The organism is Streptomyces sp. CNB091 (assembly GCF_000377965.1).
The window spans coordinates 339,953-393,275 of record NZ_KB898995.1 but is presented as its reverse complement, the minus strand read 5'-3'; the positions used below and the strand labels follow the sequence as shown (position 1 = coordinate 393,275).

At 71.1% G+C, this 53,323-nt stretch carries 56 protein-coding genes, 1 pseudogene and 1 riboswitch (1 of these 58 only partly in view); of the genes and pseudogenes, 23 read left to right on the top strand and 34 right to left on the bottom strand.

Annotation, left to right across the window (positions count from 1 at the left end; translation table 11 throughout):
- Positions 1 to 445: 445 nt before the first annotated feature.
- Positions 446 to 1,099, bottom strand: a complete 654-nt coding sequence (locus tag D581_RS0113570) for a DNA-3-methyladenine glycosylase (protein WP_018957756.1) — start codon at positions 1,097 to 1,099, stop codon at positions 446 to 448.
- Positions 1,100 to 1,186: 87 nt separating this feature from the next.
- Between D581_RS0113570 and D581_RS0113565 the strand changes: the two genes are divergently transcribed.
- From D581_RS0113565 to D581_RS0113555, 3 genes are all read left to right on the top strand, one after another.
- Entirely contained in the window at positions 1,187 to 1,969 is a 783-nt protein-coding gene (locus tag D581_RS0113565) for a sporulation protein (RefSeq protein ID WP_018957755.1), read from the top strand.
- Positions 1,970 to 2,058: 89 nt separating this feature from the next.
- Positions 2,059 to 2,595, top strand: coding sequence for a YbhB/YbcL family Raf kinase inhibitor-like protein (locus D581_RS0113560; protein WP_018957754.1), 537 nt, complete (start codon positions 2,059 to 2,061; stop codon positions 2,593 to 2,595).
- Between the two features lie 138 nt (positions 2,596 to 2,733).
- Positions 2,734 to 3,243, top strand: coding sequence for an HNH endonuclease (locus D581_RS0113555; protein WP_018957753.1), 510 nt, complete (start codon positions 2,734 to 2,736; stop codon positions 3,241 to 3,243).
- A 105-nt stretch (positions 3,244 to 3,348) separates the two neighbouring features.
- Here the strand turns inward: D581_RS0113555 and D581_RS0113550 are convergent, their stop codons facing one another.
- The 4 genes from D581_RS0113550 to D581_RS0113535 form a co-directional block, all read right to left on the bottom strand.
- Positions 3,349 to 4,122 (bottom strand): sulfite exporter TauE/SafE family protein, encoded by a 774-nt coding sequence (locus tag D581_RS0113550; protein ID WP_018957752.1) that lies wholly within the window; start codon positions 4,120 to 4,122, stop codon positions 3,349 to 3,351.
- 78 nt (positions 4,123 to 4,200) lie between these two features.
- Entirely contained in the window at positions 4,201 to 5,208 is a 1,008-nt protein-coding gene (locus D581_RS0113545) for an SPFH domain-containing protein (RefSeq protein WP_018957751.1), read from the bottom strand.
- A gap of 164 nt (positions 5,209 to 5,372) precedes the next feature.
- Entirely contained in the window at positions 5,373 to 5,801 is a 429-nt protein-coding gene (locus tag D581_RS0113540; protein WP_018957750.1) for an NfeD family protein, read from the bottom strand.
- Positions 5,802 to 5,933: 132 nt separating this feature from the next.
- Positions 5,934 to 6,731 (bottom strand): ABC transporter ATP-binding protein, encoded by a 798-nt coding sequence (locus tag D581_RS0113535; protein WP_003970003.1) that lies wholly within the window; start codon positions 6,729 to 6,731, stop codon positions 5,934 to 5,936.
- A 132-nt stretch (positions 6,732 to 6,863) separates the two neighbouring features.
- Here D581_RS0113535 and D581_RS0113530 point away from each other — a divergent pair, with 132 nt between their 5' ends.
- The gene (locus tag D581_RS0113530) at positions 6,864 to 7,649 is read left to right on the top strand and encodes a hypothetical protein (protein WP_026290480.1); all 786 of its coding nucleotides are present in this window, start codon (positions 6,864 to 6,866) and stop codon (positions 7,647 to 7,649) included.
- A gap of 369 nt (positions 7,650 to 8,018) precedes the next feature.
- Here D581_RS0113530 and D581_RS0113525 read toward each other — a convergent pair whose 3' ends face one another.
- From D581_RS0113525 to D581_RS0113515, 3 genes are all read right to left on the bottom strand, one after another.
- Positions 8,019 to 8,270 (bottom strand): chaplin, encoded by a 252-nt coding sequence (locus tag D581_RS0113525; protein ID WP_018957748.1) that lies wholly within the window; start codon positions 8,268 to 8,270, stop codon positions 8,019 to 8,021.
- A 145-nt stretch (positions 8,271 to 8,415) separates the two neighbouring features.
- The gene (locus tag D581_RS0113520) at positions 8,416 to 9,060 is read right to left on the bottom strand and encodes a response regulator (RefSeq protein WP_018957747.1); all 645 of its coding nucleotides are present in this window, start codon (positions 9,058 to 9,060) and stop codon (positions 8,416 to 8,418) included.
- Positions 9,053 to 10,198 carry a GAF domain-containing sensor histidine kinase gene (locus D581_RS0113515; protein WP_026290479.1) on the bottom strand — a complete coding sequence of 382 codons (1,146 nt, stop codon included), beginning with the start codon at positions 10,196 to 10,198 and terminating at the stop codon, positions 9,053 to 9,055. Before D581_RS0113515 ends, D581_RS0113520 begins: the two co-directional genes overlap by 8 nt.
- Positions 10,199 to 10,479: 281 nt before the next feature.
- Here D581_RS0113515 and D581_RS1000000142060 point away from each other — a divergent pair.
- Together D581_RS1000000142060 and D581_RS0113500 are read left to right on the top strand one after the other, a co-directional pair.
- Positions 10,480 to 10,736, top strand: a pseudogene (locus D581_RS1000000142060) (S-adenosylmethionine:tRNA ribosyltransferase-isomerase); the annotation flags it as partial.
- A gap of 273 nt (positions 10,737 to 11,009) precedes the next feature.
- Positions 11,010 to 11,807, top strand: coding sequence for a transglycosylase SLT domain-containing protein (locus tag D581_RS0113500; protein ID WP_018957745.1), 798 nt, complete (start codon positions 11,010 to 11,012; stop codon positions 11,805 to 11,807).
- Between the two features lie 141 nt (positions 11,808 to 11,948).
- On the opposite strand, the gene D581_RS0113495 is transcribed toward D581_RS0113500, so the two are convergent.
- Positions 11,949 to 14,582 (bottom strand): ABC transporter ATP-binding protein/permease, encoded by a 2,634-nt coding sequence (locus D581_RS0113495; RefSeq protein ID WP_026290478.1) that lies wholly within the window; start codon positions 14,580 to 14,582, stop codon positions 11,949 to 11,951.
- Between the two features lie 410 nt (positions 14,583 to 14,992).
- Between D581_RS0113495 and serB the strand changes: the two genes are divergently transcribed.
- Positions 14,993 to 16,279 carry a phosphoserine phosphatase SerB gene (serB, locus tag D581_RS0113490; protein WP_018957743.1) on the top strand — a complete coding sequence of 429 codons (1,287 nt, stop codon included), beginning with the start codon at positions 14,993 to 14,995 and terminating at the stop codon, positions 16,277 to 16,279.
- A gap of 160 nt (positions 16,280 to 16,439) precedes the next feature.
- On the opposite strand, the gene D581_RS0113485 is transcribed toward serB, so the two are convergent.
- The 4 genes from D581_RS0113485 to D581_RS0113470 form a co-directional block, all read right to left on the bottom strand.
- A complete protein-coding gene (locus D581_RS0113485) occupies positions 16,440 to 16,958 on the bottom strand; it encodes a SixA phosphatase family protein (protein WP_018957742.1) in 519 nt (172 codons plus the stop codon).
- 92 nt (positions 16,959 to 17,050) lie between these two features.
- Positions 17,051 to 17,260, bottom strand: a complete 210-nt coding sequence (locus D581_RS0113480; RefSeq protein WP_018957741.1) for a hypothetical protein — start codon at positions 17,258 to 17,260, stop codon at positions 17,051 to 17,053.
- A gap of 200 nt (positions 17,261 to 17,460) precedes the next feature.
- Positions 17,461 to 17,577 (bottom strand): SGM_5486 family transporter-associated protein, encoded by a 117-nt coding sequence (locus D581_RS1000000142055; RefSeq protein ID WP_007446146.1) that lies wholly within the window; start codon positions 17,575 to 17,577, stop codon positions 17,461 to 17,463.
- Positions 17,578 to 17,594: 17 nt separating this feature from the next.
- Positions 17,595 to 18,902 carry a CynX/NimT family MFS transporter gene (locus D581_RS0113470; protein WP_018957740.1) on the bottom strand — a complete coding sequence of 436 codons (1,308 nt, stop codon included), beginning with the start codon at positions 18,900 to 18,902 and terminating at the stop codon, positions 17,595 to 17,597.
- Positions 18,903 to 19,040: 138 nt separating this feature from the next.
- Between D581_RS0113470 and D581_RS0113465 the strand changes: the two genes are divergently transcribed.
- Positions 19,041 to 19,715 (top strand): FadR/GntR family transcriptional regulator, encoded by a 675-nt coding sequence (locus D581_RS0113465; RefSeq protein ID WP_018957739.1) that lies wholly within the window; start codon positions 19,041 to 19,043, stop codon positions 19,713 to 19,715.
- Between the two features lie 39 nt (positions 19,716 to 19,754).
- Here D581_RS0113465 and D581_RS0113460 read toward each other — a convergent pair whose 3' ends face one another.
- The 3 genes from D581_RS0113460 to fabG form a co-directional block, all read right to left on the bottom strand.
- The gene (locus D581_RS0113460; RefSeq protein WP_018957738.1) at positions 19,755 to 20,126 is read right to left on the bottom strand and encodes a hypothetical protein; all 372 of its coding nucleotides are present in this window, start codon (positions 20,124 to 20,126) and stop codon (positions 19,755 to 19,757) included.
- A 185-nt stretch (positions 20,127 to 20,311) separates the two neighbouring features.
- Positions 20,312 to 21,079: an enoyl-ACP reductase FabI gene (gene fabI, locus D581_RS0113455; protein WP_018957737.1), complete on the bottom strand. Its 768-nt coding sequence runs from the start codon at positions 21,077 to 21,079 to the stop codon at positions 20,312 to 20,314.
- 5 nt (positions 21,080 to 21,084) lie between these two features.
- Entirely contained in the window at positions 21,085 to 21,804 is a 720-nt protein-coding gene (fabG, locus tag D581_RS0113450; protein ID WP_018957736.1) for a 3-oxoacyl-[acyl-carrier-protein] reductase, read from the bottom strand.
- 216 nt (positions 21,805 to 22,020) lie between these two features.
- On the opposite strand from fabG, the gene D581_RS0113445 reads away from it, so the two are divergent.
- The 3 genes from D581_RS0113445 (at position 22,021) to tyrS (ending at position 26,345) form a co-directional block, all read left to right on the top strand.
- The gene (locus tag D581_RS0113445) at positions 22,021 to 23,544 is read left to right on the top strand and encodes a TldD/PmbA family protein (protein ID WP_018957735.1); all 1,524 of its coding nucleotides are present in this window, start codon (positions 22,021 to 22,023) and stop codon (positions 23,542 to 23,544) included.
- 82 nt (positions 23,545 to 23,626) lie between these two features.
- Complete coding sequence (locus D581_RS0113440; protein WP_018957734.1) at positions 23,627 to 25,021, top strand: metallopeptidase TldD-related protein; 1,395 nt, start codon at positions 23,627 to 23,629, stop codon at positions 25,019 to 25,021.
- A 52-nt stretch (positions 25,022 to 25,073) separates the two neighbouring features.
- The gene (tyrS, locus tag D581_RS0113435; protein WP_018957733.1) at positions 25,074 to 26,345 is read left to right on the top strand and encodes a tyrosine--tRNA ligase; all 1,272 of its coding nucleotides are present in this window, start codon (positions 25,074 to 25,076) and stop codon (positions 26,343 to 26,345) included.
- An 80-nt stretch (positions 26,346 to 26,425) separates the two neighbouring features.
- On the opposite strand, the gene D581_RS0113430 is transcribed toward tyrS, so the two are convergent.
- On the bottom strand, positions 26,426 to 26,704 hold the full coding sequence (locus tag D581_RS0113430; protein WP_018957732.1) for a GlsB/YeaQ/YmgE family stress response membrane protein: 279 nt from the start codon (positions 26,702 to 26,704) through the stop codon (positions 26,426 to 26,428).
- 222 nt (positions 26,705 to 26,926) lie between these two features.
- Here D581_RS0113430 and D581_RS0113425 point away from each other — a divergent pair, with 222 nt between their 5' ends.
- Both D581_RS0113425 and D581_RS0113420 read left to right on the top strand, forming a co-directional pair.
- Positions 26,927 to 27,304: a DUF3099 domain-containing protein gene (locus tag D581_RS0113425; protein WP_018957731.1), complete on the top strand. Its 378-nt coding sequence runs from the start codon at positions 26,927 to 26,929 to the stop codon at positions 27,302 to 27,304.
- A 242-nt stretch (positions 27,305 to 27,546) separates the two neighbouring features.
- Entirely contained in the window at positions 27,547 to 27,804 is a 258-nt protein-coding gene (locus tag D581_RS0113420; protein WP_026290477.1) for a hypothetical protein, read from the top strand.
- 122 nt (positions 27,805 to 27,926) lie between these two features.
- Here D581_RS0113420 and moaA read toward each other — a convergent pair whose 3' ends face one another.
- From moaA to D581_RS0113405, 3 genes are all read right to left on the bottom strand, one after another.
- Positions 27,927 to 28,916: a GTP 3',8-cyclase MoaA gene (moaA, locus tag D581_RS0113415; RefSeq protein ID WP_018957729.1), complete on the bottom strand. Its 990-nt coding sequence runs from the start codon at positions 28,914 to 28,916 to the stop codon at positions 27,927 to 27,929.
- Between the two features lie 220 nt (positions 28,917 to 29,136).
- Positions 29,137 to 30,780 carry a solute symporter family protein gene (locus tag D581_RS0113410; protein WP_018957728.1) on the bottom strand — a complete coding sequence of 548 codons (1,644 nt, stop codon included), beginning with the start codon at positions 30,778 to 30,780 and terminating at the stop codon, positions 29,137 to 29,139.
- Positions 30,777 to 31,142: a DUF485 domain-containing protein gene (locus D581_RS0113405; RefSeq protein ID WP_018957727.1), complete on the bottom strand. Its 366-nt coding sequence runs from the start codon at positions 31,140 to 31,142 to the stop codon at positions 30,777 to 30,779. Before D581_RS0113405 ends, D581_RS0113410 begins: the two co-directional genes overlap by 4 nt.
- Positions 31,143 to 31,476: 334 nt before the next feature.
- Here D581_RS0113405 and D581_RS0113395 point away from each other — a divergent pair, with 334 nt between their 5' ends.
- Complete coding sequence (locus D581_RS0113395; protein WP_026290476.1) at positions 31,477 to 33,015, top strand: S8 family peptidase; 1,539 nt, start codon at positions 31,477 to 31,479, stop codon at positions 33,013 to 33,015.
- Positions 33,016 to 33,084: 69 nt separating this feature from the next.
- On the opposite strand, the gene D581_RS0113390 is transcribed toward D581_RS0113395, so the two are convergent.
- Genes D581_RS0113390 through D581_RS0113380 form a run of 3 tightly spaced genes read right to left on the bottom strand, consistent with a single transcriptional unit; the run spans position 33,085 to position 35,808 of the window.
- Positions 33,085 to 34,143 (bottom strand): zinc-dependent alcohol dehydrogenase family protein, encoded by a 1,059-nt coding sequence (locus D581_RS0113390; RefSeq protein ID WP_018957724.1) that lies wholly within the window; start codon positions 34,141 to 34,143, stop codon positions 33,085 to 33,087.
- A 22-nt stretch (positions 34,144 to 34,165) separates the two neighbouring features.
- The gene (locus tag D581_RS0113385; RefSeq protein WP_018957723.1) at positions 34,166 to 34,873 is read right to left on the bottom strand and encodes a lysoplasmalogenase; all 708 of its coding nucleotides are present in this window, start codon (positions 34,871 to 34,873) and stop codon (positions 34,166 to 34,168) included.
- Entirely contained in the window at positions 34,870 to 35,808 is a 939-nt protein-coding gene (locus D581_RS0113380; protein ID WP_018957722.1) for a sterol desaturase family protein, read from the bottom strand. Before D581_RS0113380 ends, D581_RS0113385 begins: the two co-directional genes overlap by 4 nt.
- 199 nt (positions 35,809 to 36,007) lie before the next feature.
- On the opposite strand from D581_RS0113380, the gene D581_RS0113375 reads away from it, so the two are divergent.
- The 5 genes from D581_RS0113375 (at position 36,008) to D581_RS0113355 (ending at position 40,830) form a co-directional block, all read left to right on the top strand.
- Positions 36,008 to 37,030 carry a DEDDh family exonuclease gene (locus D581_RS0113375; RefSeq protein ID WP_018957721.1) on the top strand — a complete coding sequence of 341 codons (1,023 nt, stop codon included), beginning with the start codon at positions 36,008 to 36,010 and terminating at the stop codon, positions 37,028 to 37,030.
- 64 nt (positions 37,031 to 37,094) lie between these two features.
- Positions 37,095 to 37,328: a hypothetical protein gene (locus D581_RS0113370; RefSeq protein ID WP_078625819.1), complete on the top strand. Its 234-nt coding sequence runs from the start codon at positions 37,095 to 37,097 to the stop codon at positions 37,326 to 37,328.
- Positions 37,329 to 37,406: 78 nt separating this feature from the next.
- Positions 37,407 to 38,210, top strand: coding sequence for an SURF1 family cytochrome oxidase biogenesis protein (locus D581_RS0113365; RefSeq protein WP_018957719.1), 804 nt, complete (start codon positions 37,407 to 37,409; stop codon positions 38,208 to 38,210).
- Between the two features lie 66 nt (positions 38,211 to 38,276).
- Entirely contained in the window at positions 38,277 to 40,070 is a 1,794-nt protein-coding gene (locus D581_RS0113360; RefSeq protein WP_018957718.1) for a glycoside hydrolase family 15 protein, read from the top strand.
- A gap of 4 nt (positions 40,071 to 40,074) precedes the next feature.
- Positions 40,075 to 40,830, top strand: coding sequence for an SDR family oxidoreductase (locus D581_RS0113355; protein WP_018957717.1), 756 nt, complete (start codon positions 40,075 to 40,077; stop codon positions 40,828 to 40,830).
- 36 nt (positions 40,831 to 40,866) lie between these two features.
- Here D581_RS0113355 and amaP read toward each other — a convergent pair whose 3' ends face one another.
- Genes amaP through D581_RS0113330 form a run of 5 tightly spaced genes read right to left on the bottom strand, consistent with a single transcriptional unit; the run spans position 40,867 to position 43,186 of the window.
- Positions 40,867 to 41,445, bottom strand: a complete 579-nt coding sequence (gene amaP / locus D581_RS0113350; protein ID WP_018957716.1) for an alkaline shock response membrane anchor protein AmaP — start codon at positions 41,443 to 41,445, stop codon at positions 40,867 to 40,869.
- Positions 41,446 to 41,450: 5 nt separating this feature from the next.
- A complete protein-coding gene (locus tag D581_RS0113345) occupies positions 41,451 to 42,134 on the bottom strand; it encodes a DUF6286 domain-containing protein (RefSeq protein WP_018957715.1) in 684 nt (227 codons plus the stop codon).
- A complete protein-coding gene (locus D581_RS0113340) occupies positions 42,131 to 42,484 on the bottom strand; it encodes an Asp23/Gls24 family envelope stress response protein (RefSeq protein WP_018957714.1) in 354 nt (117 codons plus the stop codon). The genes D581_RS0113345 and D581_RS0113340 overlap by 4 nt, the downstream gene beginning before the upstream one ends.
- The gene (locus D581_RS0113335; protein ID WP_012381448.1) at positions 42,481 to 42,672 is read right to left on the bottom strand and encodes a hypothetical protein; all 192 of its coding nucleotides are present in this window, start codon (positions 42,670 to 42,672) and stop codon (positions 42,481 to 42,483) included. Before D581_RS0113335 ends, D581_RS0113340 begins: the two co-directional genes overlap by 4 nt.
- Before the next feature lie 43 nt (positions 42,673 to 42,715).
- The gene (locus D581_RS0113330; protein WP_018957713.1) at positions 42,716 to 43,186 is read right to left on the bottom strand and encodes an Asp23/Gls24 family envelope stress response protein; all 471 of its coding nucleotides are present in this window, start codon (positions 43,184 to 43,186) and stop codon (positions 42,716 to 42,718) included.
- Between the two features lie 93 nt (positions 43,187 to 43,279).
- Between D581_RS0113330 and D581_RS0113325 the strand changes: the two genes are divergently transcribed.
- Positions 43,280 to 44,029, top strand: coding sequence for a hypothetical protein (locus D581_RS0113325; RefSeq protein ID WP_018957712.1), 750 nt, complete (start codon positions 43,280 to 43,282; stop codon positions 44,027 to 44,029).
- On the opposite strand, the gene D581_RS0113320 is transcribed toward D581_RS0113325, so the two are convergent.
- From D581_RS0113320 to D581_RS0113310, 3 genes are all read right to left on the bottom strand, one after another.
- Positions 44,019 to 44,810, bottom strand: a complete 792-nt coding sequence (locus D581_RS0113320; RefSeq protein WP_018957711.1) for an enoyl-CoA hydratase/isomerase family protein — start codon at positions 44,808 to 44,810, stop codon at positions 44,019 to 44,021. The two genes, D581_RS0113325 and D581_RS0113320, sit on opposite strands and share 11 nt — an antisense overlap.
- Positions 44,811 to 44,954: 144 nt before the next feature.
- Positions 44,955 to 45,176, bottom strand: a complete 222-nt coding sequence (locus tag D581_RS0113315) for a helix-turn-helix domain-containing protein (protein WP_006123601.1) — start codon at positions 45,174 to 45,176, stop codon at positions 44,955 to 44,957.
- Between the two features lie 320 nt (positions 45,177 to 45,496).
- Positions 45,497 to 47,095, bottom strand: coding sequence for an ABC-F family ATP-binding cassette domain-containing protein (locus D581_RS0113310; RefSeq protein ID WP_018957710.1), 1,599 nt, complete (start codon positions 47,093 to 47,095; stop codon positions 45,497 to 45,499).
- 300 nt (positions 47,096 to 47,395) lie between these two features.
- Between D581_RS0113310 and D581_RS0113305 the strand changes: the two genes are divergently transcribed.
- Entirely contained in the window at positions 47,396 to 47,806 is a 411-nt protein-coding gene (locus D581_RS0113305; RefSeq protein ID WP_018957709.1) for a VOC family protein, read from the top strand.
- 73 nt (positions 47,807 to 47,879) lie between these two features.
- Here the strand turns inward: D581_RS0113305 and D581_RS0113300 are convergent, their stop codons facing one another.
- The 3 genes from D581_RS0113300 to D581_RS0113290 all read right to left on the bottom strand — a co-directional run bounded on the left by D581_RS0113300 (position 47,880) and on the right by D581_RS0113290 (position 51,334).
- Positions 47,880 to 49,229, bottom strand: coding sequence for a hypothetical protein (locus D581_RS0113300; protein WP_026290475.1), 1,350 nt, complete (start codon positions 49,227 to 49,229; stop codon positions 47,880 to 47,882).
- A gap of 184 nt (positions 49,230 to 49,413) precedes the next feature.
- Positions 49,414 to 50,541 carry an alpha/beta fold hydrolase gene (locus D581_RS0113295; protein WP_018957707.1) on the bottom strand — a complete coding sequence of 376 codons (1,128 nt, stop codon included), beginning with the start codon at positions 50,539 to 50,541 and terminating at the stop codon, positions 49,414 to 49,416.
- A gap of 133 nt (positions 50,542 to 50,674) precedes the next feature.
- Positions 50,675 to 51,334 carry a class II aldolase/adducin family protein gene (locus D581_RS0113290; RefSeq protein ID WP_018957706.1) on the bottom strand — a complete coding sequence of 220 codons (660 nt, stop codon included), beginning with the start codon at positions 51,332 to 51,334 and terminating at the stop codon, positions 50,675 to 50,677.
- A gap of 277 nt (positions 51,335 to 51,611) precedes the next feature.
- Here D581_RS0113290 and D581_RS0113285 point away from each other — a divergent pair, with 277 nt between their 5' ends.
- Positions 51,612 to 52,874 (top strand): inorganic phosphate transporter, encoded by a 1,263-nt coding sequence (locus D581_RS0113285; protein ID WP_018957705.1) that lies wholly within the window; start codon positions 51,612 to 51,614, stop codon positions 52,872 to 52,874.
- Positions 52,875 to 52,886: 12 nt separating this feature from the next.
- A complete protein-coding gene (locus D581_RS0113280) occupies positions 52,887 to 53,117 on the top strand; it encodes a hypothetical protein (RefSeq protein ID WP_018957704.1) in 231 nt (76 codons plus the stop codon).
- A 151-nt stretch (positions 53,118 to 53,268) separates the two neighbouring features.
- Positions 53,269 to 53,323, top strand: a riboswitch (cobalamin riboswitch); it runs 75 nt beyond the window's last position.

Sequence of the window (53,323 nt, the reverse complement as noted above, 5' to 3'; positions counted from 1 at the left end):
CGGGGCCCTCCGGGCGCTTCCCTTCGTTTACTTCTTTGTCTTGCTGTCTTGCGTTTCCGACTCTATCAGACTCTTTCGTGTCCGATTCCCGGTCGAAGCGGGTCTCACATCTCGCTTTCCAGGTCCTCCGCTTTCGCGTTCTCCCTTTCCGGCAAGTCCGACTTTACCAGATTCTTTTTCGTTCCGTTTCCGGTCCGAATTCGATTTCTGATGGCCTGCGGAGTGGCCTTGCCTTTCGGCGTGTTCACTACGTTAGCCGATTCTCTTGGCAACTCATAATCGAGTCGATGGAGCGAATACGGCATGCCGAATTCGCACCCGCCAGGGTGAGTCGTAGGTAGTGGTTTGGTCGCTTCGAGTGGCTCGGCCCGGTCCGATGGACTGTGCCGAGATCTGTACCCGTGTCAAGCGGCTCGGACTACATTAGGCGTCTGCCGAGGGTGCGTCAAGTTGCCTTGGTGCTCGGCCGACGGCGCGGTGCGTGGGCGCGGTACGGGCTCACCGTCGGGTCTCCCTCGATCCAGAAGCGCCACGGCTGGTGGGCGCCGTCGCCGCCCACCCCTGTCCGGGGCCCGCTGCGTACGAGGGCCCGCGGCGGCGGGGTGCCGTGCAGTACGGACAGGGTCGGGGCGGGGTCGCCGAAGAGATCGCTGCCGTCCAGGGCGCGGTCCACATCGAGGGCGGTGGCGAGCCGGGCCGGGCCTTTGGCCAGTTCCTTGTCATTACGGGCCGAGAGACGTCGGTCGCGGGCCAGAGCTGCGCCGACGCTGATCTCGCCCGCCCGGAGCAGGACCCCGCTCGCACGGCCTTCCGGGCCGCAGACCAGGTTGAGGCAGTGCCACATCCCGTAGGTGAAGTAGACGTATGCGTGACCGGGCGGGCCGAACATCACGCTGTTGCGCGCGGTGCGGCCCCGGAAAGCGTGCGATCCCGGGTCGACCTCGCCCGCGTACGCCTCCACCTCGGTCAGGCGCAGCTCGATCGTGCCCGCCGCGCTGCGGCGGACGAGCGTGCGGCCCAGGAGGTCGGGGGCCACTTCCAGTACGGAGCGGTCGAAGAACTGTCGTGTCAGCGGGGCGCGGTCCGGGGTCTTGGTCATGGCGACCGAGGGTACTGGGATCGCGCGGAAGGGAACCGGCTACCGTCGTGGCGCGTATGTAGGGGTCAGAACCTAGAAGGAGTGACTATGGGCTTCAAGCGGCTGCTCGCGAGCATGGGTGCCGGCGGTGCCTCGGTGGAGACCGAGCTCACCGAGGTGAACGTCGTCCCCGGTGGGGTCGTCCAGGGCGAGGTGCGGATCCAGGGCGGTTCGGTCGCCCAGCAGATCGAGGGGCTCTCCGTCGGCCTCCAGGCGCGGGTCGAGGTCGAGGGCGGGGACCAGGAGACCAAGCAGGACATCGAGTTCACCAAGCAGAGCCTCGGGGGCGCCTTCGAGGTGCAGGCGGGCGCGGTGCACGTGGTGCCGTTCGGCCTGGAGATCCCGTGGGAGACGCCGATCACCATGTTCGGCGGCCAGCAGCTGCGGGGGATGAACATCGGGGTGACCACCGAGCTGGAGATCGCCCGCGCGCTGGACTCCGGTGACCTGGACCCGATCAACGTGCACCCGCTGCCGGCTCAGGAGGCCATCCTGGACGCCTTCCGGCAGCTGGGCTTCGGCTTCCGCAGCGCGGACATGGAGCGCGGTCACATCCGCGGTACGCGTCAGCGGCTGCCGTTCTACCAGGAGATCGAGTTCGTGCCGCCGACGCAGTACCGCGGTCTGAACCAGGTGGAGCTGACGTTCATCGCCGACGACCGCGAGATGGACGTCGTCCTGGAGATGGACAAGAAGCCGGGGCTGTTCAGCGAGGGCAGCGACTCCTACCGCGCGTTCAAGGTGGGGCTGCAGGACTACCAGCAGACCGACTGGGCCGCTTACCTCAACCAGTGGCTCGCCCAGGTCGGCGGACAGCGCAACTGGAGCTAGGTCCTTTCGACGACAGGGGCTGGAGGAGGGCACCGCCCCCCTAAAGTCGGGTGGGAAGGCAGACGAACCGATCAGGAGAGGTGCGAGACGTGACCGAGCCGAAGAGGGCCCCGCTGCCGCACGACTTCCATCCGGAGGTCCCGGCGTTCACCGTAGTGAGCGACGATCTGGCGCCGGGGGCCGTGCTGGGCGATGCCCAGGTGCTTGCGGGCGGGAACACTTCGCCGCAGCTGCGGTGGGAGGGTTTTCCCGAAGGGACCAAGAGCTTCGCCGTGACGTGCTTCGATCCGGACGCCCCGACGGGCAGCGGGTTCTGGCACTGGGTGCTCTTCGACGTCCCGGCCTCGGTGACGGAGCTTCCGGCCGGGGCGGGCAGCGGAAAGTTCGAGGGGCTGCCCGAAGGGGCCGTCCAGGCCCGTAACGACTACGGCTCCAAGGATTTCGGGGGTGCCGCGCCGCCGCCCGGGGAGAACCACCGCTATGTGTTCACCGTGTACGCGGTGGACACCGAGAAGCTCGGCATCGACAGCGGCGCGTCTCCCGCCGTGGCCGGATTCAATCTTCGGTTCCACACGCTGGGGCGTGCTCAGCTGATCGGTGAGTACGAGGCTCCCTCCGGCGATTAGTTCGTCTGCTGTTTGCCCTGCTCTGGTCTTGGAGAGATCAGAGCAGGGCATTTTTTATTGCGTTGTCCATCGCGGCCTGCCCAGCCAGAGTTGATCCGGGCCTGCCAGGGGGCGGGCGGCACACGGGAGGTGGGCAGGATGCGTGACACGCTGGTTCTCAACGCGAGCTTCGAGCCGCTGTCGACAGTGACGCTGAACCGTGCGGTGGTCCTGATCCTGACGGACAAGGCCGTCGTCGAGCAGTCGCATCCCGAGCTCCGTATGCGTGGTGCCGCCGTGGACATTCCGGTGCCCCGGGTGATCCGGCTCTGCCGGTACGTACGGGTGCCGTTCCGAAGACAGGCGCCGTGGTCCAGAAGGGGTGTGCTGACACGGGACCAGCACCGGTGCGCGTACTGCGGGCGGCGGGCCTCCACCGTCGACCATGTGGTGCCGCGTGCCCAGGGCGGGCAGGACACCTGGCTGAACACGGTGGCCTCCTGTGCCGAGGACAACCACCGCAAGGCCGCCCGGACGCCGGACCAGGCGGGGATGCCGCTGCTGAGGCAGCCGTTCGTCCCCTCCCCCGCCGAGGCGATGCTGCTGGCGATGGGGGCCGGCGACCGCTCCGCGCTGCCGGAGTGGCTGGACCGGGCAGCGGCGGCGTAGGGCGCCGGGGTGATCGTCCGACGCGGCCGCGGGGAGCCGTGACGTAGTCGGCGTACGTCGGGTGGCGTATCCGTGGGCCCGCCCCTGTGGGCGGGCCCACGTACGTCAGCGGAGCAGCAGTTGGACGATGGCCATCGTGCCGACGGCGACGATGAGGGCGCGCAGGACGGTGGGGCTCAGGCGGCGGCCGACCTTGGCGCCTATCTGGCCGCCGATGGCCGAGCCGACCGCGATGAGGACGACGGCCGTCCAGTCGAAGTGGGCCATGAAGAGGAAGAACAGCGCGGCGATGGTGTTGACCACGGCCGCCAGGACGTTCTTGACGGCGTTGAGGCGCTGCATGGTGTCGTCGAGCAGCATGCCCATCAACGACAGGTAGATGATCCCCTGGGCGGCGGTGAAGTAGCCGCCGTAGACGCTGGCGAGCATCAGGCCGGTGAACAGGAGTGGACCGCCGTCGGTGCGGGGCGCGGCACCGGTGCGTTCGCGGCGCCGCTGGACGGCTTTGCTGATGCGTGGTTGCAGGATCACCAGGACGAGGGCCAGGGCGACCAGGACCGGGACGATCGTCTCGAAGGCGGTGGAGGGCAGAGCGAGGAGCAGGGTGGCCCCGCAGAGGCCGCCGATCGCCGCGCCGACGCTCAGCTTGAGTATGCGTCGGCGCTGTCCGGCGAGTTCCTTGCGGTAGCCGATGGCCCCGCTGATGGAACCGGGGATGAGACCCAGCGCGTTGGACACGGTCGCGGTGACCGGCGGGAGGCCGGTGGCGAGCAGGACGGGGAAGGTGATCAGCGTGCCCGAGCCGACGATCGTGTTGATCGTGCCCGCCCCGACGCCGGCCGCGAAGACGGCGAGTATTTCCCAGATGGACAAGGCCATCTCCTTCGTTGGTCAGTGACGCCTCCCCGCCATGAAGGTCGAGGGGCCTCACTGATCATGCACGAAAGGGCTTTCGGGTCAGGAGACCGGGGGTTCCTCGCGTCGTTCCACCGCCGGGGCGGGGATGGAGCCGTGGCCGTTTCCGCCGCCGTTGCCGCCATTGCCGCCATTGCCGCCATTGCCGTTGCCGCCGGTGTTGAAGCCGGGCATGCCACCACCGACGTTCCCGAAGGCTCCGCTGAGGCCCTTGAGCGCGTCACCGATCTCGCTGGGCACGATCCAGAGCTTGTTGGCGTCGCCCTCGGCGATCTTCGGGAGCATCTGGAGGTACTGGTACGAGAGGAGCTTCTGGTCCGGGTCTCCGGCGTGGATGGCCTCGAAGACCGTGCGGACGGCCTGGGCTTCGCCTTCGGCGCGCAGGGCCGCCGCCTTGGACTCGCCTTCGGCCCGCAGGATCGCGGACTGCTTCTCGCCCTCGGCGGTAAGAATCTGGGACTGCCTGATGCCCTCGGCGGTGAGGATCGCGGCGCGCTTGTCGCGGTCGGCGCGCATCTGCTTCTCCATCGAGTCCTGGATGGAGGTCGGCGGCTCGATGGCCTTGAGCTCGACGCGGTTGACGCGGATGCCCCACTTGCCGGTCGCTTCGTCGAGGACTCCGCGCAGGGCGGCGTTGATCTCCTCACGGGAGGTGAGGGTCCGCTCCAGGTCCATGCCGCCGATGATGTTGCGGAGGGTGGTGACGGTGAGCTGCTCGATCGCCTGGATGTAGCTGGCGACTTCGTAGGTCGCGGCGCGGGCGTCGGTGACCTGGTAGTAGATGACGGTGTCGATGTTGACGACCAGGTTGTCCTGGGTGATCACCGGCTGCGGCGGGAAGGGCACCACCTGCTCACGGAGGTCGATTCGGTTGCGGATCGAGTCGATGAACGGGACGACGATGTTCAGGCCCGCGTTCAGAGTGCGGGTGTAGCGGCCGAACCGCTCCACAATGGCGGCGCTGGCCTGCGGGATGACCTGAATCGTCTTGATCAGGGCGATGAAGACGAGCACCACCAGAATGATCAGAACGATGACGATCGAATTCATGGTGTCTCTCGTGCCCTTCGGTTGGCCGGTGGATCGCGGTGATCGGGGTCGGTGCTCATGTGGGGCCGGGGTCCGTGCGTTGCGGGCCGGTCCCGGTGCTCATGGTGATCGACATGATCGACTTCGAGTCTGGCAGACCTGGGCCCGCCACGTGCACGCTTCGGTCACATGACGACGGCCGTCGCTCCGTCGATGTCCACGACATCGACCTGACTGCCGGGGTCGAAGACCTGGTCGGCGTCGAGCGTGCGGGCCGACCAGACCTCACCGGCGAGCTTGATGCGGCCCCCGGCGGCCGATACCCGTTCCAGCACGACCGCCTGACGTCCCTTCAGGGCGTCGATGCCGCTGGCGTGCCCTGCCTGTCCGGCCCGGTGTCTGGCGGCGATCGGCCGCACGACGGCGATCAGCGCGACCGAGACCAGGACGAAGACCAGAACCTGGGCCACGATCCCGCCGCCGAGGGCGGCGACGGCCGATGCGGCCACCGCCCCGACGGCGAACATCCCGAATTCGGGCATCGCGGTCAGGACGAGGGGGATGCCCAGTCCCACCGCGCCGATCAGCCACCACACCCATGCGTCGATGTCCACATGGTCATCGTAGGACTGTTGGTGCGTCACCGACAGGGCGCACGGGTGGCCAACTGCGGTGCACGGCCTGCCGATCGTGGCGCGAGGGCCTGGTGGCGCCCCGCGGGAGGGCCGTACGCGGCGGAGTCGGGGTCAGGAGAGCGGGAGGCCGTGGGCGGTGTAGCGGTCGCCGGTGTGCTCGACGATGAGCGGCAGTCCGAAGCAGAGGGAGAGGTTGCGGGAGCTGAGCTCCGTCTCCATGGGGCCGGCCGCGAGGATCTTGCCCTGGCGGATCATCAGGACGTGGGTGAACCCGGGCGCGATCTCCTCGACATGGTGGGTGACCATGATCATGGAGGGGGCGAACGGGTCGCGGGCGAGGCGGCCGAGGCGGCGTACGAGGTCCTCGCGCCCGCCGAGGTCGAGCCCGGCGGCGGGCTCGTCCAGGAGCAGCAGTTCGGGGTCGGTCATCATGGCGCGGGCGATCAGGGTGCGCTTGCGCTCTCCTTCGGAGAGCGTGCCGAACCTGCGGTCCAGGTACTCGGTCATGCCGAGGCGGTCGAGGAAGGCGCGGGCGCGCTCCTCGTCGACGGCTTCGTAGTTCTCGTGCCAGGTGGCGGTCATGCCGTACGCGGCGGTGAGGACCGTCTGCAGCACCGTCTGGCGCTTGGGAAGCTTGTCGGCCATCGCCACGCCCGCCATGCCGATCCGGGGGCGGAGCTCGAAGACGTCGGTGCCGACGCCGCCGAGCTGTTCGCCGAGGATCGTGGCCGTTCCCGTGCTCGGGAAGAGGTAGCTGGAGGCGAGGTTGAGGAGGGTCGTCTTGCCGGCGCCGTTGGGGCCCAGGATGACCCAGCGCTCCCCCTCCTTGACCGACCAGGAGACATCGTCCACCAGAGCACGTCCGTCGCGGACCACGGATACGTCCACCAGCTCCAGTACATCGCTCATGGCGCGTTGTCTCCCCATGCAGTCTCGTCGATCGTCGCGTGCCGGTGGGCACGGCTCCCAGGGAAAACCTACGCCACCGCGCGAGTGCTTCAGGCGTGAGGGCCGTTCCCAGGCGTTGCCTAGGCTGTCGGCATGCTTGTCGAACCACGTTCAGGGTTGTTGGCCGCTTGGGGAAACGCGCTTCTGGCGGGACTCGTCTCGCCGGACGAGGCGGCCCTCGCGATTGTCGGGGAGGACGCGGTGCACCGCGTCGACGGACTGCCGGGTGAGGCGGGGCCGGTCGGGCTCACGCTGGCGCTCGGCCGGCTGAGGCGGTTGGGGGCGACCGGGTTCCGGGTGGCGCTGCCGGTGCCGGGGCATCCGCTGGGGCTGAGCGGTCCGCCCGAATTCAACGCGCGGGCGCTGGAGGCGGAGGAGGCGGTCGTCGCGTACGGGGTGGCGTACGGGCTGGTGCCGGAGGTCACCGAGGCGGGTCCGGCCGGGGATCTGCACGTCGAGGTGGTGTGGCGGGTGCTGCCGGTACGGGAGGCGCCGCCCGCGGACGTGCCGTCGCTGGGCGAGGCGGAGCGGGAGCTGGCGGAGGCGTTGCGGGATGCGACGGCGGTGCTGTCGCGGCTGGACGTGGCCGGTTCCGGGCCGGTGGCGGAGGCCGCGGTGGACGCGTACCGGGCGCGGGCGGAGCTGGGGCGCGAGGTGCTGGCGCCCGGGTATCCGCCGCGGGCGGTGCGGGTGCTGGAGATGGCGCAGCGGGTGGGGCTGCTGGTCTCGGTGGCGTACGAGAACGGGCACGGCGGTGCGGTGAGCGCGTCGGAGATCGCGGCGCGGGGGGAGGCGTTGCGGCCGGTGGAGCGGGTGGCTCGGCGGGCTCAGGTGGCGGCGTACAACGCGTATGTGGAGGGCGGGGAGGTTCGGCGGTAGGCCCGCGGCCTTCTGTCCTCAAGCGCCGGACGGGCTGGGGTGACCCCGGGGGCGGGGCCCTGGCCTCGGGGTCCCCGGCTCTGGGGTCCGTCCTCAAGCGCCGGACGGGCTGGGTGGGTGCGCCGGGTCGGCTGCGTGGGTGCGCCGGGTCGGCTGCGTGGGTGCGCCGGGTCGGCTGCGTGGGCCGGCCCCGCAGCGGCGGGGGCCCCACGGCCCTGCGAGGTCGTAGGGCTCGGGCCCCCCTTGGCGGGGGTTCCGTCCTCAAACGCCGGACGGGCTGGAAAGGGCCGGGCGGAGTCCGGCGCGAAAGCCGGACGAGCCCTTGGGGAAAGGAGGGCGTCCGGCTTTCGGGAGGGGCTTGGGGGTGGGTCAGTGGTTGAGGCCGAAGTTGCCGAAGGCCGGGTTGAGCAGGCCCACCACGTTGACCGTGTTGCCGACCGCGTTCACCGGGACGGCGACGGGAACCTGCGCGAGGTTGCCGCTGGCGACGCCCGGGGAGTGGGTGGCCACGCCATGGGCGTCGGCGCCGCTGTGACCGGTGGCGGAGGCGGCTCCGGCACCGGCGGCGACGAGCCCGCCCGCGATCATGGTGATGGCGGCGGCCTTCTTCAGGTTCTTCACTTCAGGATCCTCCTAGAGAGGCTGCGACAAGCCGTCGCAGCACGTCCTGGAGAACGCCGTGCGGCCCGGAAGGATGCGCCGTACGGGTGACATACACCCGACAGTATGAACCTCAGTCCGGACGGGACCCCGGGCGGCGCCGACGTCAGCCCGCCGCTCCGTTGCGTACCGCCCACAGTGCCGCCTGGGTACGGTCGGCCACGTCGAGCTTCATCAGGATGTTCGACACGTGCGTCTTGACCGTCTTCTCCGAGAGGACGAACGCACGGGCGATCTCGCGGTTCGAACGCCCGTCCGCGATGAGGCCGAGGACTTCGCGTTCCCGTTCCGTGAGCGTGCTCCCCCGGCCCGTGCCGGGACCCGCGTCGTCCTGGGCGAGCAGCGCTCCCGCGACCTCCGGCTGGAGCAGGACGTGACCGGCGTGGACCGAGCGGATCGCCCCGGCCAGGGCGTCCGGGTCGACGTCCTTGTAGACGTAACCGGAGGCTCCGGCGCGCAGGGCGGGGACCACCGTGCGCTGCTCGGTGAAGCTGGTGACGATGAGCACCTTTGCGGGGTTGTCGAGCTCCCGGAGGCGGCGCAGGGCCTCGATGCCGTCGGTGCCGGGCATCTTGATGTCCATCAGCACGATGTCGGGGCGCAGCTCCTCGGTCCGGGCCACGCCCTCCGCACCGTCGGACGCCTCGCCGACGACCTCTATGTCCTCCTGGATCTCCAGGAACGTGCGCAGTCCGCGGCGGACCACCTGATGGTCGTCGACCAGCAGCACCCTGATGATCTTGTCAGCCACCGGGGACCTCCATCTCGATCGTGGCGCCCTTGCCGGGCTCCGAGGCAACGGTGAGTCGGCCGCCGACGCTGTTCGCCCGGTGCCGCATGGAGACGAGGCCGAGGTGGCGGCCCGCCCGCCGCACGGCGGTGGGATCAAAGCCGCCCCCGTCGTCGGTGACCCGGAGGACGGTGTCGGTGCCGCGCCGGACCAGGGTGACGCTCACGCGCTCCGCACCGGAGTGGCGCAGGGCATTGTGGAGGGCCTCCTGCGCGACCCGGAGCAGCGCTTCCTCCTGGGCGGCGGGCAGCGCGCGCACTCCGCGGCTCTCGAAGGCGACCTCGGCGGCGTGCGCCCGGTCCAGGACCTGGACCTGGGTGCGGAGGGTGGCGATGAGCCCGTCCTCGTCGAGGGCGGCTGGGCGCAGTTCCACGACGGCGGCCCGCAGCTCGTCGACCGCCTCGGCGGCGAGGGCGGCGACCTGCTGGAGCTCGCCCTTGGCGCGGACCGGGTCGAGGTCGACGAGGGCGGTGGCGGCCTGGGCGGTGAGACGGAGCGAGAACAGCTTCTGGCTGACCGCGTCGTGCAGTTCGTGGGCCAGCCGGGAGCGTTCCTCGGCGATGGTCAGTTCACGGCTGCGCTCGTAGAGGCGGGCGTTGGTGAGCGCGATGGCCGCGTGCTGGGCGAACATCTGGAGCAGTTCCTCGTCCTCGGCGGTGAAGCCGCAGCCGCCCGCGGGCTTGGGGCACAGCTTGTTGGCGAGGAACAGCGCTCCGATGATCTCGTCGCCGTCCATGATGGGCAGGCCGAGGAAGTCGGACATGTCGGGGTGGGCATCGGGCCAGCCCTCGAAGCGGGGGTCCTTGCGGACGTCGGCGAGGCGCTCGGGCTTCGCCTGGTGGAGCATCGCGGCGAGGATGCCGTGCTGGCGGGGCAGCGGGCCGATGGCCTTCCACTGTTCGTCGCTGACCCCGTCGACCACGAACTGGGCGAAGCCGCCGTGGTCGTCCGGGACGCCGAGGGCCGCGTACTGGGCGTCGAGCAGTTCACGGGCGGAGGCGACGATCGTCTTGAGGACGTCGCCCACTTCGAGGTGCCGGCTCATGGCGAGGAGCGCGGCACTCACCGCGGCCAGGCCGGACGGTGGGCGATGACTCATGGGATCACCGTACCGGCGAGGGCCGCGCGGTCGTATCGGGCCGGGGTCGGTGGTGGAGGTGCTGGTGGCCTAGGTCCGGGTTGCGGGCCCCTCCGCCGAAGGTCGTAGGACTGCCCGGGCCTGTACGGCCTGTCGTCGAAGTACCGGGCTGCCGGGCGAGGCGCGGTGCGACCGGGGCTTCCTCCGGTGGGTTCTCGGGGCCTCCCGGCGGAAGCCGACGGTACGAGGGGAGCGCCCACCCTGCCGGTCGCGACGATCACGGGTGGTCGTACCCGGGGGCGGCCGGGGGCTGGACGGATCTGGGGGTGACGCCGCGGCGGGGCGTGCGGGTGGTGGACGGGGTGCTGACCGGGCTGGACGAGCCGGAGGCCTCGCACACCTGCTGACGCCGGAGGCGGTGGCGCGGCGCGAGCCGCTGCGCCTCGGGTACGACACGGCGCTCCAGGAGCGCTGCCTCTGGCACGAGTTCGGGGACGTCCCTCTCATCCTGCCGGACGAGAAACGTGACGCTCCGAATTGCTTCAGCAACGAGCAGTGAGTCCTTCGCGTCGCCGATGTGAGCCCAGGCATAGGGCCTACGTCACTTACGAACGTACTTAGTGGGCACATAAGGGCGATTTGGGCTGGCGCACAGGGGGGTCAATTCGGACGAACAGGACCCTCTTCCACTACCCGCGTTCGTACGTCACACCTTTGCCACACGATTTTGCTGCCGCTAAGAATTGCTCTCGTCCCCGACGGAGGTACGCATCACCACCTCCGGTCTCGTCCTCCGTGAGGACACCCTGAGCATTCGAAGAGGTAGCCCTACATGTCTGCGACTCGCATACCCAGCCGTGTCCGTCGTCTGAACAAGGTCCAGAAGATCTCCGTGGCCGGTGTGTCGGCCCTTGGCGTCGCCGCCCTGACCTTCTCGCTCGTCCCGTCGAACGCCGAGGCCGAGATCGCCCCGCAGGCAGCGGCCGCCGCGGCGCCCGTGGCCTTCACCAACGCCGCGGGCTCCGCCCAGGCCAAGACCGTGCAGAACAGCATGCTCGAGCAGCACTCCACCGCCGAGCAGCTGGTGAAGGCCGCCGACGCCGCCAAGGCGAAGGCCGCCGCCGAGACCAAGGCCGCCGCCGCGAAGGCGAAGGCCGCGTCCGAGGCGAAGGCCAAGGCCGCCGCGGACGCCAAGGCGAAGGCGAAGGCCGCCGCCGAAGCGAAGGACAAGGCTGCCAAGGCCAAGGCGGACGCGAACGAGCGCGGCACCGAGGCCGCGAACCGCTCCACCCCGCGCAAGCCCGTCTACGCGAACAACCTGGACGGCTGGATCCGCGAGGCCATGTCGATCATGAAGAAGGAAGGCATCCCCGGCTCCTACGAGGGGATCCACCGCAACATCATCCGGGAGTCCAGCGGTAACCGCTGGGCCATCAACAACTGGGACATCAACGCCCGGAACGGCATCCCGTCCAAGGGTCTGCTCCAGGTGATCCAGCCGACCTTCGACCGCTACCACGTGGCGGGCACCAAGAAGGACCTGTACGACCCGGTCGCCAACATCGTCGCCGCGTGCAACTACGCGGCCGACCGCTACGGCTCCATGGACAACGTCGACAGCGCGTACTGAGCCCAGCCGTACTGAGTCCAGCCACGCACGAGTCCAGCCACGTACTGAGTCCAGCCACGCACTGAGTCCAGGCGTACACACGCCGGAGGCCGGCGCCCCGAGGGGTGCCGGCCTCCGGCGTCGTTCCGTCCCGGCGGGACTCTACTTGCGCATGACCTCGGGCTCGTGGCGCCGCAGCAGGCGCGCGACCGCGATGCCGCAGATCACGCCGAGCGCGAGCAGCACGGCGATGTTGATGCCCCACTGGCTCGCGGTGTGCTCCCACAGCGGGTCGAGGTCGGTAGGGTTCTTCGGGTCCCACGGCGGCATCAGGTGCGCCAGGTCCAGCGTCGTGCCGGCCGCGGCCATCGCCCAGCGGGACGGCATCAGCCAGGCGAACTGCTCCAGGCCGGGCGACCCGTACACCTGGAAGAGCACGCCGGTGAAGACGACCTGGATGATCGCGAACATGACCAGCAGCGGCATGGTCTTCTCGGAGGTCTTCACCAGCGAGGAGATGACCAGGCCGAACATCATCGAGGTGAAGCCCAGCGCGATGATCGAGAGGCAGATCTCGACGGCCGGCGGCATGATCAGGCCCTCCGCCGGCAGATCACGGGTGGCGAAGCCGATGCCGCAGATGATCACGCCCTGGAAGGCGGTGATCACGCCGAGCACGATCACCTTGGACATCAGGTACGCGGAGCGGGACAGGCCCGTGGCCCGCTCCCGTTCGTAGATGACCCGTTCCTTGATCAGCTCTCGTACGGAGTTGGCGGCGCCGGAGAAGCACATGCCGACCGCGAGGATCAGCATGATCGTTCCGGCCTTGCCGTTGAACCGGGACGGCGGGTCGGGCTCGGCGAGACCGAACTCCGCCGGGATGACCACGCTGACCACGCCCAGCACGGCGGGCAGGATCAGCATCAGGCCCATGAAGCCCTTGTCGGACGCGATGACGGAGGAGTATCTCCGGATCAGCGTCCACAGCTGCGCCATCCAGCCCTGCGGCTTCGGCGGGCGCATCTGCTGCGGGGGCGGCATGTTGACCGGCTGCGCCGCGACCGCGTCGATGTCGGCGGCGTACATCTGGTAGTGCTGCGAACCGCGCCAGCGGCCCGCCCAGTCGTAGTCGCGGTAGTTCTCGAAGGCGGAGAAGACGTCGGCCCAGCTGGTGTAGCCGAAGAAGTTCAGCGCTTCCTCCGGCGGACCGAAGTAGGCGACGGAACCGCCGGGCGCCATGACGAGGAGCTTGTCGCAGATCGCCAGCTCGGCGACCGAGTGCGTGACCACGAGTACCGTGCGGCCGTCGTCGGCGAGGCCGCGCAGCAGCTGCATGACATCGCGGTCCATGCCCGGGTCGAGGCCGGAGGTCGGCTCGTCCAGGAAGATCAGCGAGGGCTTGGTGAGCAGCTCCAGGGCGACCGAGACGCGCTTGCGCTGGCCGCCGGAGAGCGACGTGATCTTCTTGTCCTTGTGGATGTCGAGCTTGAGCTCGGCGAGGACCTCGGTGATCCGGGACTGGCGCTCGGCCTCGGTGGTGTCCGCGGGGAAGCGGAGCTTGGCCGCGTACTTGAGGGCCTTGGTGACGGTCAGTTCCTTGTGCAGGATGTCGTCCTGCGGGACCAGACCGATGCGCTGGCGCAGCTCGGCGAACTGCTTGTACAGGTTTCGGTTGTCGTAGAGGACGTCACCCTGGTTGGCGGGCCGGTAGCCGGTGAGCGCCTTGAGCAGAGTGGACTTTCCGGAACCGGACGGGCCGATGACCGCGATCAGCGACTTCTCGGGGACACCGAAGGAGACGTCCTTGAGGATCTGCTTCCCGCCGTCGACCGTCACCGTCAGGTGGCGGGCGGAGAAGGAGACCTCACCGGTGTCGACGAACTCTTCCAGCCGGTCCCCGACCAGCCGGAACGTCGAGTGGCCGACGCCGACGATGTCGTTCGCGCCGATGAGCGCGGAGCCGGACTTGTGGAGCGGCAGACCGTTGACGTACGTGCCGTTGTGCGAACCGAGGTCGCGGATCTCGAAGCGGCCGTCGGGCGTCGCGTGGAACTCGGCATGATGGCGGGAGACCTGGAGGTCGGAGACGACCAGCTCGTTCTCCAGCGCACGGCCGATGCGCATGACCCGGCCGAGGGCCAGCTGGTGGAACGTGGTCGGGCTGCGGTCGCCGTAGACCGGCGGCGCCCCCGCGGCGGCGCCCTGTCCCGGCCCGGCCGGATGCCCGGGGCTCTGCTGGTGCGGCACCTTCTGGTGCGCAGGCTGCTGCGGCGGGACCTGCTGCTGCGGTGCCTGCGGCTGCTGCTGCCAGGCCTGCTGCGGGGCAGGGGCCTGGTGCTGGGCAGGCGCCTGGTGCTGGGCAGGCGCCTGGTGCGCGGGCGCCTGCTGTCCTTGCCAGCCCGCGGCGCCCCCCTGGGGCTGGTGGTGGGGTTGCTGCACGGGTGCCTGCTGAGCACCGGCCGCGTGCCCGCCCGCGACGCCGGCGCCCGCGGCAGCGCTGAGGCTCACCCGGGGCCCGTCGGTGGCGTTGCCCAGGTGCAGCACCGAACCGGGGCCGATTTCCACCTGCTGGATCCGCTGACCCCGCACATAGGTGCCGTTGGTGCTGCCGTGGTCCTCGATGAACCAACTACGGCCGCTCCAGCTGATCGTGGCATGCCGCCACGACACCCTGGCATCGTCGATCGCCAGGTCGCCCTGAGGATCACGTCCCAGGGTGTACGACCTGGACGGATCGAGCGTCCAGGTGTTGCCATTCAATTCCAGTACGAGTTCCGGCACTCCGCGCCCCACTAGTTGTCCCCCGTGTTACCCCCATCGCAGGGAGTCTAGGGATGCTGAACATCGTGGGGAACTATTCCAGGACCAGTCCCCTATCCGAAAGTCGGGCGGGTGAAGAGCGCGCGGAGACCTGTGCGAACACCCCGATACCGGGGAACGAAACAGCCACGGAACGGATGAAGTACGGATGAAGGGCCGGTTACCTCCCAGAGAAGGTTCATCGACCGTATAACGGCGAAAACAAGACGGCTGGTGTGCCCGAGCGCAAGACCCGTACCGGCCAGATCCGCAACGTCCCACGTCCCCGGGCCGAGGCCGCGGGGACCGCCGCTCGGCACAGCGGACAGCGCCGGGGCGAATTCCGTCCGGCACTCGGGACGGGCGGCCGGAGGAGCCGGTGGGACCGATACGGTGGGAGCACCATGAGCGCATCTCAGCCACCTCAGCCCCTCTCGTCCTCCGAGCCCCCTGGGCCCCGCCGGGTCGACGGCCCCGGAGGCGGGATCCCTCCGGGCGGCGACGCACCCACGCTTCTCGTCAAGATCTTCGGCAAGGACCGTCCCGGCATCACCGCCGGGCTCTTCGACACCCTCGCCGCGTACGCCGTCGACGTCGTGGACATCGAACAGGTCGTCACCCGGGGCCGCATCGTGCTGTGCGCTCTGGTCACCTCGCCCATGGCGGGCGGAACCACCGAGGGCGATCTGCGGGCGACCGTGCACAGCTGGGCCGACTCCCTGACGCTGCAGGCCGAGATCATCTCCGGTATCGGCGACAACCGCCCCCGCGGTGACGGCCGTTCCCATGTGACGGTGCTGGGACACCCCCTGACCGCGGAGTCGACCGCCGCCATAGCGGCCACCATCACCTCGACCGGTGGGAACATCGACCGTATCTTCCGGCTGGCGAAGTATCCGGTCACCGCAGTCGAGTTCGCGGTCTCGGGGACCGGGACCTCGGAGCTGCGGACCGCGCTGGCGACCGAGGCCGCGGAGATCGGCGTGGATGTCGCGGTGGTCTCGGCCGGGCTGAGCCGCCGGGCTCAGCGGCTGGTGGTCATGGACGTCGACTCCACGCTGATCCAGGACGAGGTGATCGAGCTCTTCGCGGCGCACGCGGGCTGCGAGGAGCAGGTCGCCCGGGTGACCGAGCAGGCGATGCGCGGCGAGCTGGACTTCGAGCAGTCCCTGCACGCCCGGGTCGCGCTGCTGGCCGGTCTGGACGCGTCGGTGGTGGACAAGGTCCGCAGCGAGGTACGGCTCACTCCCGGCGCCCGCACCCTGATCCGTACGCTGAAACGGCTCGGCTACCAGGTCGGCGTCGTCTCCGGCGGCTTCACCCAGGTCACGGACGACCTGAAGGAACGGCTCGGCCTCGACTTCGCCTCGGCCAACACCCTGGAGGTGGTGGACGGCAAGTTCACCGGACGGGTCGTCGGCGAGGTGGTGGACCGGGCGGGCAAGGCCCGGCTGCTGCGGAGCTTCGCCGAACAGGCGGGGGTGCCGCTGGCCCAGACGGTGGCGATCGGGGACGGGGCGAACGATCTCGACATGCTGAACACCGCCGGGCTCGGCGTCGCGTTCAACGCCAAGCCGATGGTCCGCGAGGCGGCGCACACCGCGGTGAACGTGCCGTTCCTGGACACCGTGCTCTACCTGCTGGGCATCACCCGTGAAGAGGTCGAGGCGGCGGACGGTCTCGTCGACTGACGGCCCCGCGCCGCCGCCGGTTCCGGCCGCCGGTTCCGGAGTCGTACGCGGTCGCCTCGGCCATACGAGGCAGGCCCCGAAAGGGTTAGGTGCCGGAGCCCTGCGCGTTCCTGGGGCGAGCGGTACCGGGCGGCCGGTCGGCCGGGGTCCGGTACGGCGCTCAGTCGTTCGGCGTCCAGTACTCGGTGAGCTTGCCGGCCCCGTGCTCCACGCTCTTCCAGGAGCCGGGGAACTCGACCACGGCGTAGGCGGCGGTGGGGAAGCCGTCCCGGGTCATCCGGGCCAGGGTGTCGCCCTCGGCCGATCCCGAGAGGGCGTCGGCGGCCCCGTGCATCCCGGGGTTGTGGCCGATGACCAGGAGGTTGCGCACCTCGTCCGGGGTCTCGTTGAACAGGGCGATCAGTTCACCGAGGGAGGCCTCGTACAGCCTCTCCTCGTAGACGGTCCGGGGGCGCTGGGAGAATTCATGGACCACCAGCTTCCAGGTCTCCCGCGTCCTGGCGGCACTGGAGCAGAGGGTCAGATCGAAATCGATGCCGGAATCGGCGAGCTTGCGGCCCGCAACGGGCGCGTCCTTGCGGCCGCGCTCGGCCAGCGGACGCTCATGATCGGAAGCCTGTGACCATTCCGCCTTGGCATGCCGGAGAAGGACGATCCTGCGAGGTGTCTCGACGCTCATACACCTCAGCTTCGCATGAAAAGCGGCCTCTGGCGCAGGGTGTTGACGTGCCCGTCCGGGGAGTCGGCGTGCTGGTCCGGGGCTGATTCGCCTCAACGGGACAGCAACTGGAGGGTCCGCTCGATCAGCTGTCCGAGCGCGGGATCGCCGGTGGTGGCGGCCTGGGCCTGTCCGGGGCTGAGGATCATCAGCAGCAGAGCGGCGAACGCGATGGCGGGCAGGGCGACGGCCCACCAGGGCAGCCGGATCTCGACACCGTCCGCGGCCGGCCGGTGGGACCTGGTGTGCGTCGGTGTCGGCATGTCCGCCTCCGTCAAGTCATCGGGTCGTCACCGAAGAACCTACGGACCCGAGGCGGTCGGGCCCATCCGGTGACCCACCCACTTCACCCTGACCCTGGCCCCCTAAGGGAGGGTGGTGCTAGCCCTACCCCTCGGGGTTTCAGGGTCCTCGGGCATCAGGTCCGCAGGCATCAGGTCCTCGGGCCTCAAGCCTTCGGGCGTCAGGGTGAGGCGATCGTGGCGATCACACCGATGACGACGGTGATGAGGAGCATCGCCCCGAACACGAGGAGAAGCTTCTTCTGGCCGTTCTGGGGATTCGGATCGAGCACTGGCATGAGGTCAGTGTCGCATCTCAGCATTCGTCCTCGATCGTCCGGTCCCGGCCGGCGAGGATCCCGGCCGCCATCTGGGGAATCATGAGGCCCGCCATCAGCGCGAGCGGCAGCCCCCAGCCGCCGCTGTGCTGGTAGAGCACGCCGACGAGCAGCGGACCGGGGATCGAGAGCAGGTAGCCGGTGGACTGGGCGAAGGCGGAGAGCCGGACGACGCCCGCGCCGGACCGGGCCCGCATACCGATCATGGTGAGGGCGAGCGGGAAGGCGCAGTTGGCCACGCCGAGGAGCAGGGCCCAGGCCCAGGCGCCGGCGGCGGGGGCGAGGTAGAGGCCGCCGTAGCCGATCAGACCGCACAGGCCGAGGACGACGACGATGGGGCCCTGCTGCTTGAGCCGGGAGGCGACCCGGGGGATGACGAAGGCGAGCGGGACGCCCATGGCCATGGTGACCGCGAGCAGGAGTCCGGCCGTGCCCGCGGAGACCCCGGCGTCGCGGAAGATCTGCGGCATCCAGCCCATGGTGATGTACGCGGCGGTGGCCTGGAGCCCGAAGAAGCAGGCCAGGCCCCACGCGGTCCGGCTGCGGGTGATCCGCAGGGCCGGCGCCTCGGTGGGCGCGGTGGCCGGACCCGGAGCGGGCGCCGGCTGTCCGGGGGCCGGGGTCCGGTCGCGTACGAGGATGATCCAGGGCAGCACCGCGACGGCGGCGAGCACGGCCCAGACGACGAGTCCCGCCTGCCAGTCGCCGCCCAGCGCCCCGGTGACGGGGACGGTGACGGCGGCTGCCAGGGCGGTGCCGAGCGCCAGAGCCATGGAGTAGAGGCCCGTCATGGTGCCGACGCGGTCGGGGAACCAGCGCTTGACGATCACCGGCATCAGGATGTTGCTGACGGCGATGCCCATCAGGGCCAGCGCGCTGGCGGCCAGGAACCCGGCGGTGGAGCCGATGTACGGGCGGATCAGCAGGCCGGCCGCGATGGCGGCCATGCCCGCGCAGACCACGGCCCCCGCGCCGAAGCGGCGGGCCAGGCGCGGCGCCATGATTCCGAAGACCGCGAAACAGAGCGGCGGTACGGAGGTGAGGACGCCGGCCACGCTCCCGCTCATGTGCAGCCCCTCGCGGACCTCTTCGAGGAGGGCGCCGAGGCTGGTGATGGCGGGGCGGAGGTTCAGGGCGGCCAGGACGAGTCCCACGGCGATGAGGCGCAACAGCCAGGGGGCGGGGGCCTCGCCCGCACCGGGGAGCCCCTGGGCGCGGAGCTCGTGGGGGGTGCGCGCGGCGGGGCCGCGGTTCAGGGTCGGGGTCTGCGTCTCGTCGTCCGGCATGAGGCCATCATAGAATCATGGGATGATTGCTTGTCCAATCGATCCCCTCCCCTGATCCCCCGGGTTTCCTGGGAGAATCCGGCCCCGACCCCCTCTTCGGCCCGGCACTTCCGGGCCGGGCCCCGAGCAAGGAGCATCATGGCGCTGACGTCTCCACGGCGTTCGGCACTCGCCGACCAGGTGATCGCCCAGCTGAGGAATCAGATCACCTCGGGCGAGTGGCCGGTCGGTTCGCGGATTCCGACCGAGCCCGAGCTGGTGGAGCAGCTGGGCGTGGCCCGTAACACCGTCCGCGAGGCCGTGCGGGCCCTCGCGCACAACGGGCTGCTGGACATCCGGCAGGGCTCGGGCACCTATGTGATCGCCACGAGTGAGCTGGCCGGGGTGATGCACCGCAGGTTCGCGGCCGCCGATCCGCGTCATGTCGCGGAGCTGCGCTCGACGCTGGAGTCGTCGGCGGCCCGGCTGGCGGCGGCCCGGCGCACCGAGCGGGATCTGCGGCAGCTGGACACGCTGATGGCGCGCCGCGAGGAGGCCTGGGCCTCGGGGGACGCGGAGGCGTTCGTGGCGGCGGACGCGACGCTGCACCTGGCGGTGGTCGCGGCCTCGCACAACGACGTCCTGACCGAGCTCTACGCCGACCTCGGGGATCTCCTGCGCGACTACCTGCGCGGCGATGTGGGTCCCGAGCTGCGGCCGGAGAACCATATGGACCATGGCCGGCTGGTCGAGGCGATCCGGGCCGGGGACGCGGAGACGGCGGCGGCCGAGGCGGCGAGCCACGCGCTGACCTGCCTGCCGGACCGGGTGTAGCGGCGCCCCGGGTCATGTACGGCGAAGGCCTCGCTCGGATCAGACGGGGGCGGGGCGGTGGCTGACCCACGCCGTGGCGATCTCTTTCCAGCAGCGGTCCTCCAGGCGTACGGTCCGGCCCGGCTCCACCGCGACCGCCGCCCCGTCCGCGTCGACGTCCCACCAGCGGTCGCATTCGGTGTGCAGCCGGACCAGGTCGGTGGAGGGGTAGGGGTTGTGGCAGTAGGCGACGACCTGGGAGCCCTCGACGGTGGTACGGCACTCGGAGCCGGCCGGTTCGGGCTTCGGGGGCTCCGCTTCCGTACCGGAGTCGGCTCCCCTGGCGACGTGGACCCCCAGGGGTACGGCGAGGGCGGCGACGGCCACCGGGGCGGCCAGGAGGAGACGGGTTCGGCGGCGCGTGGGACGCACGGCGATCTCCCTCCCGCAGCCTGACAAGAAGTCCGGTTCCTCCTCATTCTGCGGTGGATCGGCCGACTTTTCGACCGGAGGGGCCGGGAGGCCACGGACTGCGAGACGGCCCCCGGCCGCGTACCGCCTCCGGAGAATCGGGAGGGGGTACGCGGCCGGGGGCCGTCGGGCAGGGTGGCGCGCGGTCAGGCGCCCATCATGTGCACGCCGCTGTCGACGTGGATGATCTCGCCCGTGGTGCGCGGGAAGAAGTCGGAGAGCAGGGCGACGATGCCGCGTCCGGCCGGCTCCGGGTCGTTCATGTCCCAGGCCAGCGGTGCGCGGTTGTTCCAGACGTCGGCCAGCTCCTCGAAGCCCGGGATGGACTTGGCGGCCATGGAGCGGAGCGGTCCGGCGGAGACCAGGTTGCAGCGCAGCCCGTCCTTGCCCAGGTCGCGGGCGAGGTAGCGGGAGGTGGCCTCCAGCGCGGCCTTGGCCGGGCCCATCCAGTCGTACTGCGGCCAGGCGTACTGGGCGTCGAAGGTGAGGCCGACGATCGAGCCGCCCTCGCTCATCAGCGGCTTGCAGGCCATGGCGAGCGACTTCAGGGAGAACGCCGAGACGTGCATCGCGGTGGCGACGGACTCGAACGGCGTGTTGAGGAAGTTGCCGCCGAGCGCGTCCTGCGGCGCGAAGCCGATGGAGTGGACGACGCCGTCCAGGGAGCCGAGCTCCTCGCGCACCAGACCGGCGAGCCGGTCCAGGTGCTCCTGGTTGGTCACGTCCAGCTCGATGACCTTGGCCGGCTTCGGCAGCTTCCTGGCGATGCGCTCGGTCAGGGTGGGGCGGGGGAAGGCCGTCAGGATGACCTCGGCCCCCTGCTCCTGGGCCACCTTCGCGGCGTGGAACGCGATGGACGACTCCATCAGCACCCCGGTGATCAGGATGCGCTTTCCGTCGAGAATTCCGCTCATGGTGATCAGTGACCCATGCCCAATCCGCCGTCAACGGGAATGACGGCTCCAGTGATGTACGACGCGTCGTCGGAGGCGAGGAAGCGCACCGCGGCGGCGATCTCCTCGGGCCGCGCGTAGCGGCCGAGCGGCACCTGGGACACGATGCCCTTGCGCTGCTCCTCGGTGAGCACCTGGGTCATGTCCGTGTCGACAAAACCGGGGGCGACGACGTTGAAGGTGATGTTCCGCGATCCGAGTTCACGGGCGAGCGACCGGGCGAAGCCGACGAGCCCGGCCTTGGAGGCGGCGTAGTTGGCCTGGCCGGCCGAGCCGAGGAGGCCGACGACGGAGGAGATCAGGACGACACGGCCCTTCCTGGCGCGCAGCATGCCGCGATTGGCGCGCTTGACGACCCGGAAGGTCCCCGTGAGGTTGGTGTCGAGGACGGAGGTGAAGTCCTCCTCCGACATCCGCATCAGCAGCTGGTCCTTGGTGATGCCCGCGTTGGCGACCAGCACCTCCACGGGACCGTAATTCTCCTCGATCTCCTTGTAGGCCTGCTCCACCTGCTCGGCGTCGGTGATGTCGCAGCGGACCGCGAGGACACCGGCGTCGGTGAGCGCCCGGGGAGGCTCTCCGGAGCGGTAGGTGATCGCGACCTGGTCGCCGTTGTCGGCGAAGGCGCGGGCGATGGCGAGGCCGATGCCCCGGTTTCCTCCGGTGACGAGAACCGAGCGGCTCAACGGATCACCCTTTCCTTGACGGTCTGGTACGTCGAAAACCTATCGGTACCGTGCTCCGATCGAGGAATCGGGCCCTGACAGTGGCTTGTCCGGGGTGCTGTTGGATTCCTACAGTCCGCGTGGGTAGGTGGTCGGCCCACGCGTCCTCGATATCCCCCGGTGCGGTCACCCTCCGGCATGGTTCACTGCCGGGGTGTATCGAGAAGGGAACTCCCTGTGCCCCACGAGGTAGATCAGTCATTTCTGGCCCTGCCGTCGCGCGCGCTGGCCGACGCGGCGCTCGCCAGAGCGCGGGCGCTGGGCGCGGCACACGCCGACTTCCGGCTGGAGCGGGTGCGCAGCGCCTCCTGGCGACTGCGGGACGCCCGGCCGGCCGGCGCGTCGGACAGCACGGACCTCGGGTACGCGGTGCGGGTGGTGCACGGCGGTGCGTGGGGGTTCGCCTCGGGCGTCGACCTGACGATGGACGCCGCCGCGAAGGTGGCCTCGCAGGCCGTCGCGATGGCGAAGCTGTCGGCGAAGGTGATCGCGGCGGCCGGGTCGGACGAGAGGGTCGAGCTGGCGGACGAGCCGGTGCACGGTGAGCGGACCTGGGTCTCGGCGTACGACGTCGACCCCTTCTCCGTACCGGACGAGGAGAAGGCGGCGCTGCTCGCCGAGTGGAGCGGCCGGCTGCTGGGCGCGGAGGGGGTCGCGCATGTGGACGCGTCCCTGATGGCCGTGCACGAGAACAAGTTCTACGCGGACACGGCGGGCACCGTCACCACGCAGCAACGGGTGCGGATCCACCCGCAGTTCACCGCCGTCGCGGTGGACGGCACGAGCGGTGAGTTCGACTCGATGCGGACCATCGCGCCGCCGGCGGGCCGGGGCTGGGAGTACCTGACCGGGACCGGCTGGGACTGGGACGGCGAGCTGGAGCGGATCCCCGGGCTGCTGGCGGAGAAGATGCGCGCGCCGAGCGTCGAGGCGGGGGCGTACGACCTGGTCGTCGATCCGTCGAACCTGTGGCTGACGATCCACGAGTCGATCGGCCACGCCACCGAGCTGGACCGGGCGCTGGGGTACGAGGCGGCGTACGCCGGGACCTCGTTCGCCACCTTCGACCAGCTGGGCAAGCTGGCGTACGGCTCCCCCGTGATGAACGTGACCGGTGACCGCACGGCCGAGCACGGGCTCGCGACGATCGGGTACGACGACGAGGGCGTCGAGGCGCAGTCGTGGGACCTGGTGAAGGACGGCACGCTGGTCGGCTACCAGCTGGACCGCCGCATCGCGAAGCTGACGGGCCTCGGCCGCTCCAACGGCTGCGCGTACGCGGACTCGCCGGGCCACGTCCCCGTACAGCGCATGGCGAACGTGTCCCTGAAGCCGGACCCGGGCGGGCTGTCGACGGAGGACCTGATCGGCGGGGTGGAGCGCGGGATCTATGTGGTCGGCGACCGGTCCTGGTCGATCGACATGCAGCGCTACAACTTCCAGTTCACCGGGCAGCGGTTCTTCCGTATCGAGAACGGGCAGCTGGCCGGGCAGCTGCGCGACGTGGCGTACCAGGCGACGACCACGGACTTCTGGGGCTCGATGGAGAAGGTCGGCGGCCCCCAGACGTACGTCCTCGGAGGCGCGTTCAACTGCGGCAAGGCCCAGCCGGGCCAGGTCGCGGCGGTCTCGCACGGCTGCCCCTCCGCCCTCTTCCGGGGCGTCAACATCCTCAATACGACGCAGGAGGCCGGACGATGAGCGGCGACCACGGAACCGGCCGGGGGTCCGGGGGTCGTCCCCCGGGTCAGCACAGTCTCGACACGACGCAGGAGGCCGGACGATGAGCCGCGTCAGCAAGCCGTACGAGATCGTCGAGCGGGCTCTGGAGCTGTCCACCACGGACGGCCTGGTGGTCATCGCCGACGAGCAGTCCTCCGCCAATCTGCGCTGGGCGGGCAACGCGCTCACCACGAACGGGGTGACCCGGGGACGGACCCTGACCGTCGTCGCGACCGTGGACGGGGCGAAGGGGACGGCGTCCGGCGTCGTCTCCCGGTCCGCGGTGACCCGGGACGACCTGGAGCCGCTGGTGCGGGCCGCCGAGGCCGCCGCACGGGGCGCGGATCCGGCGGAGGACGCGCAGCCGCTGGTGAGCGGGGCGCCCTCCTCCCCCGACTTCACGGACGCGCCCGCCGAGACCGGCTCGGAGGTCTTCGCCGACTTCGCCCCGGCGCTCGGCGACGCCTTCGCGCGCGCCCGGGCCGGGGGCCGCGAGCTGTACGGCTTCGCGAACCACGAGCTGACCTCCACCTACCTGGGGACGTCGACGGGGCTGCGGCTGCGCCACCACCAGCCGAACGGGACGCTGGAGCTGAACGCGAAGTCGCCCGACCGTACGCGCTCCGCGTGGGCGGGCCGGGCGACCCGTGACTTCAAGGACGTCGACCCGGCGGCGATGGACGCGGAGCTGGCGCAGCGGCTGCGCTGGGCGGAGCGGCGCGTCGAGCTGCCCGCCGGCCGGTACGAGACGCTGCTGCCGCCGGCTGCGGTCGCGGACCTGCTGATCTACCAGCTCTGGTCGTCGACCGCGCGGGACGCCGTGGAGGGCCGGACGGTGTTCTCCACGCCGGGCGGTGGTACGCGGCTGGGCGAGACGCTCGCCCCGCTACCGCTCACCCTGCGCAGCGACCCGCACGCGCCGGGGCTGGAGTCGGCGCCCTTCGTGATCGCCCACTCCTCCGGCGACAGCGGTTCCGTCTTCGACAACGGACTGCCGCTGGCCCCGACGGACTGGGTCAGGGAGGGGAGGCTGGAGCGGCTGACGACGACCCGGCACACGGCGGGCCTGACCGGACTGCCGGTCGCCCCGGCCATCGACAACCTGCTGCTGGAGGGCGGCGGCGAACGGTCGCTGGAGGAGATGGTCGCCGCGACGTCCGGGCGGGCGCTGCTGCTGACCTGCCTCTGGTACATCCGCGAGGTGGATCCGGCGACGCTGCTGCTGACGGGGCTGACCCGGGACGGCGTCTATCTGGTCGAGGACGGCGAGGTGGTCGGCGGGGTGAACAACTTCCGCTTCAACGAGTCGCCGGTGGACCTGCTGTCGCGGGCCTCGGAGGCCGGGCGTACGGAGAAGACGCTGCCGCGCGAGTGGGGCGACTGGTTCACCCGGGCCGCGATGCCCGCGCTGCGCATCCCGGACTTCAACATGAGCTCGGTCAGCCCGGGGGTGTGACCCGCCTAGACTGACACCCAGATCTCTACCAGGCATAAGGAGCACCGGAACCGTGACGGACATCGTCGACGAGCTGAAGTGGCGTGGGCTGTTCGCCCAGTCCACTGACGAGGACGCACTGCGCAAGGCTCTCGCGGACGGTCCCGTCACCTTCTATTGCGGCTTCGACCCGACCGCGGCCAGCCTGCATGTGGGGCACCTGGTGCAGGTGCTCACCATGCGGCGGCTCCAGCAGGCCGGGCTGAGGCCGCTCGCCCTGGTGGGGGGCGCGACGGGCCAGATCGGTGACCCGCGGCCCACCGCCGAGCGCACGCTGAACGACCCGGAGACGATCGCCGCCTGGGTGGCCCGGCTGCGCTCGCAGATCGAGCCGTTCCTGTCCTTCGAGGGCGAGAACGCGGCGACGATGGTCAACAACCTGGACTGGACAGCGGGCATGTCCGCGATCGAGTTCCTGCGGGACATCGGCAAGCACTTCCGGGTCAACAAGATGCTGACCAAGGACTCGGTCGCCCGGCGGCTGGAGTCGCAGGAGGGCATCAGCTACACGGAGTTCAGCTACCAACTGCTCCAGGGCATGGACTTCCTGGAGCTGTACCGCCGGCACGGCTGCACCCTTCAGCAGGGCGGCAGCGACCAGTGGGGCAACCTCACCGCGGGCATCGACCTGATCCACCGGCTGGAGCCGGGCGCCACCGTGCACGCGCTGGCGACGCCGCTGATGACGAAGGCGGACGGGACGAAGTTCGGCAAGTCCGAGAGCGGCGCCGTCTGGCTCGATCCGGAGATGACGACGCCGTACGCGTTCTACCAGTTCTGGCTGAACGTGGACGACCGGGACGTCTCGCGCTACCTGCGCATCCTCAGCTTCAAGAGCCGTGAGGAGCTGGAGGAGCTGGAGAAGCTGACCGAGGAGCGGCCGCAGGCCCGCTCCGCGCAGCGCGCGCTGGCCGAGGAGCTGACCACGCTGGTGCACGGCGGTGCGCAGTGCGCCGCGGTCATCGCGGCGTCGAAGGCGCTGTTCGGGCAGGGTGACCTGGCCGAGCTGGACGAGGCGACGCTGAGCGCGGCCCTGTCCGAGGTGCCGGGCGCCACCGTCGCCGAGCTGGGTCCGCTGGTGGACCTGCTGGTGGAGGTCGGTCTGGCACCCAGCAAGTCGGGTGCGCGCCGCACGGTCAAGGAGGGCGGCGCGTACGTGAACAACGTGAAGGTCGTCGACGGCGAAGTCGCGCCGGACGCCGGGGAGCTCCTGCACGGGCGCTGGCTGGTGCTGCGCCGGGGCAAGAAGAACCTGGCGGCCGTGGAGGTCGGCCCGGTCGGCTGACCCTCCCCCGCGCCACAGTGCCGCGGCCGGACACGCGTTCTTCGCGTGTCCGGCCGCGGGCTGTGTGTGACCTCGCTGGGTCAGGTTCGCTGTTTACGGTTGCCTCGGAAGGCCTGCCAGGCCATGTCGCCGACGGCGACGACCGCCACGGCGCCCGCCAGTTGCAGCAGATGACGGATCCAGTCGATGCCCTTGGTGTCCTCCACACCGATCCAGCCGGCCACCGCGTTGCCGAGGATGCTGCCGAGGATGCCGAACACGGCCGTCAGCCAGAGCGGGATGTCCTGCTTGCCCGGCAGGATCGCTCTGGCGAGGACACCGAGCACCAGTCCCACGATGATTGCCCACAACCAGCTCATTTCGCCTCCTCGTACGGCGCGGAGTGCGCGTCTGTCCAGAGTCGACCCGCCGTCCGGGCGGCGCATGCCCGGTTGGGCCGTCCGGGCGACCCGGCCGTCCACCGCGAACCGCCCGGGCCCTTCTCGTACGGCGTGCCCCGGCCTCCTGCCCGGCCGGTGCCGGGCGTACCGTGGAGGCTGCCCGGTCCGGGAGCGTCCGGCGACGAGATCTGGTGGTGGAGCATGCTGCGGAAGAGCGCGGGTACGGAGGTCATCCGGATCACGGGCGCCCGTCAGGGGCTGACGGACGACGTCCGCGGCCGACAGCGGCGCTATGTGATCTCGATGTCGGTGCGCACGGTGTCGGTGGTACTGGCCGCGGTGCTGTGGAACGTGGAGCGGCATGTGGCGATCGTGGCGCTCGTTCTGGGGGTGCTGTTGCCGTACGTTGCGGTGGTCATCGCCAACGCGGGCCGGGAGAACGTGACTTCGCTGCCGACGACGTTCGTGCAGATGCCGCTGCGGCCGGCGGTGGAGGCTGCTCCGGTGCCGGGCCAGGCCGAGTCCGGGGACCCCGAGGAGGCGTCCGGCGGGGTCAGGCCGCCGCACGAGCGCACCTGAACCAGGACGCTCCGCGAAGCTCAAGAAAAGCTCAGATCAATCATGACGTTCCGGTGCACCGCACCCCGGTCCCCGTGACATACTTCGAAAGCGCTCCGCATCCCCCGTCGGAGCGACGGACCGACGCCGGGCAGCTCCCCCCGTGGCTGCCCGGCGTCGCCTTTTCTCCGGCCGGGGATGCGTCAGAGAGCTCGTGGGGCACCTGACTTGGCTCGGGGAGCTCCTGACTTAGGCTGGGCCACGTGATTTTTCCCGAGACGCCCGCCGAGAGTCCCGCCGGTGCCCCGCTCTGTTCCGCCAAGGACTGTCGGGCCGCCGCCGTGTGGGTGCTCGCCTGGAACAACCCCAAACTGCACACGCCCGAGCGGCGCAAGACCTGGCTGGCCTGCGACGAGCACCGGGAGCACCTGTCCTCGTTCCTCGGTGTACGGGGTTTCCTCAAGGACGTCGTGGCGCTGAAGGACTGGGCAGCCGGGGACGGGAAGGAGACCGAGGCCTGATCCGTGGATCCTCGGAGGGTCTTCAACGCCCCTCCGAGCTCCTGGTCCTTGGGCCCTCGGTCCCCCGGCCCCTCGGGGCCGAGGCCCTGATCCTCGGTCCCCGGGGCTCGGGCGCCTCGGCCTCAGCCGCCGATCGCCGACATCGGGCGGTCGGGCTGCAGGAAGGACGGGTCGTCCAGTCCGGAACCCGCCTTCTTGCCCCACATGGCCGTCTTCCAGAGCTGGGCGATCTCCTCGTCCGGCGCGTCCCCGCGCAGTGCCCCGCGCAGGTCCGTCTCCTCACGGGCGAAGAGGCAGGTGCGGACCTGGCCGTCGGCGGTGAGCCGGGTGCGGTCGCAGGCGCGGCAGAACGGGCGGGTGACGGAGGCGATCACGCCGACGCGGTGCGGCCCGCCGTCGACGGTCCAGCGCTCGGCGGGGGCGGAGCCGCGGGACGCGTCGCTCTCCGCGGTGAGGGTGAAGCGGGTGCGCAGCGAGGCGAGGATGTCCCCGGCGGTGATCATGCCGTCGCGCTTCCAGCCGTGCTGGGCGTCGAGCGGCATCTGCTCGATGAAGCGGAGCTCGTAATCGTGGGCTACGGCCCAGGCGAGCAGCTCGGGGGCCTCGTCGTCGTTGAGCCCCGGCATCAGGACGGAGTTGACCTTCACCGGGGTGAGCCCGGCCTCGCGGGCGGCCTCCAGGCCGTCCAGCACGTCCCTGTGGCGGTCGCGGCGGGTGAGGGTCTTGAAGACGTCGGGGCGCAGGGTGTCCAGCGAGACGTTGACCCGGTCGAGCCCTGCGGCCTTGAGGGCGGTGGCGGTCCGCTTGAGTCCGATGCCGTTGGTCGTGAGCGACATGCGGGGGCGCGGGGTGAGCGCGGCGCACTGCTCGACGATGGAGACGAGACCGGGACGGAGCAGGGGCTCGCCGCCGGTGAAGCGGACCTCGGTGATGCCGAGCGAGGTGACGGCGATACGGATCAGGCGCACGATCTCGTCGTCGGAGAGCAGCTCGCTCTTGCCGAGCCACTGAAGGCCCTCTTCGGGCATGCAGTAGGTGCAGCGCAAATTGCACTTGTCGGTGAGTGACACGCGCAGGTCGGTGGCGACCCGGTCGTAGGTGTCGATGAGCACAGTGGGTCCCTCCCCCGGGGTGTCCGCGGTGGTGCGGTCGCTCTGGTGGCCTCTTGTCCTTCCGAGCCTACGTGAGACGTGTGACATCGGGGGGGCTCGTTTGCCACGAGGTGCGGCCGGGCCGCGTCGTAGAGTCCTACGACGCGGCCCGGCCGCGGGTGGCGGCGATGAGCCGAAGGGCCCGTCGGCGCTGGGCCGAGTGAGGGTCCTCGCGGTGTGCTCAGTGGGCTCCGATGCCGGTGAGGGACTTGACCTCCAGTTCGGCGTACTTGTCCGTGTCGGGCTTCTCCTTGGAGAGCAGCGAGCCGACCCAGCCGAGCAGGAAGCCGAGCGGGATCGAGATCAGGCCGGGGTTCTCCAGCGGGAACCAGGCGAAGTCGACGCTCGGGAACATCGAGCTCGGTTTGGAGGAGACGACCGGCGAGAACAGCACCAGCAGGACGGAGGAGGCGAGGCCTCCGTAGATGGACCAGAGGGCCCCCTGTGTGGTGAAGCGCTTCCAGAAGAGGCTGTAGAGGATCGTGGGCAGGTTGGCGGAGGCGGCGACCGCGAAGGCCAGGGCGACGAGCCCGGCGACGTTCAGGTCGCGGGCGAGGGCGCCGAGGCCGATGGAGACGACGCCGATCGCGACGGTGGCCCAGCGCGCGGCGCGGACCTCTTCCTTCTCTGTGGCCTTCCCCCTGCGGATGACGTTGGCGTAGATGTCGTGCGCGAAGGACGAGGAGGAGGCGAGGGTGAGTCCGGCGACGACGGCGAGGATGGTGGCGAAGGCGACGGCGGAGATCACCGCGAGGAGGATGGCGCCGCCGGTGGATCCGGAGCCGCCGCCGATCTCCAGTGCGGCGAGGGGCGCGGCGGTGTTGCCCGCCTTGTTGGAGGCGATGATGTCGTCCGGCTTGAGGATCGCCGCCGCGCCGAAGCCGAGCACGATCGTCATCAGGTAGAAGGCGCCGATGATGCCGATCGCCCAGTTCACGGACTTACGGGCGGCCTTGGCGGTGGGCACGGTGTAGAAGCGGATCAGGATGTGCGGCAGCCCCGCGGTGCCGAGGACCAGGGCGATGCCGAGCGAGATGAAGTCCAGCTTGGAGACGTTGTCGACGCCGTACTTCAGACCGGGCTCCAGGAAGGCCGCGCCCTTGCCGCTGTTGCTGGCGGCGGTGCCGAGCAGGTCGGAGATGTTGAAGTTGAACTTCAGCAGGATCAGGAAGGTGATGAGCAGGGTGCCCGCGATGAGCAGGACGGCCTTGACCATCTGCACCCAGGTGGTGCCCTTCATGCCGCCGATGGTGACGTAGAGGATCATGAGCACGCCGACCAGGGCGACGATGAGGATCTTCCCGGCGTCGCTGGTGATGCCGAGCAGCAGCGAGACGAGGACGCCCGCGCCGGCCATCTGCGCCAGCAGGTAGAAGATCGAGACGACGATCGTGGATGTGCCGGCGGCGGTACGGACGGGGCGCTGGCGCATCCGGTAGGCGAGGACGTCGCCCATGGTGTAGCGGCCGGAGTTGCGCAGCGGTTCGGCGACCAGGAGCAGGGCGACGAGCCAGGCGACGAGGAAGCCGATGGAGTACAGGAAGCCGTCGTACCCGAAGAGGGCGATGGCTCCGGCGATGCCGAGGAAGGACGCGGCGGACATGTAGTCGCCGGAGACCGCGAGTCCGTTCTGGAATCCGGTGAACTGCCGGCCGCCCGCGTAGAAGTCGGAGGCGCTCTTGGTCTGGCGGCCGGCCCACACGGTGATGAAGAGGGTCGCCACGACGAAGGCGGCGAACAGCGTGATGATCAGCGGCCGGTGCTCGCTCGCTCCCTCGGTGGCGGCGAGCTGGACGGTGGGGTACAGGGCGTGGGCGGCGCTCACAGGTCGGCCTCCATACGGGACTTGATCGCGTCGGCCTTGGGGTCGAGCTTGGTGGCGGCGTGCCGCGAGTAGAGCCAGGCGATGAGGAAGGTGGTGGCGAACTGGGCGAGTCCGAGGACGAGCGCCATGTTGATGTTGCCGACGACCTCGGTGGCCATGAATCCGCCCGCGTAGTTGCAGAGCAGGACGTAGAGCAGGTACCAGGTCACGAAGGCGATGGTCAGGGGGAAGGCGAAGGAGCGGTGGGAGCGGCGCAGGTCGGCGAAGTCCGGGCTCGCCTGCATCGTGACGAACGCCTCGGTGGTGGGCTGGGCGGGGCCGGTGGGCGAACCGCCCTCGGGCGGCGGTGCATCGGTAGCCACGGAATCTCCTCGCGACGCGGGTGCGGTGATCTGGGGGACGGTGGGTGTCAAGGGAAGCCTCGTTACCGACGGGGACGGTGATGTGCCTCCTGGACAACGGCACGGAGGGCGCGACGAAGCGGTTCACCGCGTCTTTCGCCTTCCCGGAGGTGCCGCGGTGCGCCTGGTTGCCCCGGAAGTCACCCGTTCGCATTCAGCCGCACAGGTCACTCTTCGAACTCACTTGCCCGTAAGCGTTGATGCATCGGGATGATCAGCGATAGCTTCACTCGTCATGTACGCGACCGAACACGCCAGGTGTCCGGTCGTTCGGCACGGATGATGTGGAGACCCCATGGCTCATCTGGCATCGAGACGGACCCGCGCACTCGCGGTGCCCGTCGGCCTCGCGCTGACCGCCTCGCTCGGCTTCCTGCCGACGGCGACGGCCACGGCGGCGCCCACCGGGGAGCGGGCCGCCGCGAGTGTGCGGACCGACGGACCGAAGCTGTCCTACGTGGTCAACACCCGGGGCGGGCACGGCACCGTCAAGAACGTCAAGAAGGCGATCGCCAAGGCCGGCGGCACCGTCGTCATCGCCTATGAGCAGATCGGCGTCATCGTCGTCCACTCGCAGAACCCCGCCTTCGGCGAAACGATTCGCCGGGTACGCGGCGTGGAGTCGGCGGGCGCCACCCGCACGAACCCGATCGTGCCGCAGGCCACCAAGGACGTCGGCGCGATAGCGCAGCCGCTCACCGCCGAGCAGGCAGCGGCCGCCGCCGCGGACGCCAAGGCCGGCGAGGACCCGCTGGAGCCCCTCCAGTGGTCGCTGCCCGCGATCAAGGCGGACAAGGCGCACGAGAAGTCGCTGGGCTCGAAGCGGGTGACGGTCGCCGTCATCGACACGGGCGTCGACGACACCCACCCGGACCTGGCCCCCAACTTCGACAGCCGCGCCTCGGCCAACTGCGTGTCGGGCGCTCCGGACACCACCGCCGGCTCCTGGCGTCCGGCGGCGGGCGAGAGTGACCACGGCACGCATGTGGCGGGCACCATCGCCGCGGCGAAGAACGGCGCCGGGGTCACCGGCGTCGCCCCGGGCGTGAAGGTGTCGGGCATCAAGGTGTCGAACCCGGACGGGTTCTTCTACACCGAGGCCGTCGTCTGCGGGTTCCTCTGGGCCGCCGAGCACGGCGTCGAGGTGACCAACAACAGCTACTACACCGACCCGTGGCTGTTCAACTGCAAGAACGACCCGGACCAGGGCGCCCTGGTCGACGCCCTCACCCGCGCCGTGAAGTACGCGGAGCGCAAGGGCACGGTCAACGTCGCGGCGGCCGGGAACTCGCGCCACGACCTGGCGCTCGACGCGATCGAGGACAAGACCAGCCCGAACGACACCGAGACGGTGACACGGACGATCGACCCGAGCGCGTGCCCGGACATCCCGACCATGCTGCCGGGTGTCGTGACGGTCTCCGCGACGGGTGCGAAGGGCCTGAAGTCCTCGTACTCGAACTACGGCAAGGGCATCATCGACGTGGCCGCCCCCGGCGGTGACTCGACGATCTACCAGACCCCCGAGGCGCCGGCCGTCAACGGGCTGATCCTGTCGACGCTGCCGGGCGGCAAGTTCGGCTACAAGGCCGGTACGTCGATGGCCTCCCCGCACGTCGCGGGCGTCGTGGCGCTGATCAAGTCCCAGCACCCCTACGCCCCGCCGGCCGCGGTGAAGGCGCTGCTGACGCTCCAGGCGGACGCGAAGGCGTGCGGTGAGCCGTACGACATCAACGGTGACGGTGTCATCGACGCGGTCTGCGAGGGCGGCAAGAACTACAACGGCTTCTACGGGGCCGGAGTGGTCGACGCGCTGGACGCGGTGCGCTGGTAGGCAGCTGACCGAGCAAGGGCGAGGGCCCGGGGAGGACGTTCTCCCCGGGCCCTCGCCCCGTGCCGGGCCCTACGGCGTGATGAGCACCTTCAGCGCGGTCCGCTCGTCCATCTCCCTGTAGCCGAGCGGCACTTCGTCCAGGCCGATGGACCGGTCGAAGACGGGCGACGGGTCGATCGTGCCGTCCAGCACGTCCGGGAGCAGTTCCGGGATGTACCGGCGTACGGGGGCGACGCCGCCGCGCAGGGCGATGTTCCGGCCGAACATCGCGCCGAGGTCGACGCCGGTGGCGCTGCCGTGCGGAACGCCCACGTAGCCGATGGAGCCACCGTCGCGGACGATGCCGAGGGCGGTGCGCATCGACTGCTCGGTGCCGACGGCCTCGATGACGCTGTGCGCGCCCTCGCCCCGGGTCAGTTCGCGGACGGCGGCGAGGGCGGCCTCGCCGCGTTCGGCGACCACGTCGGTCGCGCCGAAGCGGCGCGCGATATCGGTGCGCGCGGTGTGGCGGCCGAGCGCGATGACGCGCTCCGCGCCGAGCCGCTTGGCGGCGAGCACCCCGCACAGGCCGACCGCGCCGTCACCGACAACCGCGACGGTGCTGCCGGGCCCGACGCCCGCGCCGACGGCGGCGTGGTGGCCGGTGCCCAGGACGTCGGAGAGCGCCAGCAGGCCGGCGAGCAGCCGGTCGTCGGAGGCGGCGGCGGCCGGGAGCTTGACCAGGGTGCCGTCGGCGTGGGGGACGCGGACGGCCTCGCCCTGGCCGCCGTCCGACTGCGCGCCGTCCGGGCCGACCGAGCCCCAGAAGCCGCCCTCGGGGCAGGAGGTGGTGAGGCCCTCGGCACAGTAGACGCAGGTGCCGTCGGACCAGACGAACGGGGCGACGGCCAGATCGCCCACGGCGAACCCGTTGACGCCGGACCCCGCCTCCTCGACGACGCCGAGGAACTCATGGCCGGTGCGCTGACCGGGCCGCCGGGCCGACTCGCCCCGGTAGGCCCACAGGTCGCTGCCGCAGATGCAGGCCCGCAGGACCCTGAGCACCACGTCGGTGGGCTGCTGGATCCCCGGGTCCGGCACCTCCCGCACCCGGATGTCGTGGGGGGCGTGGATGACGGTGGCGCGCATACGTTCGGGGTCCTTGCCGGTCTCAGACGCTGGTACCCCGTTCACGGTACGCCCCGGTTCGTCCGGTTCCCCCCGCCGGGGGAGCCGTGAGCGCCCCGAGGGTCAGCAGGGCCTGGGCGGCGATGTAGGTGAGCATGACCCAGAAGTCGGGGGCGGGCGCCTGCGGCCAGTCCGCGATGCCGGTGGCGATGAGGGCGTCGGAGATCAGGAAGAGCGCCCCGCCGGCCGCCGCGTACCGGCCGAGCACGCCGGCCCGCCAGGCCACGGCCGTGAGCAGCAGGCTGTAGCCGGTCAGCGGGGTACGCAGGTCCACCGGGAGGTCCGGCCAGATCAGCACGAGGAAGACGACCAGGGCGAGGGCGTATCCGGCTCCCGTGGCCAGCGGCGCACGGGCCCGGCCGCGGCCGAACAGCGTCAGGTAGCAGATATGGCCGACCGCGAAGGAGCCCATGCCGAGGAGGAAGGCCAGGTCGTCGTCGGCGAGCAGGAAGACGTCGCCGCCCCACCCGAACAGCAGGGCCGCGACGAGTGGCCGGGGTCCGCCGCGGAGCGCCGCGTACCCGGCGAGCAGCGGCATCAGCAGCGGCTTGGCGAGCAGGTGTAGCGTCTCGGCCCCGGCGATCAGCCCGGCCAGGTCGACCGCGGCGGCGATGAGGAAGGCGAGGAACACGGGGCGGGCGAAGCGCTCGGCTCCGCTGGTGTGCGCGGGGCGGGAGTCGGTGGCGCTCACAGGGCGCGTTCCGGGGCGGAGGCCTCCAGGGACACGGGCACCGGCTCTCCGGGCCCGACCACGGGCACCGACTCCCCGACCCCGGCCACGGCCCTCGCCTTCGTCGCCGGCTGCCAGCCGGGCCCGCGGAAGACCCGCCCCGCCCGCTCTCTCCAGGTGTCGGCGGCCCGGACGTCCCGGGCGATGGCGGCGTACTCGTGGGTCGCGACGCGCAGCGGGTTGTGGGTGGAGATGTTCTTGGTGAGCCCGTAGACGGGCCGTTCGGTCTCGGCCGCGAAGGATCCGAACATCCGGTCCCAGACGATCAGGATCCCGCCGTAGTTGCGGTCCAGGTAGCCGCCTTGGGAGGCGTGGTGGACGCGGTGGTGGGAGGGCGTGTTGAGGACGTACTCGAAGGGGCGCGGGAGCTTGCCGACGCGCTCGGTGTGCACCCAGAACTGGTAGACGAGGTTGACCGACTGGCAGAACGCCAGCGCCGCCGGGTGCACCCCGCAGGCGATCAGCGGCAGGTAGAACGGCCAGACCGTCGCGGAGGTCCAGGGCTGGCGCAGCGCGGTGGTGAGGTTGAACTTCTCGCTGGAGTGGTGGACCACGTGACAGGCCCACAGGATCCGGATCACGTGGTGGCCGCGGTGGGACCAGTAGTAGAAGAAGTCCTGGGCGAGGAGCATCAGCGGGACGGTCCACCACAGCACGGGCACCCGTAGCGGCGTCAGTTCGTGGACGCCCATGTAGATCGCCAGGATGGGGATCTTCCACAGAAGGTCGAAGCCCAGGCTGCCGATGCCCATGGTGAGGCTGGTGGCGGTGTCCTTGGTCGCGTACCCGGCGGCGTCCTCGTCCGGGTGAAGGCGGTAGCTGACCATCTCGATCACGGTGAGCAGCACGAAGGCCGGTATGGACCACAGCACGACATCGGGCAGGTTCGGCTCCATGCGAGCACCGTAGGGCCGCGCGTCGGCGAGGGCTAGACGTTGTTACCCACAAGTATGCGAGACCTGGCGTCAGCAGTCTTTGGCACTTTCTGCCAATCAGAGACACTGCGGGCCCGGCGAGTTGCGCGGCTCCCTGCCGTGCGTCGCCCCCGCCCCGCCCGACCGAATAGGGGACTGTCAGTCATGGCCCGTATTCTCTGTGACCATGCTCGACGACCGCCAGACAGCCGCACCATGGCCGACCGCCTACCCCCAGGGGTACGCGGTCGTCGACGTGGAGACCACCGGACTCGCCCGCGACGACCGGATAGTGTCCGCCGCCGTCTACCGGCTGGACGCCCTGGGCAATGTCGAGGACCACTGGTACACGCTGGTCAACCCGGAGCGGGACCCCGGGCCCGTCTGGATCCACGGGCTGACGAGCGACGTGCTCGAAGGCGCGCCGCTCTTCCCCGACGTGGCCGCCGAGCTGTCGGAGCGGCTCAAGGACCGGGTGCTCGTCGCGCACAACGCGGCGTTCGACTGGTCGATGATCGCCCGGGAGTACGCGCGCGCGTCGGTGATCGCCCCGGTCGAGCACCGGCTGTGCACGATCGCGCTGGCCAAGGAGTTGCGGCTGCCGCTGCCCAACCACAAGCTGGCCTCCCTCGCCGCGCACTTCGGCGTCGTACAGCAGCGGGCCCACCACGCTCTGGACGACGCCCGGGTGCTGGCCGAGGCGTTCCGGCCGAGCCTGCACGCCGCGGCCCGGGGCGGGGTGCGGCTGCCGTTGCTGGAGTGCCTGCCGCTGACCGAGTGGTCCGACTCCCCCGTCACCCCGCGTGTCGGCTACCAGCCCTCCCGGCAGCAGAACAGCTGGCGGCCCTCGCGCAAGCGGCCGGCCTGCCCGTATCCCAATCCGGGGCGGTACGAGAAGGAGAAGCCGCTCCAGCAGGGGATGCGGGTGGCCTTCTCCGGGGACACCTCGATCGACCGGGAGCTGCTGGAGGACCGGGCGGTGGAGGCCGGCCTGCACGTGGCGACCAGTGTGTCGCGGCTGACCAGTCTGCTGGTGACCAACGACCCCGACGCCGCCACCTCCAAGACGCAGAAGGCGAAGACCTTCGGGACGCCGATCCTGGAGGAGAGCGCCTTCACCCATCTGCTGCGCGACGTGGCCCCCGCCGGACCGCCTCCGGGGGCGACCCTGCCGCACCAGGCTCCCGCACCGTCATCGGAGTGAACCGGGCACGACTCGCCCGGCAGCCGCTCGCCCCGTGACCGCCGGGCGTCCCACCCTGTGGCGCATGGCACGTTGTGAGGTTTGCGGAAACGACTACGGCATGTCCTTCGAGGTGCACGCGCAGGGCGCGGTGCACGTCTTCGACTGCTTCTCCTGCGCCATCCACCGCATGGCGCCGATCTGCGAGCACTGCCGGGTCCAGGTGATCGGGCAGGGCGTCGAGGTCGACGGGCACTGGTACTGCGGCGCCCACTGCGCCCGCGCCGAAGGGAGGGCGGGCATCGTGGACAAAGTGTGACGGCTCGGACCGCCGCCGGATCGCTCCGGCTCCACCCCTGAGTGCCGCACCCCATGACCCCGGTTGTACGGTCATGGGGTGTACCGCTTCCTGTTGACCCGGCAGTGGGTGATCCTCACCCTGCTCGGCCTCGCGCTGATTCCGACGATGATCGAGCTGGGTTTCTGGCAGTTCCACAAGCACGGACACCGGGTCGAGCAGAACGCGCTGATCACGCGGAACCTCGACGCGGAGCCGGTCCCGGTCTCCGAGCTCACCTCTCCCGGGCACACCGTCCCGCGCTCGGACTACTGGCGGGCGGTCAGCGCGACGGGGACGTTCGACACCGAGCACGAGGTGGTCGTCCGCCGCCGGACGTCGGACGACGACCGCATCGGCGTCCATGTCCTGACCCCGCTGGACCTCAAGGGCGGCGGCACCGTCCTGGTCAACCGCGGCTGGGTCCCGGCCGCGCCCAACCAGACCGCCTTCCCCGACGTGCCGCCCGCGCCCCGCGGCGAAGTGACCGTCGCCGGCCGCCTCAAGGCGGACGAGACGACCGGCAGCAGCGGCATCAAGGACCTGGCGGGGCTGCCGGACCGGCAGGTGATGCTGATCAACAGCGACCAGCAGTCCCAGCTGCTGTCCCGGACGGTCCTCGGCGGGTACATCGAGCAGACCGCGCCCCGCCCGACCGGTGATCTGCCCGAGCAGATCGCCTCCCCCGACGACAGCTCGATCGGCCCGCACATGGCCTACGCCGTCCAGTGGTGGCTGTTCGTCGCCGCCGTCCCGGTCGGCTGGATCATTCTCGTACGCCGTGAGAAGCGCGACCGCGAGCAGGCCGCGGCCGAGAACGCGACGGCCGACGCCCCCGGACAGCCCGAACCGGCGAGCGCCTGAGGGCTTCGGCGAACCCGCGGGCCCGATGGCTGGTTGACAAGGGCCCGGTTCGGGAAAACGCCAGGCGTGACCCCACGCATCGAGGACTACGCCCTGATCGGCGATCTCCAGACCGCCGCGCTCGTCGGCAGGAACGGTTCCGTCGACTGGCTCTGCCTGCCCCGCTTCGACTCCGGGGCCTGCTTCGCCGCCCTGCTCGGCACCGAGGAGAACGGCCACTGGCGCATCGCGCCCAAGGGGGCGGGCACCTCGGACACCTGCACCCGGCGCGGGTACGCGGGTGACTCCCTGGTCCTGGAGACGTACTGGGAGACGCGGACCGGCACGGTGAAGGTCATCGACTTCATGCCGCAGCGCGACAGGTCGCCGGACCTGATGCGGATCGTCGAGGGCGTCAGCGGCACCGTCGACATGAGTTCGGTCCTGCGGCTGCGCTTCGACTTCGGTTCGGTGGTGCCCTGGGTGCGGCGTTCGCACGGCCACCGGGTGGCGGTCGCAGGACCCGACTCCGTCTGGCTGCGCAGCGAACCGCCGGTCAAGACATGGGGCCAGCAGTTCAGCACCTGCTCCTCGTTCACCGTCGCCGAGGGCGAGAGCGTCGCGTTCGTGCTGACCTGGCACCCCTCGCACGCGCCGCGCCCGAAGCTGATCGACCCGCGCAAGGCGCTGAAGCACACCCTCCACGACTGGGCGAAGTGGACCGGCGCCTGCACCTACGAAGGCCCCTACCGCGATGCCGTGCTGCGCTCCCTGATCACCCTGAAGGCGCTGACGTACGGCCCGACGGGCGGCATCGTGGCGGCCCCGACCACCTCCCTCCCGGAGGAGATCGGTGGTGTACGGAACTGGGACTACCGCTACTGCTGGCTGCGGGACGCCACACTGACCCTCGGCGCGCTGGTCTCGGCCGGCTATCTGGAGGAGGCGGAGGCCTGGCGGGACTGGCTGCTGCGGGCCGTCGCCGGGGACCCGGCCGACCTCCAGATCATGTACGGGCTGGCGGGCGAGCGGCGGCTTCCCGAGATGGAGCTGCCCTGGCTCGCCGGGTACGAGCACTCCCGGCCCGTGCGCATCGGCAACGCGGCGGTCCGTCAGCGTCAGCTCGATGTGTACGGCGAGGTCATCGACGCGCTCCGGCTCGCCCGCGTAGCCGGTCTCGACGACAAGCCGCACGCCTGGAACCTCCAGCTCAGCCTGCTCGGCTTCCTGGAGTCGACCTGGCGCGAGCCGGACGAGGGTCTGTGGGAGATCCGCGGCCCCAGGCGGCACTTCGTGCACTCCAAGGTGATGGCCTGGGTCGCCGCCGACCGGGCGGTGCGCTCGCTGGAGGAGAATCCCGAACTGCCCGGCGACGCCGACCGCTGGCGGGCGATGCGGGACGCCGTGCACGCCGAGGTCTGCGAGAAGGGGTACGACCCCGAGCGGAACACCTTCACCCAGTCCTACGGGTCACGGGAGCTGGACGCCTCGACGTTGCTCATCGTGCGGACCGGGTTCCTGCCGCCGGACGACCCGCGGGTGACCGGCACGGTGGACGCGGTCCGCGCCGAGCTGGGCAGCGACGGGCTGGTCCGTCGCTACAGCACCCAGGGCGTCTCCGTGGACGGACTGCCGGGCGACGAGGGGGCGTTCCTGGCCTGCTCGTTCTGGCTGGTGGACGCGTTGCAGCGGATCGGCAGGCCGGACGAGGCGCGGGAGCTGTTCGAGCATCTGCTGGAGCTGCGCAACGACGTGGGCCTGCTGGCCGAGGAGTACGGCGTGGCGGCGGGGCGGCAGCTGGGCAACTTCCCGCAGGCCTTCAGCCATATCGGTCTGGTGAACTCCGCTGTCGACCTGGCCGGGGAGGACCCGGCAGGATAGGGCCATGGATCTTGGACTGAAGGACCGCGTCTACATCGTCACCGGAGCGACCCGGGGCCTCGGCAACGCCACGGCCCGCTCCCTGGCCGCCGACGGCGCGAAACTGATCATCACCGGACGGGACGAGAAGTCCGTCGCGGAGGCCGCCGCCGAGCTGGGCCCGGACGCGGTCGGGCTCGCCGCCGACAACGCCGACCCGAGCGCCGCTCAGCGCCTGGTGGACACGGCGCGGGAACGCTTCGGACGGCTCGACGGCATCCTCATCAGCGTCGGCGGTCCCGCCCCCGGCTTCCTCGCGGACAACACGGACGACCAGTGGCAGACGGCGTTCGAGACGGTGTTCCTGGGAGCGGTACGTCTCGCCCGGACGGCCGCGGCCGCGCTCGGCGAGGGCGGCGTGATCGGCTTCGTGCTCTCGGGATCGGTCCATGAGCCGATCGCGGGGCTGACCATCTCCAACGGGCTGCGCCCCGGTCTCGCCGGCTTCGCCAAGTCGCTGGCCGACGAGCTGGGTCCGCGCGGCATCCGGGTGGTGGGCGTGCTGCCGGCCCGGATCGACACGGACCGGGTCCGCGAACTGGACGCCCTGTCCGGCGACGCGGAGGCCGCCCGCACCGCGAACGAGGCGCGGATCCCTCTGCGGCGCTACGGAACGCCCGAGGAGTTCGGGAGGACCGCTGCCTTCCTGCTCTCCCCCGCCGCCTCGTACCTGACGGGAATCATGGTCCCGGTCGACGGCGGAGCACGGCGCGGCTTCTGACTCGCCCACCAGCTCCCCAGGCGCCGTGAAAGGCCGTCAGGACACCCGCTCGGGGCGGTGCTTGACGGCCCTGAGGCGCACCTCCGCGGGGAGTTCGTCCAGACCGGCCGAGTCGCGTGCGTGCGCCAGCGCCCCGTCGGCGACCGCGTTCAGCGTCCCCAGGGGCGCGGCGTGCGCTTCCATCAGCAGGCGGATCCGGGCCCGGGGCGCGGTGCGGCGGCCGGTCAGCATCGCCTGGGCGCGGGCCACCCCGTCCAGTGCCTCCGCCTCCCCGGCGAGGACGCCCTCCAGGGCGCGGCCCCGCAGCTGTGCCCCTTCGCCGTCGCCGCTGTCGACCAGTACGTCGGCGAGCCGGCCGCGGCGGAGCTGGGCGAGGAACCACCACAGGGCGAGGACCACGAGGACGGCGAGGACGGCGATCACCGTCGGCCACCACCAGCCGTCGTCGCGCCAGCGCTGCCGGTCGGCCGCGCTGAGCAGCACGTCGGTCTTGCCGTCCCAGGGCCACCAGGACGGCACGGAGGCGCCGAGGCCGGCGGCGAGCACCGCACCGGCGACGACGACCAGCACCAGCCCGGCCAGGGCCAGCAGGACCCGGTTGACGGTGGAGCGCATGCGGCTCATCCCTTCTTCGCCGGTCGGTGCACCTGGACGGAGAGGGCCGGCGGACGCGCCAGGCCCAGTTCCCGGACGGTCTTCTCCAGCACGGCGTCCAGGTCGGTCCGCACGTCGTCGAGGTCCCGGAAGTGGGAGAGCGCGCGCACCTTCGCCTTCCGCCGTCCCATCCTGACCCGCACGGACTGCACGCCGGACACCTCCACGGACCGGTCCCGCAGGACCAGTGCGGCGGCGGTGCGGTCGAGTCCGCCCCGGACGTCCGCGCGGTCGCGACGCATCGGCAGCAGGTCGCGCAGTCCGGGGGTGAGGGCGAGCAGGATCAGCCAGAGTCCGATCAGAGCCGCCACCCCGGCTCCGATGAGCACCGCGACATCGTCCAGCCGCTGTTCGGCCAGTCCGTCGGCGAGGGAGCGACGCCACCCCATGGCCGGGTGGTCGGCCCGTACGGCGGCGATGTCGTAGAGCAGCAGCCCGGCCCCGCCCAGGAGTACGAGGGCGAGCAGGGCGGCCGGGACGCGGCGGGCGGACCAGAAGCGGCCGGCGGCGCTGTCGCCCCGCTCCAGGGTGGGGACCGGTTCGCGGGCGTCGGCCGTCGTGTCCGGGTCAGGCGTGCGCGCGTCGGCGTCGTCCTGTCCGACAGTGGGCATCCGCCGGGTGGAGCCGGTCGGTTCACGGGGTTCGGTCATCGGATCCTCCCCTGTGCGGCGGCGCTCGCTCCGGCGGGGTGCAGCCGCTCGACCTGCACGGCCACCTCGGGCACCTCCATGCCTGCCAGTGCCTTGACCCGCTGGGCGACCCGGCGGCGTACGGCGCCGCACTGGCTGCCGATGTCGCTGGGATAGCCCAGCTCCAGGCTGACGCGGACCCGGGCGGCGTCGCGGTGCACGGTGACCGTGGCACGCGGTGACGCCCCGTCCGCGGGCGGTTCGTCGATCGCCTCCGTCGCCGCCTGGGCGGCGATCTTGGCGACGACGCGGTCGGCGATCCGGGTCTCGCCCCGTATCCCGGCGGCGACCCGGCCGGTCACCGCCGTCACCGTCGCCGGTCGCCGCGCTCGCGACTCCGGAAGAAGTCGCCGGGCTCCAGGTCGCCGTCCAGGAAGCGGCCGGCGATGAAGCCGACCGCACCCAGCGCGGCCACCAGTACGAAGGCTCCGAAACCGCCGAAGTACCCGGCGAACCCGAGCGCCATGCCGGCCAACAGACCGGCGACAGCCATGCTCATCGTGTTTTCTCCTCAACTGGCATGCGACGGAGGTACGGAAGGGCTACTGGACCCGCTGTTCGGACTCGTCCTCGTCGTCCTCCTCGTCGGGCAGCTTGACGTCGCTGACCGCGATGTTGACCTCGACGACTTCGAGTCCGGTCATGCGCTCCACGGCGGCGACGACGTTCTCGCGCACGTCGCGGGCCACGTCGGAGATGGACACGCCGTACTCGACGACGATCTCCAGGTCGAGGGCCGCCTGGGACTCGCCGACCTCCGCCTTCACACCGCGGGTGACGGACTTGCCGCCGCCGGGGACCCGGTCGCGGACGGCGCCGAACGTCCTCGACAGGCCGCTGCCCATCGCGTGGACACCGGCCACGTCGCGTGCCGCCATTCCGGCGATCTTCTCGACGACGCCGTCGGCGATGGTGGTGCGGCCCCGGGTACCGGGGTCACCGCCGCCGCGCTTGCCGAGGTTCTTGCCGCCCGGGCCGCTGTCGGGGTTGTTGCGCTGGGAGCTCTCAGTCATCGCCGATCTTCCCTTCGGGACAGGGTTGGACTTCCTTGCCCACGTTAAGTGCGCTTTCGCCATCCCGCGCCGTGGATGCGGCAGGCTGGGGCGATGACAACAGCGCGGGACCCGCAGAGGGACGACGGATGGACCGCCGCGGTACGGCAACGGCTGGGCCTGGGCAGACTGCTGCCGCTGGGCGGCCCGGCGGACGGCGCGTGGATCGCCGAGACGGCTGCCGCCGCGGTGCTGCGCGGGGCGACGGCCCGCCCCGGGACGGTGCTGGGGAAACTGCGGATCGGCCCGACGGAGGCGGCGGTGGAGGCGGCTGTGGCCGGAGGCGGCCGCGACGCGTCGCAGGGGCCTGCGGACCCGGCGCCGCCCCCGGCTCCGCCGAACGCGCTGCCGTCGGTACCGCTGCGGATCGAGGCGGAGTTCTCGACCACCCCCGACCGGCCGCTGCCCGACACCGCGGCGGCCCTGCGCGCGGCGCTGCTCACGGCCGCCGCCGCCCGGCTGGGTCTGGAGATCGCCGAGGTGGACCTGACGGTCACTGCATTGCTGGAGGACGGTGCGACCGATCAGGTGACGGCGGCCGCGGAGACAGCGCCGCCGGCCCCGGGCGCGAAGCCGGAGGGGCCGGTGGCGGCGGCTGCCGCCGGGGTGCCGGGGGTCGTCTCGCTGACCCGGGTCCTGGGCGACCCGGTGCACACCGCCCGCGACCATGTGCGGGTCGAGGTGGCGACGGCAGGGGACCATCGGGCGCTGGATGTCGCCCGGTCCGTGCGCACGGCGGTGGCGGCGGCCGCGGCGGAGCGGCTTCCGGTGTCGGTGCTGGTCACGGAGGTGGTCAGTCGGTGATGCCCGCCAGGTCGCGGAGTCGGCGGCCCTGGGCGGCCCGCTCGGCGACGCGCTGCTCCTCGTAGTCGCGCGAGAGCGCGCCGGCGAGGAGGGCCTTGGTCTCGACGACGGCGTCGCGGGGTGCCGCGACCAGGGCCCCGGCCAGGTCGCGCGCCGCCGCGTCGAGCTGGTCGGCGGGGACGACGAGGTTGGCGAGGCCGGTGCGCTCGGCCTCCTCGGCGTGCACGAAGCGGCCGGTGGCGCAGATTTCGAGCGCGCGGGCATACCCCACGAGGTGCACCAGGGGATGGGTGCCCGTGAGGTCGGGAACGAGGCCGAGGCTGGTCTCGCGCATGGCGAACTGCACGTCCTCGGCGACGATCCGCAGATCGCAGGCGAGGGCGAGCTGGAAGCCGGCGCCGATGGCGTGGCCCTGGACCGCCGCGATCGACACCAGGTCGTTGCGGCGCCACCAGGTGAACGCCTCCTGGTACTCGGCGATGATCGCGTCGAGCTCGGCCTCCGGGCCGCGCGCCATGTCGAGGAACGACGGCTCGCCGTCGAAGCCCTCGGGAGTGAAGGCCTGCCGGTCGAGGCCCGCGGAGAAGGACATGCCCTCTCCGCGGAGCACCACGACCCGGACCGTGCCCGGCAGCGCCCTTCCGGCCTCGGTCAACGCCCGCCACAGAGCGGGAGACTGAGCGTTGCGCTTGGCCGGGTTGGTGAGCGTCACCGTGGCGACGGCGTCGTCGACGGTGAGCCGTACACCGTCCTTGTCGAGCACAGTGTCGAGCGAGGTCATGGGGCGCCTCCGGATGGGGTGCAGTCAGCACTCGGTATGAAGTGACTGAACAGTAACCACCCGGACGACCTTGCGGTCGGCCGGGTGGTCACCCCGAATTCCGTTGGGCCCGAATGACGCCGAAGACACCGAAACGCAGAGGCCTCAGGCCGAAGCGGCCTTCTTGCCCCGTGTCGCGCCGCCGCGTCCTCGCAGCGTCACTCCGGATTCACTGAGCATCCGGTGGACGAACCCGTAGGAGCGGCCGGTTTCCTCGGCCAGCGCCCGGATGCTCGCACCGGAGTCGTACTTCTTCTTCAGGTCTGCCGCGAGCTTGTCACGCGCGGCGCCGGTTACCCGGCTGCCCTTCTTCAGAGTCTCGGCCACCCGTGCCTCCTCATGGGAAGTGCGCTCTGGACTCTCATGATCACCCCTCCCGCGCTTCCTGGCCACCCATTCGGCAAGGTCGGTGCGAGCGGTTTCCCCGACGCGAAGCGCGTCGGCGCGAGCGGAATCCTCGATTCCCCATGGCGCGCGAGGGTGCACGGCCCGGACCGGCAGGAGAACAGCCAGGTCAGGACCCTACGGGGAAGGGCGACCGGAAAGGGGGCGCACGACGGGTGAGCGCCGGGCGCAGCACCGGAGTACGAGACGTCCTCACGCAGATGATGGATCACGCGTAGGCCGAATGATCCATCCCCGGTGGATCAGGCGAGGGCGACGAGGTCGCGGTAGTCCGCTCCCCAGAGGTCCTCGACACCGTCCGGGAGCAGGATGATCCGCTCCGGCTGGAGCGCCTCGACGGCGCCCTCGTCGTGGGTGACGAGGACGACCGCGCCCTTGTAGGTGCGCAGCGCGCCGAGGATTTCCTCGCGGCTGGCGGGGTCGAGGTTGTTCGTCGGCTCGTCGAGCAGGAGCACGTTGGCGGAGGAGACGACCAGGGTCGCGAGGGCGAGCCGGGTCTTCTCGCCGCCGGAGAGCACGCCCGCGGGCTTGTCGACGTCGTCGCCGGAGAAGAGGAAGGAGCCGAGCGTCTTGCGGACGGCCACGAGGTCGAGGTCGGGGGCGGCGGAGCGCATGTTCTCCAGGACCGTGCGCTCCGGGTCGAGAGTCTCGTGCTCCTGGGCGTAGTACCCGAGCTTGAGCCCGTGACCCTCGATGATCTCGCCGGTGTCGGGCTTCTCGGCGCCGCCGAGCAGGCGGAGCAGCGTGGTCTTGCCGGCGCCGTTGAGGCCGAGGATGACGACGCGGGAGCCCTTGTCGATGGCGAGGTCGACGTCGGTGAAGATCTCCAGCGAGCCGTACGACTTGGAGAGGCCCTCCGCCATCAGCGGGGTCTTGCCGCAGGGCGAGGGGTCGGGGAAGCGCAGCTTGGCGACCTTGTCGGAGACCCGGACGGCCTCCAGACCGGAGAGCAGCCGGTCGGCGCGCTTGGCCATGTTCTGGGCGGCGACCGTCTTGGTGGCCTTGGCGCGCATCTTGTCGGCCTGCGCGTTGAGGGTCGCGGCCTTCTTCTCGGCGTTCTGGCGCTCGCGCTTGCGGCGCTTCTCGTCGGCCTCGCGCTGCTGCTGGTAGAGCTTCCAGCCCATGTTGTAGACGTCGATCTGGGAGCGGTTGGCGTCGAGGTAGAACACCTTGTTGACGACCGTCTCGACCAGGTCGACATCGTGGGAGATCACGATGAAGCCGCCGCGGTAGGACTTGAGGTAGTCGCGCAGCCAGACGATGGAGTCGGCGTCGAGGTGGTTGGTCGGTTCGTCCAGGAGCAGGGTGTCGGCGTCCGAGAAGAGGATCCGGGCCAGCTCGACACGGCGGCGCTGACCACCGGAGAGCGTGTGCAGGGGCTGGCCGAGGACCCGGTCGGGCAGGCTGAGCGCGGCGGCGATGGTGGCGGCCTCGGCCTCGGCGGCGTATCCGCCCTTGGTGAGGAACTCCGTCTCCAGGCGCTCGTACTTCTTCATGGCCTTCTCGCGGGTGGCGCCCTGCCCGTTCGCCATCCGGTCCTCGTTCTCGCGCATCTTGCGCAGGATCGCGTCGAGGCCGCGGGCGGAGAGGATCCGGTCGCGGGCGAGGATGTCGAGGTCGCCGGTGCGCGGGTCCTGCGGGAGGTAGCCCACCTCGCCGGACCTGGTGATGGTGCCCCCGGCGGGCGTGCCCTCGCCCGCGAGGCACTTGGTGAGGGTGGTCTTGCCCGCTCCGTTGCGGCCGACGAGGCCGATGCGGTCGCCCTTGGCGATACGGAAGGAGGCGGACTCGATGAGGATGCGGGCGCCGGCGCGCAGCTCGATGCCGGAAGCGGTGATCACGGAAAAACTCCAGGGCAGTTTGGACGGCGGAGGGACGAGGGCGGAGGTCTCTCGACGCCGCTAATGCACAAGGAGGAAAGCCATACGGCCCATTCTACTGGCGGTGCGCAACTTCTTTTCCGCGTGCTCGTCGGGACGAACCGTTCGATATCCGGCTCGGGGCGGCACCCACCTGGACGCGGCGGCGGTCGGCGAGGACCGGATCCCGGAGGGCGTTGTCAGCACCCGGTGGCAGACTGAGACGCAGATCACATCCATGTGGTCCGGACGGCAGGCGCGACACCGGGAGAGGTGAGTGCGATGACAGGCGGGGCGAGCGGCGTTCCCACGATCTACCCGACGATCCTGTACGACGACGCGAAGGCGGCGATCAGGACGCTGACGCAGGGCCTCGGCTTCACCGAGGAGGCGGTCTACGAAGGGGAGAACGGCAGTGTGCTGCATGCCGAGCTGTCCTGCGGCAACGGCAGGGTGATGCTCGGCTCCAAGGGGCGCGAAGGAGTGTTCGCGCGGGCGATGACGGGCGCGGGCCCGGCGGGGGTGTACGTGGTGGTGGACGAGGTGGACGAGCACTGTGCCCGCGCCAAGAAGTTCGGCGTGGAGATCCTCATGGAGCCGACCGACCAGGACTACGGCTCCCGGGACTACATGGCGCGGGACGCCGAGGGCAACGTGTGGAGCTTCGGGACGTACGCCCCGGGGTCCGGCTGAGCGGGCCGGGCGGCTCCCCGGCGCGGCGGCGGTCGGGTTCCGTGCGGGGCCCGGGGGCCGCCCGGGCCCCGGGTCAGGCTCCTCCGGTGTGCACCTGGAAGGCGGCCCGGCGGACCGCCTTGGCCAGGGCCGGGTCCGGGTGCGCCGCGGCCAGGGCGACCAGGACCTGGACGGTGCGCGGGTGGCCGACGGCCCTGACCTCGTCGAGCAGGGCCGGGACGGTGCCCTGGACCGCGGAGTCGAGGTGGCGCACCAGCAGCGCGGTCTCGCCGTGATCGGCGACGGCCGCCGCGGTGTCGACCCAGAGCCAGGTGGCCTCCTCACGGCTGAGGACGTCCGGGGCGTCGTCCGGGTCGTTGCCCTCGTACTCGGCGAGCCAGAGCAGCGCGTAGGGCCGCAGCGAGGGTTCGGCGAGCACGGCCCGGACCTCGGGTTCGGCGGGGGCGCCGACGACCCTCAGCGCCTCGAAGGCCAGTCCGCGCAGCAGCGCGTCCTCGCCCCGGGCGACGGCCAGCAGTTCGGCGACGGCGCTGCCGACGGTGCGGGCGGCGAGCCAGGCGCGGTATTCGGCGCGGGCCGGGCCGGGGGTGAGCCGGGCGCAGCCGAGGAGCATGTCGGCGGCGGACTGCTCGATGTTTCCGGCCGGGCTCTGGGCGGCGACGCAGATCTGTTCCAGCTTGACCCAGACCGCCCAGTTGCCGAGCGGGGTGAGGGTGGCGTGCCCTTTGCCGAGCGTCAGCGCCCCGACGGCGGCGAGGCCCTCCAGGGCCCAGTCGAGCAGCAGGGCGTTGAGGTCGGCGCTCCGGGCGGGTCCGGCGCCGTTCTCGGCCGTCGCTGCCCGGGCGGGGGTCTCCGCCGGGGCGGCGGGCGCGGTTCTGCCGGGCCCCAGGGGCACTTCGCAGCGCTCCTCCTGGAGTTCGGCGACGCGCTGCCCGAGGAGGTCCAGCAGGGCGGGGACGGTGACGGGCCCCGCGGAGAGCTGGAGGAGGGAGAGCACCTGGGGCACGGCCTCGACGGCTTCGGCGACCGCCCCCGCCTCGATGTCCGCGGGTGCGGCGTGGACGAGCGACCAGGCGTCGAAGAGCGCCACCCAGCCGCGCAGGACGGCGGAGTCGTCCCGGTCCCAGGCGCGCAGCCGCCAGCCGGGGCGGGCGGTGTCGCCGTGCAGTTCGATCAGTCCGGCCAGCCGGGCCCGGTCCCAGCCGGCGCGGACCTGCGCCGGGGAGAGTTCCAGAGCGGTGGCCGCCCGTTCGAGGGCGTGGGCCGCGAGCGGGGCGGCGGTGCCCGGCCCCGGCGTGCCCGCCGCCCAGTGGGCGATGCGTACGGCGTCGGCGAGCACCGTCCTGGCCTGGCGCGCCAGTTCCGTACGGGGCGGGGTGCCCTCGGGGGGCCGGGGAGCCGGCCTGGTGCGCCGGGTCGTCACGGCCTTGCGGGCGGTGGCGAGGGGTCGCGGGCGGACAAGTCGCAGCCTGGAGTCGCGCGGAGTACGGGACGTCACGGGAGCAGTCTTGCCCCTGACGGCCCGAAAGCCCAAACGGAAGGCGTTTCGCCGGTACGGGAAAGGTTCCCCCGGTGCGGCGGCAAGCGGGAGAGTTCACCCCATCGGCTCACATCAGGGGGGTGAGAAAGCGTCGCAGGGTCTCCTCGTAGCGGGCCGGGCCGGCGTTCCACATCGACGCATGCGGAGCCTGCGGCACGGCGTGGAGACTGACCACGTCCGGGCGGCGGGCGGCGAGCTCGCGGGAGGCGGCCCAGGGGGCGATGGTGTCGTCCGGGCCGTGCAGGATCAGGGTCGGGGTGCGCAGGGAGGCGGGCGCCGAGGTCTCCAGCAGCGCGGCGGCGTTCATCCCGGTCCTGCCCTGGGCGGCGCGGACGGCGAGCGGCAGGAGGGCGGCCGGGACCCCGCGGGCCGCGGCCAGGGCGCGCAGGGTGACCTGCCAGTCCAGCACCGGGGAGTCGAGGACGAGGCCGCTGATCCGGTCGCGGAGCGGGGACTCGACCGCGGCGTACAGGGCCATGGTGGCGCCGGTGGACCAGCCGTGGACGATCACGTTGCGGGCCCCGTGGCGCAGGGCCCAGCGGACGGCGGCGTCGAGGTCGCGCCACTCGGAGGCGCCGAAGTGGCTGAGGCCGTCCGCGGGGCGGGGGGCTCCGGGGTCGCCCCGGTGGGCGAGGTCGAGCACGGGGAAGCTCTGTTCGTGGAGGAACCCCATCAGGTTCATGGGGTGGGCCCGGGTGGTGCCGAGGCCGTGCACGGTGATGACCCAGGTGTCGCGGGCGCCGGGGACGTACCAGGCGGGCAGGGTGCCCAGCTCGCCGGGGATCTCGACCTCCTGGTGGTCCAGGCCGAGGTCACCGCTCGGGTCGCCGTCGTACAGCGCGGGGGTGAGCCGCACTTTCGCGCCCGGTTCGAGGAGTCCCCGGCCGACGCTCTCCAGCCTGCGGACGACGGTGTCGGCGGCCTGGGAGGCCCCTTCGACGACGGGCCCGACGACCGCGTGGACGCCGGGCCCGGACAGGCCGTAGGTGCCGGGCCTGAGCGCCGAGAAGGACCGGGTCAGGGTGACCTGTCCGGCCGCCGTGGCGTGCACGGTGAGTCTGCGGTCGGCGGGGAGGGGACGTCCGGGCGTCGCTCTGAGGGCGACGTCGCTGGCGTACCGGCCGGCCGCGACCGCTGTCGCACCGACGCCGAGGATCGTGGTGACGGCCGTTGCCGTCGCGGTTACCGGGCGCACCGCTTCAGTGTCGTGGGGCGGGAGGCGGGCTGCCAGTGGGCGGGGCCGTCCGGGTCGGACGCGGGCCGGGGCCGGTCCGGGGCCGTGGCCCGGGCCCCGGTGGTCCACGGGGGTGCTCGGAGGCAGACGGGGGTCAGCCGGGCTGGCCGTATCCCTTGAGGGCTTCCGTCGCCTCGGCCAGCTGGGCCGCGTCGAGCAGGGACGGGGTGCGGCCGGGTAGGGAGCTCGCGGTGAGCCAGAGGCGGCAGAGCCACTCCAGTTGGGCGGTGCGCTCATAGGCCCGGTCGAGCGTGTCGCCGTAGGTGACGGTGCCGTGGTTGGCCAGCAGACAGCCGGTGCGGCCCTCCAGGGCGCCGAGCATGGCCTCGGCCAGTTCCGGGGTGCCGTAGCGGGCGTAGGCGGCGGTGCGGACGGGGCCGCCGAGGAGGGCGGCGGCGTAGTGGACGAGCGGCACCTCGGTGACGAGGGTGGAGACGGCGGTGGCGTGCACGGCGTGGGTGTGCACCACGGCGGCGGCGTCGGTGGAGCGGTAGACGGCCAGGTGGAGGGGGAGTTCGCTGGTCGGACCGAGGTCGCCGAGGACCTGGCGGCCTTCCAGATCCACGCCGACCGCGTCGTGGGGTCCGAGCCGGTCGTAGGGCACCCCGCTGGGCGTGACCAGGACCAGGTCGCCGACGCGGGCCGACACGTTGCCCGAGGTGCCGACGACCAGGCCGTCCGCCGCGCTGCGGCGGGCGGTCGCGACGACGTCCAGCCAGGTCCGGCCGACGGATTCCGAGTGCTGCTCGCTCATGGGGCGAGCGTAGGGGTCAAGAGGCGCAACCGGAACGTCACATGAGAGGTGACGGAGGTCTCTTCCGAGTGCCGAACAGCCGTTCAAAATGTTCGCCATCCAGTGGCAAAGAGCAGCCCACGCCCCGCCCCACAGGCACCATGCGGCCCCTCCCGGACACAAGCGGAGGGAGCGCACTCCGTTTGGAGTCACCGCAGCGCCCTGCCCAGTTCATCTTCCGTTCATCCAGGTTGCCTACGGTCCATGTGCCACTGACGTCGAACGATTGCCTGGGTAAATGGAACACATCACGCTGCTGCTTGCGATTGTGGTCGTGACAGCTCTCGTGTTCGATTTCACGAACGGTTTCCACGACACCGCCAACGCGATGGCTACGACCATCTCGACCGGCGCTCTGAAGCCCAAGACAGCGGTGGCGATGTCCGCCGTTCTCAACCTGATCGGCGCGTTCCTGTCGGTGGAGGTCGCCAAGACGATCTCCGGCGGGATCGTCAACGAAGACGGCATCAGAACCGAGGTCATCTTCGCGGCGCTCGTCGGCGCCATCCTGTGGAACCTCCTGACCTGGCTGGTCGGCCTGCCCTCCAGCTCCTCCCACGCCCTGTTCGGCGGACTGATCGGCGCCGCCGTCATGTCGGCCGGCTGGTCCTCGATCAACGGCGGCACCGTCGTCACCAAGGTGCTGCTGCCCGCGATCGCGGCCCCCCTGGTCGCCGGTATCGCCGCGATGCTGGCCACGCGGCTGACGTACCGGATCAACCGGAACGTCACCGACGAGGGACAGCTCAAGTCGACCGCCAAGGGCTACCGGACCGGACAGATCGCCTCCGCCGGTCTCGTCTCGCTCGCCCACGGCACCAACGACGCCCAGAAGACGATGGGCATCATCACCCTGGCGCTCGTCACCAGCGGTGTCCTGGCCCCCGGCTCCAACCCGCCCATGTGGGTCATCGTCTCCGCCGGTGTGGCCATCGCGCTCGGCACCTACCTCGGCGGCTGGCGCATCATCCGCACGATGGGCAAGGGACTGACCGACCTCCAGCCGCCGCAGGGCTTCGCCGCCCAGACCAGCGCGGCGACGGTCATCCTGGCCTCCTCGCACCTCGGCTTCTCGCTCTCCACCACCCAGTCCTGCTCCGGTGCCGTCATGGGCGCGGGCCTCGGCCGCAAGGGGGGCGTGGTCCGCTGGTCCACCGCCACCCGGATGTTCGTCGCCTGGGGGCTGACGCTCCCGGCGGCCGGTCTGATCGGTGCGGGCGCCGAGTTCCTGACCAAGCAGGGCCCCTGGGGCATCGCCGTCACGGCGGTCATCCTGGTGGGCGGTTCGTTCGCCATCTGGCTGGCCTCGCGCCGCCAGCCGGTCGACCACACCAACGTCAACGACACGGACGGGGAGGGCGAGCCCCAGGGCGTCGTCACCACCGCCATGGCGGCGGTCCAGCCGCCGCCCGTCGGCGGCCCGGCCGCCGACCTCGCAACCACCATCCCGGCCCCGGCCTCGGCGCCCGACGACCCGGCCCGGCCGCCGGCCAAGGTGTAAGGACAGATCCGCATGAAAATCGACTGGGCAGCTCTCGCCTCCGTCTTCGGTGTCAGCCTTGTGGTCACCGTCGCGCTGGTCGGCCTCTTCACCCTGGGCATCGTCGCCCTCTCCAAGCAGTCCGCCACGGCCGGAAGCAACGCCGCCGGCGGGTCGGTCGCGCTGGCGCGCACCGGCGCGTACGCCTGCTTCGCGGCGTGCGTGGCCGCGGTCACGTACGGGATCTACCTGATCGTCGCCTGACCCCGTACCCCGCACCCCTTCGGGCCGGACACACTCTCGTGTGTCCGGCCCGATGTGTGTCTGCGCACAGTGGAGCCCCGCAGGTCAACAGCGAGTTGACGGCTGTTCGCGGGGCGTGGTGGACTGCCGGAGCCATTTACGGCGACAGCAGAGGAAGCCGGTGCGAATCCGGCGCGGTCCCGCCACTGTCACCGGGGAGCGCTCCC

Excerpts from the sequence above, each read along its gene's own strand:
- D581_RS0113345 (WP_018957715.1), bottom strand. The coding sequence starts at position 42,134 with ATGACCGAACCCCGTGAACCGACCGGCTCCACCCGGCGGATGCCCACT.
- fabI (WP_018957737.1), bottom strand. The coding sequence starts at position 21,079 with ATGAGCGGAATTCTCGACGGAAAGCGCATCCTGATCACCGGGGTGCTG.
- serB (WP_018957743.1), top strand. The coding sequence starts at position 14,993 with ATGAGCGCATCTCAGCCACCTCAGCCCCTCTCGTCCTCCGAGCCCCCT.
- D581_RS0113430 (WP_018957732.1), bottom strand. The coding sequence starts at position 26,704 with ATGAGCTGGTTGTGGGCAATCATCGTGGGACTGGTGCTCGGTGTCCTC.
- D581_RS0113290 (WP_018957706.1), bottom strand. The coding sequence starts at position 51,334 with ATGAGCGAGCAGCACTCGGAATCCGTCGGCCGGACCTGGCTGGACGTC.
- D581_RS1000000142055 (WP_007446146.1), bottom strand. The coding sequence starts at position 17,577 with ATGCCAGTGCTCGATCCGAATCCCCAGAACGGCCAGAAGAAGCTTCTC.
- D581_RS0113485 (WP_018957742.1), bottom strand. The coding sequence starts at position 16,958 with ATGAGCGTCGAGACACCTCGCAGGATCGTCCTTCTCCGGCATGCCAAG.
- amaP (WP_018957716.1), bottom strand. The coding sequence starts at position 41,445 with ATGCGCTCCACCGTCAACCGGGTCCTGCTGGCCCTGGCCGGGCTGGTG.
- D581_RS0113530 (WP_026290480.1), top strand. The coding sequence starts at position 6,864 with ATGCTTGTCGAACCACGTTCAGGGTTGTTGGCCGCTTGGGGAAACGCG.
- D581_RS0113500 (WP_018957745.1), top strand. The coding sequence starts at position 11,010 with ATGTCTGCGACTCGCATACCCAGCCGTGTCCGTCGTCTGAACAAGGTC.
- D581_RS0113285 (WP_018957705.1), top strand. The coding sequence starts at position 51,612 with ATGGAACACATCACGCTGCTGCTTGCGATTGTGGTCGTGACAGCTCTC.
- D581_RS0113555 (WP_018957753.1), top strand. The coding sequence starts at position 2,734 with ATGCGTGACACGCTGGTTCTCAACGCGAGCTTCGAGCCGCTGTCGACA.
- D581_RS0113320 (WP_018957711.1), bottom strand. The coding sequence starts at position 44,810 with ATGACCTCGCTCGACACTGTGCTCGACAAGGACGGTGTACGGCTCACC.
- D581_RS0113535 (WP_003970003.1), bottom strand. The coding sequence starts at position 6,731 with ATGAGCGATGTACTGGAGCTGGTGGACGTATCCGTGGTCCGCGACGGA.
- D581_RS0113515 (WP_026290479.1), bottom strand. The coding sequence starts at position 10,198 with ATGAGTCATCGCCCACCGTCCGGCCTGGCCGCGGTGAGTGCCGCGCTC.
- D581_RS0113480 (WP_018957741.1), bottom strand. The coding sequence starts at position 17,260 with ATGCCGACACCGACGCACACCAGGTCCCACCGGCCGGCCGCGGACGGT.
- D581_RS0113370 (WP_078625819.1), top strand. The coding sequence starts at position 37,095 with ATGGCACGTTGTGAGGTTTGCGGAAACGACTACGGCATGTCCTTCGAG.
- D581_RS0113440 (WP_018957734.1), top strand. The coding sequence starts at position 23,627 with ATGAGCCGCGTCAGCAAGCCGTACGAGATCGTCGAGCGGGCTCTGGAG.
- D581_RS0113470 (WP_018957740.1), bottom strand. The coding sequence starts at position 18,902 with ATGCCGGACGACGAGACGCAGACCCCGACCCTGAACCGCGGCCCCGCC.
- D581_RS0113570 (WP_018957756.1), bottom strand. The coding sequence starts at position 1,099 with ATGACCAAGACCCCGGACCGCGCCCCGCTGACACGACAGTTCTTCGAC.
- D581_RS0113465 (WP_018957739.1), top strand. The coding sequence starts at position 19,041 with ATGGCGCTGACGTCTCCACGGCGTTCGGCACTCGCCGACCAGGTGATC.
- D581_RS0113330 (WP_018957713.1), bottom strand. The coding sequence starts at position 43,186 with ATGACTGAGAGCTCCCAGCGCAACAACCCCGACAGCGGCCCGGGCGGC.
- D581_RS0113565 (WP_018957755.1), top strand. The coding sequence starts at position 1,187 with ATGGGCTTCAAGCGGCTGCTCGCGAGCATGGGTGCCGGCGGTGCCTCG.
- D581_RS0113390 (WP_018957724.1), bottom strand. The coding sequence starts at position 34,143 with ATGCGCGCCACCGTCATCCACGCCCCCCACGACATCCGGGTGCGGGAG.
- D581_RS0113355 (WP_018957717.1), top strand. The coding sequence starts at position 40,075 with ATGGATCTTGGACTGAAGGACCGCGTCTACATCGTCACCGGAGCGACC.
- D581_RS0113280 (WP_018957704.1), top strand. The coding sequence starts at position 52,887 with ATGAAAATCGACTGGGCAGCTCTCGCCTCCGTCTTCGGTGTCAGCCTT.
- D581_RS0113395 (WP_026290476.1), top strand. The coding sequence starts at position 31,477 with ATGGCTCATCTGGCATCGAGACGGACCCGCGCACTCGCGGTGCCCGTC.
- D581_RS0113545 (WP_018957751.1), bottom strand. The coding sequence starts at position 5,208 with ATGAATTCGATCGTCATCGTTCTGATCATTCTGGTGGTGCTCGTCTTC.
- D581_RS0113550 (WP_018957752.1), bottom strand. The coding sequence starts at position 4,122 with ATGGCCTTGTCCATCTGGGAAATACTCGCCGTCTTCGCGGCCGGCGTC.
- D581_RS0113425 (WP_018957731.1), top strand. The coding sequence starts at position 26,927 with ATGCTGCGGAAGAGCGCGGGTACGGAGGTCATCCGGATCACGGGCGCC.
- D581_RS0113380 (WP_018957722.1), bottom strand. The coding sequence starts at position 35,808 with ATGGAGCCGAACCTGCCCGATGTCGTGCTGTGGTCCATACCGGCCTTC.
- D581_RS0113305 (WP_018957709.1), top strand. The coding sequence starts at position 47,396 with ATGACAGGCGGGGCGAGCGGCGTTCCCACGATCTACCCGACGATCCTG.
- D581_RS0113325 (WP_018957712.1), top strand. The coding sequence starts at position 43,280 with ATGACAACAGCGCGGGACCCGCAGAGGGACGACGGATGGACCGCCGCG.
- D581_RS0113335 (WP_012381448.1), bottom strand. The coding sequence starts at position 42,672 with ATGAGCATGGCTGTCGCCGGTCTGTTGGCCGGCATGGCGCTCGGGTTC.